At 59.1% G+C, this 57671-nt stretch carries 48 protein-coding genes and 1 tRNA gene (2 of these 49 running past the window's edge); 18 read left to right on the top strand and 31 right to left on the bottom strand.

Going from position 1 to position 57671, the window contains the following annotated elements:
- From ACR0L1_RS13310 to ACR0L1_RS13295, 4 genes are all read right to left on the bottom strand, one after another.
- On the bottom strand, positions 1-384 hold the 5' portion of the coding sequence (locus ACR0L1_RS13310) for an ABC transporter permease subunit (RefSeq protein ID WP_170789827.1). 624 nt of this gene lie to the left of the window's left edge; 384 of the gene's 1008 nt are visible here — the first part of the coding sequence; the start codon lies at positions 382-384; its stop codon lies off the left edge, out of view.
- The gene (locus tag ACR0L1_RS13305; RefSeq protein ID WP_480859312.1) at positions 384-1478 is read right to left on the bottom strand and encodes a M24 family metallopeptidase; all 1095 of its coding nucleotides are present in this window, start codon (positions 1476-1478) and stop codon (positions 384-386) included. Before ACR0L1_RS13305 ends, ACR0L1_RS13310 begins: the two co-directional genes overlap by 1 nt.
- A 67-nt stretch (positions 1479-1545) precedes the next feature.
- The gene (locus ACR0L1_RS13300) at positions 1546-3129 is read right to left on the bottom strand and encodes an ABC transporter substrate-binding protein (RefSeq protein WP_170773089.1); all 1584 of its coding nucleotides are present in this window, start codon (positions 3127-3129) and stop codon (positions 1546-1548) included.
- Between the two features lie 263 nt (positions 3130-3392).
- A complete protein-coding gene (locus tag ACR0L1_RS13295; protein WP_480859310.1) occupies positions 3393-4313 on the bottom strand; it encodes a LysR family transcriptional regulator in 921 nt (306 codons plus the stop codon).
- Positions 4314-4654: 341 nt separating this feature from the next.
- On the opposite strand from ACR0L1_RS13295, the gene ACR0L1_RS13290 reads away from it, so the two are divergent.
- From ACR0L1_RS13290 to ACR0L1_RS13270, 5 genes are all read left to right on the top strand, one after another.
- Positions 4655-8842 (top strand): beta strand repeat-containing protein, encoded by a 4188-nt coding sequence (locus tag ACR0L1_RS13290; RefSeq protein WP_480859308.1) that lies wholly within the window; start codon positions 4655-4657, stop codon positions 8840-8842.
- A gap of 61 nt (positions 8843-8903) precedes the next feature.
- Positions 8904-10661: a type I secretion system permease/ATPase gene (locus ACR0L1_RS13285; protein ID WP_480505894.1), complete on the top strand. Its 1758-nt coding sequence runs from the start codon at positions 8904-8906 to the stop codon at positions 10659-10661.
- Positions 10658-12028 carry an HlyD family type I secretion periplasmic adaptor subunit gene (locus tag ACR0L1_RS13280; protein ID WP_480859306.1) on the top strand — a complete coding sequence of 457 codons (1371 nt, stop codon included), beginning with the start codon at positions 10658-10660 and terminating at the stop codon, positions 12026-12028. The genes ACR0L1_RS13285 and ACR0L1_RS13280 overlap by 4 nt, the downstream gene beginning before the upstream one ends.
- A gap of 113 nt (positions 12029-12141) precedes the next feature.
- Positions 12142-12924, top strand: a complete 783-nt coding sequence (locus ACR0L1_RS13275) for an HAD-IIB family hydrolase (protein WP_480859304.1) — start codon at positions 12142-12144, stop codon at positions 12922-12924.
- An 18-nt stretch (positions 12925-12942) separates the two neighbouring features.
- On the top strand, positions 12943-14172 hold the full coding sequence (locus tag ACR0L1_RS13270; RefSeq protein WP_480505888.1) for a glycosyltransferase family protein: 1230 nt from the start codon (positions 12943-12945) through the stop codon (positions 14170-14172).
- Here ACR0L1_RS13270 and ACR0L1_RS13265 read toward each other — a convergent pair.
- A complete protein-coding gene (locus tag ACR0L1_RS13265; protein ID WP_480859302.1) occupies positions 14156-15928 on the bottom strand; it encodes a sugar phosphorylase in 1773 nt (590 codons plus the stop codon). The two genes, ACR0L1_RS13270 and ACR0L1_RS13265, sit on opposite strands and share 17 nt — an antisense overlap.
- A gap of 95 nt (positions 15929-16023) precedes the next feature.
- Positions 16024-16644 carry a TetR/AcrR family transcriptional regulator gene (locus ACR0L1_RS13260; protein ID WP_170773104.1) on the bottom strand — a complete coding sequence of 207 codons (621 nt, stop codon included), beginning with the start codon at positions 16642-16644 and terminating at the stop codon, positions 16024-16026.
- A 192-nt stretch (positions 16645-16836) separates the two neighbouring features.
- Between ACR0L1_RS13260 and ACR0L1_RS13255 the strand changes: the two genes are divergently transcribed.
- The 4 genes from ACR0L1_RS13255 to ACR0L1_RS13240 all read left to right on the top strand — a co-directional run bounded on the left by ACR0L1_RS13255 (position 16837) and on the right by ACR0L1_RS13240 (position 20609).
- A complete protein-coding gene (locus ACR0L1_RS13255) occupies positions 16837-17766 on the top strand; it encodes an AEC family transporter (protein ID WP_170789836.1) in 930 nt (309 codons plus the stop codon).
- Between the two features lie 105 nt (positions 17767-17871).
- The gene (gene fghA, locus ACR0L1_RS13250; RefSeq protein WP_170789837.1) at positions 17872-18705 is read left to right on the top strand and encodes an S-formylglutathione hydrolase; all 834 of its coding nucleotides are present in this window, start codon (positions 17872-17874) and stop codon (positions 18703-18705) included.
- Between the two features lie 3 nt (positions 18706-18708).
- Positions 18709-20157 (top strand): Si-specific NAD(P)(+) transhydrogenase, encoded by a 1449-nt coding sequence (gene sthA, locus ACR0L1_RS13245; RefSeq protein WP_480859299.1) that lies wholly within the window; start codon positions 18709-18711, stop codon positions 20155-20157.
- A complete protein-coding gene (locus ACR0L1_RS13240; protein WP_480859297.1) occupies positions 20154-20609 on the top strand; it encodes a YaiI/YqxD family protein in 456 nt (151 codons plus the stop codon). Before sthA ends, ACR0L1_RS13240 begins: the two co-directional genes overlap by 4 nt.
- 89 nt (positions 20610-20698) lie before the next feature.
- Here ACR0L1_RS13240 and ACR0L1_RS13235 read toward each other — a convergent pair whose 3' ends face one another.
- Positions 20699-21934 (bottom strand): MFS transporter, encoded by a 1236-nt coding sequence (locus ACR0L1_RS13235; protein WP_480859295.1) that lies wholly within the window; start codon positions 21932-21934, stop codon positions 20699-20701.
- A 147-nt stretch (positions 21935-22081) separates the two neighbouring features.
- Here ACR0L1_RS13235 and zapE point away from each other — a divergent pair, with 147 nt between their 5' ends.
- Entirely contained in the window at positions 22082-23140 is a 1059-nt protein-coding gene (gene zapE, locus ACR0L1_RS13230) for a cell division protein ZapE (RefSeq protein ID WP_480859293.1), read from the top strand.
- Between the two features lie 76 nt (positions 23141-23216).
- On the opposite strand, the gene ACR0L1_RS13225 is transcribed toward zapE, so the two are convergent.
- The 4 genes from ACR0L1_RS13225 to ACR0L1_RS13210 are packed head-to-tail and all read right to left on the bottom strand — an operon-like array spanning position 23217 to position 29467.
- A complete protein-coding gene (locus ACR0L1_RS13225; RefSeq protein ID WP_480859291.1) occupies positions 23217-24491 on the bottom strand; it encodes a bifunctional folylpolyglutamate synthase/dihydrofolate synthase in 1275 nt (424 codons plus the stop codon).
- On the bottom strand, positions 24488-25420 hold the full coding sequence (accD, locus tag ACR0L1_RS13220; RefSeq protein WP_480859290.1) for an acetyl-CoA carboxylase, carboxyltransferase subunit beta: 933 nt from the start codon (positions 25418-25420) through the stop codon (positions 24488-24490). Before accD ends, ACR0L1_RS13225 begins: the two co-directional genes overlap by 4 nt.
- Positions 25421-25479: 59 nt before the next feature.
- On the bottom strand, positions 25480-26382 hold the full coding sequence (locus ACR0L1_RS13215; protein WP_480859288.1) for a CPBP family intramembrane glutamic endopeptidase: 903 nt from the start codon (positions 26380-26382) through the stop codon (positions 25480-25482).
- The gene (locus ACR0L1_RS13210) at positions 26369-29467 is read right to left on the bottom strand and encodes an ABC transporter transmembrane domain-containing protein (RefSeq protein ID WP_480859285.1); all 3099 of its coding nucleotides are present in this window, start codon (positions 29465-29467) and stop codon (positions 26369-26371) included. Before ACR0L1_RS13210 ends, ACR0L1_RS13215 begins: the two co-directional genes overlap by 14 nt.
- 244 nt (positions 29468-29711) lie before the next feature.
- Here ACR0L1_RS13210 and ACR0L1_RS13205 point away from each other — a divergent pair, with 244 nt between their 5' ends.
- The 3 genes from ACR0L1_RS13205 to ACR0L1_RS13195 all read left to right on the top strand — a co-directional run bounded on the left by ACR0L1_RS13205 (position 29712) and on the right by ACR0L1_RS13195 (position 32444).
- A complete protein-coding gene (locus ACR0L1_RS13205; RefSeq protein ID WP_480859283.1) occupies positions 29712-30470 on the top strand; it encodes a DUF6478 family protein in 759 nt (252 codons plus the stop codon).
- A 10-nt stretch (positions 30471-30480) separates the two neighbouring features.
- Positions 30481-30840 (top strand): hypothetical protein, encoded by a 360-nt coding sequence (locus tag ACR0L1_RS13200; RefSeq protein ID WP_170785606.1) that lies wholly within the window; start codon positions 30481-30483, stop codon positions 30838-30840.
- 77 nt (positions 30841-30917) lie between these two features.
- Positions 30918-32444: an MFS transporter gene (locus tag ACR0L1_RS13195; protein WP_480505869.1), complete on the top strand. Its 1527-nt coding sequence runs from the start codon at positions 30918-30920 to the stop codon at positions 32442-32444.
- A gap of 39 nt (positions 32445-32483) precedes the next feature.
- Here the strand turns inward: ACR0L1_RS13195 and ACR0L1_RS13190 are convergent, their stop codons facing one another.
- The 7 genes from ACR0L1_RS13190 to ACR0L1_RS13160 all read right to left on the bottom strand — a co-directional run bounded on the left by ACR0L1_RS13190 (position 32484) and on the right by ACR0L1_RS13160 (position 39836).
- The gene (locus ACR0L1_RS13190) at positions 32484-33824 is read right to left on the bottom strand and encodes a S41 family peptidase (protein ID WP_480859281.1); all 1341 of its coding nucleotides are present in this window, start codon (positions 33822-33824) and stop codon (positions 32484-32486) included.
- 6 nt (positions 33825-33830) lie between these two features.
- Positions 33831-34961 carry a murein hydrolase activator EnvC family protein gene (locus ACR0L1_RS13185; protein ID WP_480859279.1) on the bottom strand — a complete coding sequence of 377 codons (1131 nt, stop codon included), beginning with the start codon at positions 34959-34961 and terminating at the stop codon, positions 33831-33833.
- On the bottom strand, positions 34958-36475 hold the full coding sequence (gpmI, locus tag ACR0L1_RS13180) for a 2,3-bisphosphoglycerate-independent phosphoglycerate mutase (protein WP_480859277.1): 1518 nt from the start codon (positions 36473-36475) through the stop codon (positions 34958-34960). Before gpmI ends, ACR0L1_RS13185 begins: the two co-directional genes overlap by 4 nt.
- A gap of 89 nt (positions 36476-36564) precedes the next feature.
- Positions 36565-38238, bottom strand: a complete 1674-nt coding sequence (locus tag ACR0L1_RS13175; RefSeq protein WP_480859276.1) for a sulfatase-like hydrolase/transferase — start codon at positions 38236-38238, stop codon at positions 36565-36567.
- Between the two features lie 65 nt (positions 38239-38303).
- Positions 38304-38546, bottom strand: a complete 243-nt coding sequence (nqrM, locus tag ACR0L1_RS13170) for a (Na+)-NQR maturation NqrM (protein ID WP_170356551.1) — start codon at positions 38544-38546, stop codon at positions 38304-38306.
- A 12-nt stretch (positions 38547-38558) separates the two neighbouring features.
- Positions 38559-39584 (bottom strand): FAD:protein FMN transferase, encoded by a 1026-nt coding sequence (locus ACR0L1_RS13165; RefSeq protein WP_480505863.1) that lies wholly within the window; start codon positions 39582-39584, stop codon positions 38559-38561.
- A 66-nt stretch (positions 39585-39650) separates the two neighbouring features.
- The gene (locus ACR0L1_RS13160; protein ID WP_170773143.1) at positions 39651-39836 is read right to left on the bottom strand and encodes a hypothetical protein; all 186 of its coding nucleotides are present in this window, start codon (positions 39834-39836) and stop codon (positions 39651-39653) included.
- Between the two features lie 110 nt (positions 39837-39946).
- Here ACR0L1_RS13160 and ACR0L1_RS13155 point away from each other — a divergent pair, with 110 nt between their 5' ends.
- The 3 genes from ACR0L1_RS13155 (at position 39947) to tviB (ending at position 42860) form a co-directional block, all read left to right on the top strand.
- Positions 39947-40471, top strand: coding sequence for a CBS domain-containing protein (locus ACR0L1_RS13155; RefSeq protein WP_170773146.1), 525 nt, complete (start codon positions 39947-39949; stop codon positions 40469-40471).
- Positions 40472-40557: 86 nt separating this feature from the next.
- Entirely contained in the window at positions 40558-41571 is a 1014-nt protein-coding gene (locus tag ACR0L1_RS13150) for a GDP-mannose 4,6-dehydratase (RefSeq protein WP_480859275.1), read from the top strand.
- Positions 41572-41576: 5 nt separating this feature from the next.
- A complete protein-coding gene (gene tviB / locus ACR0L1_RS13145) occupies positions 41577-42860 on the top strand; it encodes a Vi polysaccharide biosynthesis UDP-N-acetylglucosamine C-6 dehydrogenase TviB (protein WP_480505859.1) in 1284 nt (427 codons plus the stop codon).
- 36 nt (positions 42861-42896) lie between these two features.
- Here the strand turns inward: tviB and nqrF are convergent, their stop codons facing one another.
- From nqrF to ACR0L1_RS13115, 6 genes are read right to left on the bottom strand one after another with little or no spacing between them, the layout of a single operon-like run.
- Positions 42897-44120 (bottom strand): NADH:ubiquinone reductase (Na(+)-transporting) subunit F, encoded by a 1224-nt coding sequence (nqrF, locus tag ACR0L1_RS13140; protein WP_170789852.1) that lies wholly within the window; start codon positions 44118-44120, stop codon positions 42897-42899.
- 10 nt (positions 44121-44130) lie between these two features.
- A complete protein-coding gene (gene nqrE, locus ACR0L1_RS13135) occupies positions 44131-44739 on the bottom strand; it encodes an NADH:ubiquinone reductase (Na(+)-transporting) subunit E (RefSeq protein WP_050603817.1) in 609 nt (202 codons plus the stop codon).
- On the bottom strand, positions 44739-45392 hold the full coding sequence (locus tag ACR0L1_RS13130) for an NADH:ubiquinone reductase (Na(+)-transporting) subunit D (RefSeq protein ID WP_117873115.1): 654 nt from the start codon (positions 45390-45392) through the stop codon (positions 44739-44741). Before ACR0L1_RS13130 ends, nqrE begins: the two co-directional genes overlap by 1 nt.
- Entirely contained in the window at positions 45392-46207 is an 816-nt protein-coding gene (locus ACR0L1_RS13125) for a Na(+)-translocating NADH-quinone reductase subunit C (RefSeq protein WP_170789853.1), read from the bottom strand. The genes ACR0L1_RS13130 and ACR0L1_RS13125 overlap by 1 nt, the downstream gene beginning before the upstream one ends.
- Entirely contained in the window at positions 46200-47408 is a 1209-nt protein-coding gene (locus ACR0L1_RS13120; RefSeq protein WP_480505856.1) for an NADH:ubiquinone reductase (Na(+)-transporting) subunit B, read from the bottom strand. The genes ACR0L1_RS13125 and ACR0L1_RS13120 overlap by 8 nt, the downstream gene beginning before the upstream one ends.
- A 5-nt stretch (positions 47409-47413) precedes the next feature.
- Positions 47414-48757: a Na(+)-translocating NADH-quinone reductase subunit A gene (locus ACR0L1_RS13115; RefSeq protein ID WP_480859272.1), complete on the bottom strand. Its 1344-nt coding sequence runs from the start codon at positions 48755-48757 to the stop codon at positions 47414-47416.
- Positions 48758-49045: 288 nt separating this feature from the next.
- Between ACR0L1_RS13115 and ACR0L1_RS13110 the strand changes: the two genes are divergently transcribed.
- Together ACR0L1_RS13110 and ACR0L1_RS13105 are read left to right on the top strand one after the other, a co-directional pair.
- Positions 49046-50161: a THUMP domain-containing class I SAM-dependent RNA methyltransferase gene (locus ACR0L1_RS13110; RefSeq protein WP_480859270.1), complete on the top strand. Its 1116-nt coding sequence runs from the start codon at positions 49046-49048 to the stop codon at positions 50159-50161.
- An 88-nt stretch (positions 50162-50249) separates the two neighbouring features.
- Positions 50250-50326 (top strand) — tRNA-Pro (locus ACR0L1_RS13105).
- Positions 50327-50473: 147 nt separating this feature from the next.
- Here the strand turns inward: ACR0L1_RS13105 and ACR0L1_RS13100 are convergent.
- The 7 genes from ACR0L1_RS13100 to ACR0L1_RS13070 all read right to left on the bottom strand — a co-directional run.
- Positions 50474-51244, bottom strand: coding sequence for a hypothetical protein (locus tag ACR0L1_RS13100; RefSeq protein WP_480859268.1), 771 nt, complete (start codon positions 51242-51244; stop codon positions 50474-50476).
- Between the two features lie 114 nt (positions 51245-51358).
- Complete coding sequence (locus ACR0L1_RS13095; RefSeq protein WP_480859267.1) at positions 51359-53242, bottom strand: DEAD/DEAH box helicase; 1884 nt, start codon at positions 53240-53242, stop codon at positions 51359-51361.
- 471 nt (positions 53243-53713) lie between these two features.
- Positions 53714-54472 carry a methyltransferase domain-containing protein gene (locus ACR0L1_RS13090; RefSeq protein WP_480859265.1) on the bottom strand — a complete coding sequence of 253 codons (759 nt, stop codon included), beginning with the start codon at positions 54470-54472 and terminating at the stop codon, positions 53714-53716.
- Complete coding sequence (locus ACR0L1_RS13085; protein ID WP_480859263.1) at positions 54469-55083, bottom strand: pimeloyl-ACP methyl esterase BioG family protein; 615 nt, start codon at positions 55081-55083, stop codon at positions 54469-54471. Before ACR0L1_RS13085 ends, ACR0L1_RS13090 begins: the two co-directional genes overlap by 4 nt.
- Positions 55080-56366 (bottom strand): adenosylmethionine--8-amino-7-oxononanoate transaminase, encoded by a 1287-nt coding sequence (bioA, locus tag ACR0L1_RS13080; protein WP_480859261.1) that lies wholly within the window; start codon positions 56364-56366, stop codon positions 55080-55082. The genes ACR0L1_RS13085 and bioA overlap by 4 nt, the downstream gene beginning before the upstream one ends.
- Positions 56363-56983 carry a dethiobiotin synthase gene (gene bioD, locus ACR0L1_RS13075; protein WP_480859259.1) on the bottom strand — a complete coding sequence of 207 codons (621 nt, stop codon included), beginning with the start codon at positions 56981-56983 and terminating at the stop codon, positions 56363-56365. Before bioD ends, bioA begins: the two co-directional genes overlap by 4 nt.
- Positions 56980-57671, bottom strand: the 3' portion of a protein-coding gene (locus tag ACR0L1_RS13070; protein ID WP_480859257.1) for an 8-amino-7-oxononanoate synthase. Its footprint extends 442 nt past the window's final position; only the last 692 of its 1134 coding nucleotides appear in the window; its start codon lies off the right edge, out of view — the gene reads right to left on this strand; the stop codon is at positions 56980-56982. Before ACR0L1_RS13070 ends, bioD begins: the two co-directional genes overlap by 4 nt.

The raw sequence follows: 57671 nt of genomic DNA, 5'->3' as shown, positions 1-57671 counted from the left end.
GAACCTGCCTCGGTTCACGGCTGCAATCACACCCGCAGGTAAGCCCAGAGCCACCGCAAAGATCATTGCGCAGATCGACAGTTCCAGCGTGGCGGGAAACAGGGCAAAGAACTCATCCCAGACCGGTTTCTTAGTGACAAAGCTTTCGCCCAAGTCGCCATGCATAACGCCGACCAGATAGTCCCAGTATTGCTGCAGCACCGGTTTGTCAAAGCCCAGCTTGACCACCATCTCTTGATAGCGTTCTTCAGTCATACCGCGTTCTCCGGCCATGACGATGATGGGATCGCCGGGCAGCACCCGGATGAACATGAAGGAAATCAGCGTCACGCCCAGAAATGTCGGAACGAACATTCCAAGGCGCGAAAGGAAGTAGCCAAACATCAGCGACCTATGATTGTGAGATCTTTGGGAAAGCGGGTCAGTGACCGGCAGCCATCCTGCGTCACCAGAACATCATCTTCGATCCGAACACCAAAATTTCCAAGGTCATAAAGCCCCGGCTCATTGGTCCAGACCATGCCCGGCAGGATGGCCTGATGGTTTCCACGCATGATATAGGGCGCTTCATGTACGTCGCGGCCCAGCCCGTGCCCGGTCTTGGTACGGATACGGTCAGCATAGGGCGATGCCTCAAGTACTCGGGTGACAGCATCGTCGATGTCATGCGCCGTCATGCCTGGGCGACAGGCGTTGAACCCTTCGAGGTTGGCACGCAGGACGGTGTCGTAGACATCCCTGCCCTCGTCCGAAACCTCGGCCACAAAGAACGTACGGGTGATATCAGCGGCAAAGCCGTGTTTGCGCGCGCCAAAATCGAACAACAACGCGTCGCCGGGTTTGATCTGATAATCCGCTCGCGCCTTGCCATGCGGTTGGGCCGAATTGTCACCAGCCGCCACAATTGGTGCGAACGCCAACGAGGCCGCACCCTCGGCGAACAGTGCCTGAATCAGCGCCTGTTCGATCTGTTTTTCCGTCTGTCCGACGCGCACATCGGCTATCACACGCTCCAGCGCGCGTTCCGAGATATCAATGGCAGCTTGCAGTGCCGCGATGTCGTCATCGGTCTTTATGATCCGCAAGCCCGAGATTTCGCGTTCGGCATCCACAATACGCAGATCAGGTAGCGCGTTGGTGAAAGCCTTCGACACAAAGACCCGCATCACCTGCCCTTCGACAGCCAGCGATGTCAGCGGCATATGCGCAGCCAAAGCAGCAAAAGCGCTGTCATAGCCCGTCTGGTCCATCCAATCGAACACGGCACCGTCAAAGCCGACCAAAGCCCAGGTGCCAAGTTCAAGATTGGGGACAATCGCGGCAGGGGCGCCCTGGGCCGGGATCACGACCACAAAGGGTCGCTCGTGGCTCATGAAGGGTTTCCCCAAAGCGCGGGTGAAATTGGGACCGGGCACGAGGGCCACGGCATCGACTGACATGTCCTTTGCCAGTTGACGGTACTCGGACAAATCCGGCATGAGGGCCGACCTCCAAAAAAGAAAACCGGAGCCGCCACGCGGGCGGCTCCGATCCGTGAGTGATAATTTATTCGACGCTGACGCCGTAGAAGATGTGGCCGCCCAGCGGGTGGACCTTGTAGCCCTGCACTTCGTTGCGCATCGGCATGTAAACGACCGAGTGTGCGATGGTGGCCCAGGGGGCTTGCTCTTTGAAGATGACCTGCGCCTCTTCATACAGCTTGGTGCGCTCGGCCTGATCGGTGGTCTGCTTGGCCTTCAGGATCAGATCTTCGAAAGGCTCGTGGCACCATTGTGCACGGTTCGAGGCTTCGCGGCCGTCACAGCCCAGCAGCACGGCCAGGAAGTTGTCCGGGTCGCCGTTGTCACCTGTCCAACCCAGCAGCACAGCTCCGTCGCGGTTCAGCTCTTTTGAGCGCGACAGGTACTCGCCCCATTCATAGGAGACGATCTCGACATCCACGCCGACCTTGGCGAAATCTGCCTGGATCAGCTCGGCCATGCGGCGGGCGTTCGGGTTATAGGGGCGTTGAACCGGCATCGCCCAGACTTTCATCGACAGATCGCTGACGCCTTCGGCTTCCAGCATCGCCTTGGCCGCTTCGGGATCATAGGCATCGTCGGTGATGGCCTCGTTATACCCCCACATGGTCGGCGGGATCGGATTCTTGGCCGCTTGCCCCGAACCTTGGAACACAACGTCGATGATCGCCTGCTTGTCGATCGCCATGTTCAGCGCTTTGCGCACCTTCGGGTTGTCGAACGGCTCCATCGTGGTGTTGTAAGCCAGATAACCCACGTTCAGGCCTTCTTGCTCCATCATGTTGATGTCAGCGTCATCCTGCATCGCCTGAATGTCGGCGGGGTTCGGATAAGGCATGATGTGGCATTCACCCGCCTTCAGCTTTTGATAACGGACCGACGCATCAGGCGTAATCGCAAAGATCAGATTGCTCACATCCGCCGGTGCTTTCCAGTAATCAGCGTTCTGCGCATAGCGGATCACGGCGTCTTTCTGATAGGCCACGAATGAGAACGGGCCGGTGCCGATAGGCGCGGTGTTCAGCTTTTCAGGAGTGCCCGCTTCCATCATCGCGTCGGCATATTCCGCCGACAGGATCGAGGCAAAGTCCATCGCCATGTTGGCGACAAAAGGCGCCTCGGGTTTAGACAGCGTGAATTTCACTGTGTAGTCGTCGATCTTTTCTATGGACTCGACTAGATCGGGCATACCCATGCCCTGGAAATATTCCCACGTACCGCCAGACACCTGATTATAGGGGTGGCCTTCATCCTTCTGGCGCATGAACGAGAAGATCACGTCATCGGCGTTGAAGTCGCGGGTTGGGGTGAATTCGTCGTTCGAGTGGAATTTGACGCCCTGACGCAGCTTGAACGTATATTCCAAACCGTCATCGCTGGCCTCGACGCTTTCGGCCAAGCCTGGGATCACATTGGTGGTGCCGGTCTCAAATTCCAGCAGGCGGTTGTAGATCGGGTGCGAGGACGCATCAAAGGTGGTGCCAGCGGTGAACAGCGCCGGGTCAAAACCTTCGGGCGAGCCTTCCGAGCAATAGACCAACGTATTTGCCTGTGCCGCAGCGCTGGACAACGCAATCGCTGCGGTTGCGGCCAAAAACTTAAGTTTCATGAGTTTCTCCCAGAAATGTCGTTCGTTTGGTTTTCGCTTAGTGCTTTTTTGTCAGAACACGCTTTGGCGACTCTTGCCGCCGCGAAATCACTGCTCAATGTATCCAAAATACAAAATCCATTGTCAACAAAGTTAACGAGTCCGCGAGCGCGTGCATACGCAAAGACAGCCATCCGGCGTGGGACGGCCCGGTTCTGTTCCTAGCTTTGAGGGGAATCAGTCGCGCCGACTTTGATACAGCGCAAGTTTTCGGATTTCCGCGATCACATCTGGAATGTTGGGGCCACACCGACCGGAGGCTGTTCCAGAACGAACGCCCCGATCCGATCCAAAAGCGGCCGTCTTGGACAACCCGGACGGGTCGCCGCGCCTAGATCGCGCAGGTTGCCCGGCGCGTCAAAGGGGATAAAGCACAAAGGCCAGCGGTCGCGTTTGAATTGCTCGGCCGCCAGGGCCGACACGATTGTACAATCGTCGGAATGACAAATATGCCGACAGATCGTCTCGAACCGCAGCGCGCTTAGGTCGAACCGCTTACTGGCGCGGTTTGCCGGGTCGATCTTGGGAAGACGGTTTTCCAGCTCATAGCCGAAACTATGCGGCAGGCGGATGAAATCGTGTCGCGGCACTTCCTCAGGCGCAATCGATGGCAGGGTGCAAAGCGGATGCCCCTCGCGCACCGCAAGAAACAACGGCTCGGACCAGATCGACGTGAACTCCAGCGTCTCGGTGTTGTTGACCTTGGCGACCAGTGCAAGATCCAATGTGTGATCTTCTACCATGCGCAACATGTTATGCGGCAGGTCCTCGATCATCGTCACACGCATGTTCGGGAACAGGGCGCTGAACAGGTCCGAGAAATACTGCGTCAGATAAGGGGCCAGCGTCGGCGTCATCCCTATAGTGTAAGGAACCGCCTCGGGGTCGCGGAACTGGGTCGCCGTATCGCGGATCTTTTGCGCATCGTTCAGAACACGTTCGGCAAGGCGCAGAACTTGTAGACCACAGGCTGTCGGACGCACTTCGTTATTGAGGCGCAGAAACAGTTCAGCTCCCAACTCTTGCTCAAGTTTCTTGACCTGATTGGACAATGCGGGTTGCGAGACATTGCAGGCCGCGGCGGCCTGACTGAACTGGCCATGTTTGGCGATGGCCAAGACATATTCCAAATCTCTGAAATTCATTTTCGCAAACTATAAAAACCGAGTCGCACCCCTGCGGGCCGACCAATTCTTACCCCAATGCTACCCCTCGTGTATGAAAACACGATCACGTCTGGTCACATAAGTGTCAACTGTCGCAACCGAATAGTTTACCGAAGTGATCTGATTTCGGCTAAGTCATTGTTTTTACGCCAAGCGACGCTCAAAATCTTCACGAATAACGTGAGTATTTGCGTTGGTTATACCCCCAATTCGAAGGATGAATTTTAGCTGACCGGCACGGCTGGCTACCCCTTTGATACGCGGAACGCCCATCGCAGCGAGCGATCTGCAAAACGAAACAATTTTTGACGGAGTATCCAATGCTGTCCCAACTTCTAAGCAGCCTTCGCGCACGTCTCTTGACGACGTCCACGCTGGCGCAAGAGACCTCTCGTGATGGTCAGACTCTAATTAACAACTTCGCGCAAAGCACCGTGGTTGATGACACCCCGGCTTTTGTACTGGCAAACGACTTTTCGCGTCTGCTGAACTTTGGTGAAATCATCACCAACAACGCAGTTGCCGCTGTTCAAGCCCAAGGCCAGGACGTCGACATCTTCAACTTCGCCACCGGCCGTATCGAAGCCAACAACGGCCCTGACGCGCTGGCAACCGGTGTTCAGGTCACAGGCAGCGCCTCAATCCGCAACTTTGGCGAGATCGTGGGCGAATTCAACGGCGTGCAATTTGCTGGCGCCGAAAGCTCGGGCAGCCTCGACAACTTTGCAGGCGGCGTGATCAGCTCGGACAGCCGGGCTGTGGACATTCAGGGCCAGGGAATCGACGTTCGCAACTTTGGTGACATCATCGGCACCGGCGATCAGCGCAACGGCACCATCTACACCAACTCGACCGCCGAGGACGTCTCGATCTCGAACTTCACGGGCGGCACTGTTGACGCAGGTGAAGGCAACCAGGGCGCAGGTGTATCGCTGCAGGTGGGTGACGAGGTCGGCGATCGTGTCGAAACCGACATCTTCAACGGCTTTGGCGCAACCATTCAGGGTCGCGGTCAGGCAGCATCGAACACATCGCTGGCCGGCGACGGCATCCGCGTCGACAACGGCGCCGAGGGCACCATCCTAGAAACCGAAATCGTCAACAGCGGCCTGATTACGTCGGAAAGCACCCAAGGCACTGCCGGTGGTATCCGCATCGCCGACGGCGCCAACACCGAAGGCGAAATCCTGAACACCTCGACCGGGGTGATCGAAGGTGCCGCGAACGGTCTGTATATCGGCCAGGGTGAACATGATCTTGACGTTCTGAACTTTGGCACCATCCAATCCGACAGCCGCGCCGTAAACATCGACGGCACAGGCGTTAACTTGATCAACGGTGGCGACATTCTGGGCACCGACGATCAGCGCAACGGCACTGTCTATGCCGATGGCACCGCCGATGATTTCTCGGTCAACAACCTCGTAACCGGGACCATCGACGCGGGCGAGCACAACCAAGGCTCGGGCTTTGGTGTTGAAATCGGTGACGCACCAGACGGCGTGACCTCGTTCACGCTGGACAACGCCGGTACGATCCAGGGCCGCGGCAACGCCGCAGCGGGCACAAACGCAGCCGGTGACGGCGTGCGGATCGGCAATGTCGGCAACATCGGCACCACCGATGCGGTCATCAACAACACCGGCACCATCGACTCGGAAGGCGCAAACGGTACCGTTGCTGGCGTACGCTTCGTAAACGGCGTTTCGTTCCAGGGTGAGTTCAACAACTCGGGCGATATCTCGGGCGTGCAGAACGGTGTCTATTTCGGCAACCCGGTCAACGGTGAGGGCGCAGATCACACCGGTGGTGTGTTCAACAACCTGGAAGGCGGGACCATCTCGTCCGACAGCCGCGCGTTCAACATTGATGGCATCGGTCTGGAAGTGAACAACGCCGGTGACATCCTTGGCACCGACAATCAGCGCAACGGCACAGTCTATGCCGATGGCACCGCGCAGGACTTTACCTTCAACAACCTCTCGACCGGTGTGGTCGATGCGGGCGAAGGCAATGAAGGTTCGGGCTTTGGCGCTGAGATTGCAGGCGAGAACAGCTTTGAGCTGAACAACGAAGGCACCATCCAGGGTCGCGGCAACGCGGCGGCAGGCACCAACGGCGCCGGAGACGGCATCCGTATTGGCAATGTCGGCAACACGGGCACGTTCTCGGGCACCATCACCAACTCGGGCACCGTTGCATCCGAAGGTGCAAACGGCACCGTCGGTGCGTTCCGTGCGGTGAACAACGCCAACTTCCAAGGTCAGCTGATCAACGAAGAAGGCGGTCTGTTCGAAGGCGGCCAGAACGGTGTGTACTTTGGCACCGGTGATCACACAGGCGGCTCGTTCGTCAACCGCGGCACTGTGACATCGGACAGCCGTGCGGTGAACATCGACGGGATCGGTCTGGATGTTGTCAACGAAGGCGAAATCCTTGGCACTGGCGATCAGCGCAACGGCACCGTCTATGCCGATGGCACTGCTGACAACTACAGCTTCACCAACTCGGGTCTGGTCGATGCAGGCGAAGGCAATAACGGTTCCGCCGTTTCGTTGCAAACCGGCGACGAGTCGGGGGACATCGTGTCCGCTGCAGTCATCAACGAAGGTACGCTGCAAGGTCGTGGAGATGCGCTGGAAGGCAACCAGGTCGGTGACGGTCTGCGCCTGTTCACCAGCCAGGACGACGCCTCTTTCGCGGGTGTTGTGGTCAACGAAGGCCTGATCGCCGGTTCCGAGGACTCGGACGCCGCAGCAGGTATCCGCGTTGATGGCGGCCTGAACCTGGTTGGCGCGATCCTGAACGAAGGCGAAATCCGCGGCACGGTCAATGCGATCGACGCATCGGATGCAGGCTTCGTGACCATCGTCAACGACGACGAAGGCGTGATCAACGGCAACGTTCTGCTGAGCGACGGCGACGACATCTTTGTCGACCTGGGCACCACCAACGGTGATATCTCGGGCGGCGCAGGAGATGACGTTCTGATCGCAGGCGACGCAGACAACGTCATCACCGGCGGTCTTGGCAATGACTTCATCGACGGTGGCGAAGGCATCGACACAGCCGATTTCTCGGATCTGGATGTCGCGGTCGAAGTCAGCCTGGATGCAAACGGCAATGGCACTGCCACACGTGACACAGGCTTTAACGTCACCGTCACCGACGCGGTTGTTGCAGCACCGGATCAGTTCGGATCGTCCATCACCAACGGCGCCGAGTTCGTGGAGCAGGCAGTCCAGGGCAACCTGTACTACAACATCCACACATCGGACTTCCCGGCTGGTGAAATTCGCGGGCAACTGCTGGTTGACAGCGACGTGACCGAGAATGGCATCCGTACTGTCACGCTGAGCGGCGGTCTGGACGCCTCGCAGGAGCCTGGTCCTACATCCGACAGCGAAGCGACCGGTCAGGCGACCCTCGTCGTCACTCAAAACCTGGAAACCGGTGAAGTCACCTATTCCAGCGAGTTGAGCGTGACGGGCCTGAACGAAGCTGATCTGTTGACGCCGATCCCGGGTGTTGTCTCGGCTGTGCACTTGCACAATGCACCTGCTGGTCAGAACGGCCCGGTCGTGCAGGACACGCTGGTAGATGCTGGTGCAACGCTGGATACCGAAGCCACTGGTGGCACAGGTGTCATCGGCGAGGACGTCATCGACAACCAGATCGAAGTGGACATCCTGCGCTCGATCGAGCGGGTTGTCGGCTCGGATGACAGCGACACGATCGACGTCTCCAGCTTTGACGGTGTAACCGTTGATCTGGACCTCAGCGGTCCTTCGCCGAACCCTGCTGGCAGCGGTGATGAAGGTCCGCAGGACGGTGCCATCATCCAGAATGGCCAGATCGTCGCCGAAGTTGATGACTTCGAAAACGTTGTAGGCTCGGACGGGGATGACCTGATCCTTGGCAACAACGAGTTCAACATCCTCGACGGTGGTGCCGGCAATGACGCGATCCATTCCTTCGGAGGTGCCGACGTGATCATCGGTGGCGAAGGGATCGACACCGCGCTGTTCACTGCAGGGCCGGGCGTTGTTCTGGATCTGGATGAAGAAGGCAACGGCGTTGCACAGGTCAATGCACCCGATGGTGCAATCCTGGATCAGGTGTTTGGGTTCGAAAACATCAACGGCTCGAACAACGCTGGCAGCCCGAATGGTGGCGACGACATCCTGTCGGGCAACTCGGGGTCCAACACCCTGAACGGTCAGGCCGGTGACGATGTGCTGAACGGTGAGGGTGGCGATGACATCCTGATCGGTGGCGCAGGCAACGACACCTTCGTCTTCGAAGGCAACTTCGGCAATGACGTCATTCAGGACTTCGAAGTCGGTCTGGACCAGCTCCAGTTCGGCGAATTCGGACCCGACTTCGACGGCAGTGTCAACGTTGCACAAGATGGCGACGACGCGGTCATCACCTTCGGCAGTGAAGGGTCCGTCCGCCTCGCCGGTGTCAACAGCACCGACCTGAGCGACGACGACTTTGTCGCGTAACTGACCAACTGCGGGGCGGCCTTGGGTCGCCCCGTTCTTCAAACCGGAAAGGGTCAAAGAAATGTTCAAGCAAGCCAATCCCGTCAAAATTGCCTGGGGGTCACTGCGCAAGGGTTTTGTTGCGGTCGCCTTCTTCAGCCTGTTTCTGAACCTGCTTATGCTGGCCGGGCCGCTTTACATGCTACAGGTCTATGACCGTGTTCTGACCAGCCAGAACGTCGACACACTGATCGCTCTGTCCGTTCTTCTGGTTGGTGTTTTCATTGTAATCGCCTGCCTTGACCTGATGCGGATGCGCATCCTGGGCCGTCTGGCCGCCCGGTTCGAGCTGACCGTGGGTGCCCCCGTCCTCAGCGCTGCGATGCGCCGCCGGGTGCAGGGCGAAAGCGACGCCGGCGAGCATCTGGTCGAGGATGTCAACGGCTTCCGCGAGTTCATCTCGGGCACGACCCTGATCGCCTTTTTCGACGCCCCTTGGATCCCGATCTATTTGATGGTGCTGTATGTTCTGCACCCACTGCTGGGCCTGCTGGGTCTGGTCGGCGCGCTGACCTTGACCATCATGGCATTGATCAACAACTCGCGCGCCCGCGGCCCAATGGAGCAAGCCTCGCAGGCGCGTGGACGTTCTGACGCGCTGTTCAACACCAGCGACAAGAACGCCGAACTTGTGCATGCGCTGGGAATGAAGTCAGACCTGATGCGCCGTTGGACCGCCTTGCAAGCCGATGCGCACCAGTACAAGACGCGCGCCTCGGACCGTGTGGCCAGCTTCTCGGTACTGTCCAAAACAATCCGTATGGGCCTGCAATCAGCCATACTGGGTCTGGGTGCCGCACTGGCCATCACCGGGGAATCCACCGCCGGTGTGATGATCGCTGCAACCATCGTTCTGGCCCGCGCTTTGTCGCCTATCGACCAGTTGATCGGCCAGTGGCGCACCTTCCTGGCCGCGCGCGGTTCCTATGCCAAGATCAAGAAACTGACCGAGGATTATGCGGAAGCGCCGACCAATCTGAACCTGCCACGCGCATTCAAATCTCTGGACGTCAAAATCGCGCAGGCTGGTCCGCCGCGTGCGATGAACGCCACGGTCCGCGGTATCGATTTCAGCCTGCAACCGGGTGACGTGCTGGCTGTGATCGGACATAGCGGATCAGGGAAGACCACGCTGGGCAAGATGCTGGCCGGGATCTGGTTCCCGCAGCGCGGCGAGGTTCTGCTGGATGGAAGCCCTTTATCGAAATGGAACAACGAAGACCTCGGCAAACAGATCGGCTATCTGCCGCAGGATGTCGAGCTGTTCGACGGAACGATCCGCGAAAACATCGGCCGCTTCTCGATCGCCATCGACGACGCCGAAGTTCTGCGTGCCGCCCGCGAGGCCGGTGTGCACGAGCTGATAAGCTCGCTGCCCGACGGCTATGAAACGCGCATCGGCAAGGGCTTTTTCCTGTCGGGTGGTCAACGCCAGCGTCTGGCCCTGGCCCGCGCGCTCTATGGTGATCCGTTCGTTCTGGTTCTGGACGAACCGAACTCGGACTTGGATGCCGAAGGCGAACAGGCTCTGCGTGACGCTATTCTGGCCGCGCAAGCCCGCCGAGCGATCTCGATCGTGATGACGCACCGTCCGGCCACCCTGCAAGCGGCCAACAAGGTCATGGTGCTGCGCGACGGTAACCAGACCCAATTCGGCGACAAAGACGACGTGCTGAAGGTTAACCGGCGCAACGTTCTTGATACCCCCAATCAACCCGGCGCTGCGACCCCGTCGCCACGCCCTGCAAATGAAATTCAGATCAGCGGAGCAGCCCAATGACAAACTTGGTTCCCCACTCCCAATCCTACGGTGCAGTTGCCTTTCACGAGGCGCAGCTGAAGGAAATCAACGACACCACATCAAATATCGGACGCTATATCCTGTTCGGCGTCTTCACCCTGATGGCCTTTGTCGGCGGCAGCGCCTATTGGGCCCTGGCCTCGAAACTGGACGGCGCAGTAGTTGCCCCTGCCTCGTTCGTGGTCGAAGGCGACCGCAAAACGGTCGAGCATCTGGATGGCGGCATCATTCACGCAATCCTCGTCACGGATGGCGAGTTTGTGCAGGCCGGGCAACCCCTCGTGCGGCTCGACAGCACCGAGATCGACGTCGATCTTAGCGTGCAGGGCAGCCAGTTGGGCGAGCTTTCAGTACGCCGCGCCCGTCTGCTGGCACAGATGAGCGGCCAAGGTCACTTCGACGAAGCTGCCGCATTTGCGGGTTTTCAGGAAGGCATGGAGCGCCTGCATTGGGTCTCGCCCTATCTGACGCAGAAACAACTCTTCGATGCCGAGGCCCGCGCCCGCAACACCGAAGCCCAAATCAACGCGCAGCGCGTGTCGGGTCTGCGTGCCCAGATCGCGGGTTTGAATGAGCAACGCCAAAGCACCCAAAACCAGATCGAGATCACCAAAGGTGAGCTGACCAATCTGGAATCCCTGTTGGCCAAAGGTCTGGTTGCTGTCACCCGTGTCAGCGCGCGCCGGATCGAGTTGGAGCGTCTTAATGGTGTCGATGCCTCGCTGCGCACGCAAATCGCGCAAGCCGAAAACCAGGTGCAGGAACTGGAATTGTCGCTGATCAGCCAGCAGAAACTGCGTGATGAGGTCATCGCCGGAGAACTGGCCGTAGTCGAAGCCCAGCTTGATCTGGTCCGTCCGCAATTTGCAGGAACGCTGGCCCGTCTGAACCGCACGCAGGTTCTGGCCCCGACCAGCGGCCGTGTGGTGAACCTGGCGGTATCAACGACCGGTGGTGTGATCCGACCCGGTGAGCCGATCATGGACATCGTGCCCGCCGATCAGGCCCTGATCGTCGAAGCCCGCGTCAAGACCGGCGACATCGACAAGCTGCATATCGGGCAAACCACGCGCATTCGCCTGTCTGCCTTCGCACAGGCCGATGTTCCCGAAGCCAATGGTCAAATCTTCGACATTTCAGCCGACGCGCTGGAAGACGACCGCACAGGCGAGGCCTACTACAAAGCCCGCGTCAAATTGGACGCCGATCAGCCGCAGGCGATCGCGGCACTGGATCTGGTGCCGGGAATGCCCGCCGATCTGTTTGTGAATACCGGCGAACGGGCAGTCTTTACCTACCTGTCGCAACCTATCAGCGACCGGTTGGCCAAAACGTTTATCGAGTGACCTGGGTACCCCCGCGCCTATTTTTTAGGCGCGGGTTGTTCATTTGGCGCATTTATCACCGCCATACATTTACTTCGCTCGGGCATGGTTTTCTAATTTGACGATATGAAACTTTGCACGACCCCTCCCCGGCCATGACACGCGCGCCTGATTTATTGGTTTTTTCCGATCTCGACGGGACGCTGCTGGATCATCACGACTATAGCTGGGCAGCCGCCAAACCCGGACTTCAACGCCTGTCTGATCTGAAGGCCGGTCTGGTTTTGGCCAGCAGCAAAACCGCGGCTGAAATTCTGCCTCTGCAACAGAAACTTGGACTTTTTGGGATGCCCGCCATCGTTGAAAACGGCTCGGGCGTTTTATGGCCGGACCAGCCCGATAGCGGCAAAACCTGTTATGCTAAGCTGCGCGCAATTCTCGCAGAACTGCCCAAAGGCTTCAAAGGGTTCGGGGATATGTCCAATAGCGAGATCGCCAATTTAACGGACCTCGACCCCCAGCAGGCGTCACTTGCCCGGCAGCGTCGGTTCAGCGAACCGGGCCTGTGGACCGGCTCCAATTCAGGCCTTGAAGCATTCCTTGCTGCCGCGCAGGAACACCGATTGCACGCGCGTCAAGGCGGCCGATTTCTGACCTTATCGTTTGGCACGACCAAAGCGGACGCAATGCGCGAGGTGATCAGCCACTTTACCCCTCGTCTGACGATCGCTTTGGGGGATGCTCCGAATGACCGTGAGATGCTGGAGCTGGCCGATCACGGCGTGGTCGTGCACAACCCTCACAGCGCTGGGATATCGCAGTTTCCGTCCGATACCGAAGCCCGCATTCTCAGAACAAAACAGGCAGGTCCACAAGGGTGGTCGGACGCGATTTTGGCGCTGACCCGGGATCTTTGACAAAACGAGGCGCACGACATGGCCGATTTTCACCAGAACGGAAACATTACCACTCTGCACAACCTGCGCAGCAGACCCGCTGGCCAGTTGGCCCATGAAATCTCGGTCTTTGCCGAGACGCGCAAGATCACTCTGATCCTGCCCTGCCTCTATTCAGAGTTGGCAGGTCCCGCATTGACCGGGATTTTGCACGAACTGGCGCAAGTGCCCTATCTGCACCGCGTCATTATTGGGTTGGATCAAGCGGATGAGACGCAATATCGCCACGCGCGGGCGTTCTTTGCCGATCTGCCGCAAAACCATGCCGTCATCTGGAATGACAGCCCCCGCCTGACTGCGTTGCAGGCGCATCTGCAAGAACTGGGACTGGCGCCGCAAGAGCCGGGCAAGGGCAAGAATGTTTGGTCCTGCATAGGGTATCTGCTGGCTTGTGCCGACAGTTCGGTGATGGCGATCCATGATTGCGATATCGTGACCTATGATCGCCAAATGCTGGATCGTCTGGTCTATCCGGTGGTGAACCCAACCTTTCCGTTCCAGATGGCCAAGGGCTTTTACCCGCGCATCGGGAACGGAAAGCTGAACGGCCGCGTCACTCGCCTGCTGGTTAGCCCGCTGCTGATCGCGCTTAAAAAGGTGATCGGGGATCGCGACTACCTCGATTACCTGCGCAGTTTCCGCTATCCGCTGTCGGGCGAGTTCGCCATCCGCACCCCCACCCTGCCCGACCTGCGCATTCCATCCGATTGGGGGCTAGAGATCGGCGTATTGTCTGAAGCATGGCGTAATCTGGCCCCGAAATCCGTCTGTCAGGTCGAGATTGCCGACAATTACGACCACAAACATCAAGACCTTTCGCCCGAGGACGCAAATCGCGGCCTGTCGCGTATGTCCACCGATATCTGCAAGGCGATCTTCCGCAAACTGGCCGCCGATGGCACCGTGTTTACGCCCAATACGTTCCGCACGCTCAAGGCGACCTACTATCGCTCGGCGCTGGATCTGCTCGAGGGTTACTATACCGATGCCAAGATGAACGGGCTGGAACTGGACCGCCACAAGGAAGAGAAGTCCATCGAGCTGTTCGCCGAAAACATCATTCGCGCCGGGCAGGTGTTTCTGGACAACCCGCATGAGACGCCGTTCATCCCTACATGGAACCGAGTGCATTCGGCCGACCCCGAGTTTCTGCTGCGTCTCAAGGCCGCCGTATCCGACGATCTGGACGAATTCAGCCCGCGTTCGTGATCCAGCGGCACTGATACGGAGCCAGAACAATATCCGGGCCGTTGGTGGCTAGGATTTCGCCGGTCAATGCGTCGGTCCAGACCTCTTCGGCGATCATATTGATCTCGGCGGGGCTGACATGGACCAATTCAGCCGAGACATTGTGCAGCGCAAAGATCGACTGGCTTCGATCCAGACTCTGCCGCCAGATGCCAAAGACGCGATCATCCAGCCGCAGGGTAAACTGCGTGGCGTTGGGGTGAAAGGCCGGTTGCTGCGACCGCAGGCGCAGACGTTTGGACAGCTCTGACAAAACCAGCGCTTGATTTGATCCCGGATCGGCCAGACGTGCCAACAGATCGGGATAGTGCCAGCGGTGCCGGTTGATCGCCCGGTTCATGCCGCGCCGTTCGACGGCCTCGTGATCATTGGGCGTGGCCAGAAGGGAATGGATGAAAAAGGCTGGTATCCCCTCCAAAGACATTACGATGGTCTGCGAACAGATGAACCGTGCCAGATGATATTGATCGGGGCCGTGGAACGTCTCGGACATGGCATCGAAATACCCGCAGTTAAGCTCATAGGGTTCCTCGCGCCCGTCGGGCAGCGCGCGCATCGAAACCAATCCGCCGATCCGGCGCACCGTGTCGATCATTCGGTCCTTTTCCTCGGGCGGCAAAACGCCCTCGGCGGGGCGCATCCCGATGCCGTCATGGCTGGCGGTGAAATTCAGATAGGCGCAGCCCAGCTGCGCGGGTGGCATCGCGGCCTGCCATTCACGCAGATATTGCGCCGTACCTGATTGCATCGCATGCAGGATCAAAGGCGGCAGAGGGAAGTTATAAACCGCGTGCGCCTCGTTCCGGTTGCCGAAATAGCTGAGGTTTTCAGTCCGCGGCACGTTGGTTTCCGTAAGCAGAACCAGCGTTTCGGTGGCATAGTCGCACAACAACCGCAACAATTGCACGATAGCGTGCGTTTGCGGCAGGTGGATGCAATTCGTTCCGATCTCTTTCCACACGAACGCCACCGCATCCAGGCGCAGAATACGCACGCCCTTGTCGATGTGCAGGCGGATGATCCGCAGCATCTCGATCAGAACCTCGGGGTTCGAGAAATCCAGATCGACCTGATCGTGGCTGAAAGTGCACCAAACGTATTTCTCGCCCTCGCTGGTATCGACTTGCCGCAACAACGGCGTGGTGCGAGGACGGACAACCGCAGACAGATCATCCTCGGGTGAAGCTTCGAAAAAGAACCGGTTATGTGGCGGTTTACCCTGCAGATAATTTGTGAACCACATACCCTGACTTGAGACATGGTTCAGCACAAGATCGGACATCAGGTGGAAATCACTGGCAATCCGAGTGATGTCCGGCCAACCTCCCAGCTGCGTACTGACGCTGTAATAATCCGATACGGCGAACCCATCATCGGAGGTGAATGGAAAGAACGGCAGGATATGAACGCCGTTGACCACCCCGTTCAGGTGACGGATCAGAAAATCATGCAGCAGATCAAGCGGCTTGTGCACTTGATCTTCGATCGAATTGCCGTACGTGATCAGAACGCTGTCTTTCTCGGACCAAAGACCATTGCCCGGCTTGCGTCCTTGTTTGCGACGATGTGTGCCGGTTGGCCAGAACGCCTCGGACACGCGCTTCGCAATGTCCGGCACGTCCTTGTCAGGGTAGATCTGCGCGACAAGCTCAGCCAGCCGGCGCGAGAAACTGGAATTCACACTGGTCAAAAGTTCCGGGCCTTTGGTTTCATACACCCGATGGTTCGCTATTATTCCGGCGCAGTCAAACCCAGCCTTGAGGCGACGCGCAAAGCCACGTCCCAATGCCTAAAGTTTAACCAAATCCCGACCTATCGAACCCCGTAATTTGCCATGAACATGTCGACCGCCTGCAAGGCGACCGCATCTATTTCGTCCTGCGAAAACTGGTTCTGAATTCCAAAAACGGCCCGCGCCCAGATCCGCACCTTACACAACTCCGAGAACTGCTCGGCCGCGAGTTGCACATCCTCAATCGCCAATTCGCCATTTTTGACTGCCAGTTGCAGATACTCCGCAATGTGGCCGGTACCGCGTTTCGGCCCGGCCTCAAAAAACGCGCGGCCCAGTTCCGGGAACCTGTCGCGCTCGGCCACGCAAATACGAAAAACCTGTTGCGCAAAATCAGATACAAGAAATGCGGTCAACTGTTTGGCCGTGATCAACAGAACGTCGCGCACCGGCAGCGTATCGTCCACCATCGACACGACGTGTTCGGCCATGAGGGTACATTCTGTCTGCGCAACTTCCATGAATAACAGACGTTTATCAGGGAAATAGCTGTAAAGCGTCGCCTTTGACACCCCGGCCGCGCGCGCGATGTCGTCAACACTTGCGCCTTCGAACCCATCCGCCATGAACACCTCGCGCGCACCGCGCAATACCTGATCGAACTTGCGTCCGGTGCGCAAAATGGCGGCTGGTTCTGACATGCTCACTCCGTTGATGAAGAGGTTAAAGTTTATAAACCGTTTAGTTCAGACACAACGATTCGCACAAAATGATGCCGCCGAAACCCTACAAAACCGGTAATTTTGTCTAGACGTATCCAACGTGGTCTTTGATCCCCATGACCATACATACGCGGCCTTGTCGTTCTGCCAAACCGTGCTAACACTTCGGCCATGGTCGATATCTTTTTGCGCACCCTGCCTTTTTTCGCGATCATCGGCCTGGGATACTGGGCCGGTCGCACCCGCTTTTTTACCGAAGAGGCGACGGCCTATCTGACAAAATTCGTGTTCTATTTCGCCCTGTCGGCGATGCTGTTTCGGTTTGCCGCCACTCTGCCTTTCGCCGAGATTTTCAACGCGCGCCTTGTCATCGGCTATCTTATTGGCACGGTGGCCGTCTACGGACTGGCCACTTGCGTCGCTTGGCTGCGCGGGCTCGACATTCCAACCGCCGCGGTCGAGGCACAGTGCGCGGCTATCGGCAACGTGGGGTTTCTGGGCCTTCCGATGCTCGCGCTTCTGTTCACCGAGGCCGCGATCGGCCCCGTCATGCTGGTGCTGACCGTTGATCTGGTGGTGTTCTCGTCGCTGATCGTGATCCTGATCAATGCAGGTCGCGACGGGCGGTTGGCCCCGGCCACGTTCAAACTAATCGGACTGGGTCTGGTAAAAAACCCGATGATCGTGTCCATCTCGGCCGGAATGCTGTGGTCCGCCATGCAGTTTCCTGTCCCAGCGCCATTGAATGACTTTCTGACCATTCTTGGCGGTGCAGCCACACCCGGCGCGCTTTTCGCCATCGGGGCGTCGCTGGCCTCCAAATCCGCCGAACGGGTTCAGGTCGCCGGGTGGTTGAGTTTTTGCAAACTGGTGGTTCATCCCGCCTGTGTGGCGGTGGCCTTGCTGTGGATCATGCCAATTGCCGCCTTTCCGGCCTCGGTGGCCATTGCCGCCGCTGCGCTGCCGGTCGCCGGAAATGTCTATATGCTGGCCGCGCATTATAACGTCGCCCCTCATCGGGCATCGGCGGCTATCCTTCTGTCGACCGCCGCAAGTATCCTGACCGTTCCACTGGTCATCGCGTGGGTCAGCACGCCCTGATCATCACCTTTCCGAAAAATGCGCGCACCCAGTGTCCACCGCACTTTACGTGCGGCTTTTGGGCGGTTAGCCATGGCGCAACCCCAATGTAAGGACACAAGCCAGATGGAAACCGTTTCGGAAAACACCTGCTTCGGAGGCGTACAGGGCGTCTACCGCCATGCCTCGACCGCTTGCCAATGCGACATGACCTTTGGCCTGTTTCTGCCTGCCGAGGCCAAGGACGGCCCAGTTCCAGTCCTGTGGTATCTTTCGGGCCTGACCTGCACCCATGAAAACGCGATGACCAAAGCGGGCGCGCAGGCGTGGGCGGCAGAACAAGGGATTGCGGTTGTGTTTCCCGACACCTCTCCGCGTGGTGAGGGCGTGGCCGATCACGAGGACTACGATCTGGGCCAAGGTGCGGGCTTTTACGTGAACGCGACCCAAACCCCTTGGGCCCCACATTTCAACATGTGGGATTACGTGGCCGAGGAACTACCCGCCCTGCTGGCTGAAAACTTTGCCATCGACATGGAGCGTCAGGCCATCTCCGGCCATTCGATGGGCGGTCATGGCGCGCTGACGCTGGCAATGAACCTGCCGGGGCGCTATCGCTCAGTCTCGGCTTTTGCGCCGATCTCGAACCCGACGGGGGCCGATTGGGGTCGCAAGCAGTTGAGCGCCTATCTGGGTGATGATGAGGCCGCATGGACCAAACATGACGCCTCGCTGATGATGAAGGAAAAAGGCTTTGACGGCCCCATCCTGATCGACACCGGGGCCAGCGATCAATTCATGGACCTGCTGCGCCCTGAGGCGTTGGCGCAGGCGATTGCAGAGCGTCGCCAACAGGCAACCTATCGCTTGCAGCCGGGCTATGACCATTCGTATTTCTTTGTGTCGACCTTCATGGAAGATCATATCACCTTCCACGCCGAGGCGCTGTACGGAGACTAACGCATGAGCGATTTCGACTACGACCTGATCATCATCGGGTCTGGCCCTTCGGGGCGGGCGGCTGCGATTCAGGCAGGCAAACTGCAACGCCGGGTGCTGGTGATCGACCGCAAAGACCGCTTGGGCGGCGTTTCGGTTCACACCGGTACGATCCCGTCGAAGACCCTGCGGGAAACCGTGCTGAACCTCTCGGGCTGGCGCGAGCGCAGTTTCTATGGGCGGTCCTATCGGGTGAAAGACCAAATCCGGGCCGAGGACCTCAAGGCTCGGTTGCACATGACGCTGGATCACGAGGTCGATGTTCTGGAACACCAGTTCAACCGCAACCACGTGGAAACGCTGAACGGTATGGCGAAATTCGTCGGCCCGCATGAGATCGAGGTTGCAACGGATGCGGGCAAGACGACCCGGCTGACAGCCGCCAAGTTCCTGATCGCCACCGGAACCAAGACCTACCGGCCCGATTATGTGCCCTTCAACGGCAAGACCGTGGTGGACGGCGACGATTTTCTTGAAATGGACGAGATCCCCCGGTCGCTCTGCGTGATCGGCGCGGGCGTGATCGGGGTGGAATATGCCACCATGTTCTCGGCGCTGGATGTGCGGGTCACGTTGATCGAGCCGCGCGAGACCTTTCTGGACTTCATCGACAGCCGGTTGATCCACGATTTCACCCATCAGATCCGCGAAAACGGCGTGGACTTGCGGTTGGGTTCGGCGGTCGAAAAGATCGAGGATGCCGGCGGCCATGTGGAAGTCACGCTGGACAATGGCCGCCACGTGCGGGCAGAGATGCTGTTGTTTGCCGCCGGGCGCATGGGCGCGACATCGGCCCTGAACCTGTCGGCGGTGGGTCTGGAGACAGATCACCGCAACCGGATCACGGTGGATCGCAAGACTTATCAAACCGCTGTGCCGCATATATATGCGACGGGCGACGTGATCGGGCATCCCTCTCTGGCATCCACATCCCTACAGCAAGGTCGCGTCGCGGCCTGTCATGCGCTGGAGACCCCAACCCTGCCGGAAAGCCCGTGGTACCCCTACGGCATCTACTCCGTCCCCGAGATTTCCACCTGCGGAATGTCCGAAGAAGAGCTTCAAGAACGCGGTATCCCCTATGAGGTCGGCGTGGCGCGGTTCCGCGAAACCTCGCGCGGGCACATCATGGGACTGGAGCACGGGATGCTGAAGATGCTGTTCTCGCTGAAGACCCGCCGGGTGCTGGGGGTGCAGATCGTTGGTGAAGGCGCAACCGAGCTGATCCACATCGCGCAGGCCGTGCTGAACCTGAAGGGCACCGTGGACTATTTTGTGCAGAACACGTTCAACTATCCGACACTGGCCGAAGCCTATAAAATCGCCGGGCTGGATGCGTTCAACCGAATGCCCATTCCCGAAGAGTTCAAGGTCAAGAAAAAACCCGCAGCGAAACAGGCGAAAAAGGCGTGACCACGCTTTATATCGATGCCGATGCCTGCCCGGTAAAAGCCGAGGCCGAACGTGTGGCGACCCGGCACAAGGTACCGATGGCACTGGTGTCAAATGGGGGTTTGCGCCCCTCGGCCAATCCTTTGGTACAGGTTGTGGTCGTATCTGAGGGCGCGGACGAGGCGGACAAGTGGATAGCCGAGCGCTGCGGTGTCGGCGATGTGGTGGTGACGTCCGACATCCCGCTGGCCGCGAAATGCGTCGACGCCGGTGCTCGGGTTCTCCGCCCCAATGGCGAGGCCTTCACCGCCGCCAATATCGGCCAGCAACTGGCGATGCGCGATCTGATGGCCGACCTGCGCGCGGCCAATCCGCTGGGCGCTGGTGGCGGAGGGAAACCGTTCAACAGGGCCGACCGATCCCGGTTTCTGGACGCTTTGGAACGGGAGTTACGCGCGGCACAAAGGGCGTAACGCTCCCGCCCGTCGAAGCCGCATCAAAGATGCGTCACCTCCGGTTGGGCCGGGCAGCGCGTGTCGCGCTGCGGTTTTTAAGGCCATGGTCACGCTGGAACAGGGGTACGGTTTTCGCGGATGGGCAGGTGAACGATTGCGCTGAAAGCACCGATGGCAACGCCGATCCACCAGACCATCGTGTAGTCGCCATAAGCGTCATACATGCGGCCCCCCAACCAAATGCCCAAAAAACTACCAATCTGGTGACTGAAAAAGATGATCCCGTAGAGCGTACCCATATACCGCAACCCATAAAGATGAGCGACCAGCCCTGATGTCAGCGGGATTGTGGCCAGCCATAGCGACCCCATGACCAGAGAAAAGACGATGACAGAGATCGGTGTAATCGGAAAGACGATGAAGACAGCGGCCGCAAGCGTCCGCGCCGTGTAGACCCCGGCCAACAGATATTTCTTGGGAAAGCGGCTACCCGCCCAACCCGCTACCAGTGTGCCGCCTATATTAGCCAGACCGATCAGAGAAATCGATACAGCCCCCAGCGCCGATGTTGTCGTGATCCCGACGGCGTGCAGTACTCCTCCTGGTTGGATCGGCCCACACATCTCGGTCACGAAGGCGGGGAAATGGGCGGTGATGAAACCCAATTGGTAGCCACAGCTAAAAAAGCCTAGAAAGATCAGCGCGTAAGATGGGTCTCGGAAAGCGTGCGCCAGGATTTCACCCATGCTGTCCTGCAACTCGGCCTTGGTGGCCGCTTGCGGCGCGCGCATGAAAGGCAAGGTCAGGACAAGGGCCAGAATAAGCAGCGCGAAGATGATGAAAACCTGCTGCCAGGGCAGAAAGCTCAGCATCCATTCGGCTGCGGGGGCGCCAAGGACCTGTCCAAAGCTGCCTGCTGCCGTCACGATAGCCAGAGACATCGAGCGGTTCTTATCCGAAGACGCCCGCCCGACAACAGCCAAGATTACACCAAACCCGGTTCCGGCAATGCCAAAACCTACAAGCCAAGCGTATAGTTGATGTTCGAACGGTGTCACCGACCACGCGGTCAGGACCATGCCCGCGGCATAAGTCAGCGCTCCAAGAACAATCGCGCGCCTGTCACCAATTTTTTCCGCAAGCGCACCAAAGATCGGCTGACCGATCCCCCAGGCCAGGTTCTGAATCGCAATCGCCATCGAGAAGTCGGTGCGTAGCCAGCCGAATTCGTCGGCGATCGGAATCTGGAACACCCCGAACGACGCGCGTACGGCAAAGCTGACCGTGATGATGATGCAGCCGACGATCAGGATCGGGTTCAGCAGGCGTTCGTATTGCGGCATTGGGCCCTCGGACGGTTCGGTCCATGGACGGTAGAGGAAATCTTGACGTGGTCAATTCAGGAGTTTTGGGACTTCGGATCAGCAAAATTGATGCGTCGCGGGAATGGCCGCTTTTCAACGGGCTGCGCGGCGGGTATGCCTCGGAATATGACGGATTTGATTTCGCTTTACGAGGCACGCATTGCCGATGGCAGACTGACCCGAGACGATGCGCAAGAGGCTGTTCTTCCTCATTTCGAACGTATCCGTCAGGCTCTGGCCGCCCCGGTCAAACGCGGATTTTTCCGCAAGGCCCCACCTGCACCGCAGGGGTTGTATCTGTGGGGCGGCGTTGGGCGCGGCAAGTCGATGCTGATGGACATGTTTGTTGATGCGCTGGAGGATATTCCCGCACGACGCGTTCATTTTCATGCCTTCATGCAGGAAATCCATGCCGGGATGCACAAAGCCCGCGCCGATGGCGTCGAGGATGCGTTGGCCCCGGTGGCCGATGCGGTTGTGAAATCCGTCCGCCTGCTGGCTTTTGATGAGATGCAGATCACCGATATCACCGATGCAATGATTGTGGGACGTCTGTTCGACCTGCTGCATGCGGGCGGGGTGGCGGTGATCACGACCTCGAACAGGCACCCGGACGATTTGTATAAGGATGGCCTGAACCGGCAGCTGTTCCTGCCGTTCATCGCGCATATCAAGGAACAGCTTCAGGTGTGGGAGTTGGTCTCGCCCACCGACTATCGCCAGAACCGTTTGGAAGGAGCGCCGGTCTATTTCACCCCGATTGGACCTGAGGCGCGGCAGAGCGTTCGGGCTGTGTGGCAGGACTTGTCCGGGGGTCAGGCTGATCCCTTGGTTTTGCAGGTCAATGGTCGCGCGGTCGAGCTACCGGCGTTTCGGAATGGGGTGGCGCGCGCCAGCTTCTACGATCTATGTGGGCGGATGTTGGGGCCTGCGGATTATCTGGCCATTGCAGAAGCCATCAAAGTGCTTGTGTTGGAGGACATTCCCCGCCTGTCGCGCAACAATTTTAACGAGGCGAAACGCTTTGTGACGTTGATTGACGCGCTTTACGAAGCGAAGGTGCGATTGATTTGCTCGGCGGCCGCGGAACCTGAGATGTTGTATGTCGAGGGTGAAGGGACGTTTGAATTTGAACGGACTGCCTCGCGTCTACGTGAGATGCAAGCACAAGATTGGGGGACATAGGAGGCTCTGCCCCCGACGCGCCTTGCGCGCCTCCCCCGGGATATTTTTGGCCAGATGAAGCGGCACGGATCGGGAGTTAGCCGTTTTCGCGTAGGATGTGACCAGCCAGATAGAGCGAGCCGCAGATCAGGACGCGGGCTTGCGGGTCATCCGTGACGATGGCGGTTAAAGCATCCATGACACTGTTTGCAGTAGTGGCCGGCAGATTGACTTTGGCGGCCGCGGATGCGGTGTCTTCGGCGCTAAGCGTGGCGGCTTCTCCCGGTATGGAAACGGCAGTCAGGCCTTGGGCCTGTGCGGCCAGTGGAGCCAGGTATCCGGTGACGTCCTTGGTGTTGAGCATCCCGCAGATCATATGGGTGGGGCATTTAGGCAGTTTCGCCAGCACATCGGCCAAGGCGATCCCGGCGGCGGCGTTGTGGCCTCCGTCCAGCCATAGCTCTGCTTGGGGAGCGGCATCAACTAGCGGGCCGGTTTTCAGGCGCTGCATCCGGGCTGGCCATTCGGCGCGGGTGACGGCGGCCTCATAGGCGTCATCGCCCAGGTTCAGGTGGCGCAGGACCGCCAGCGCGGCACCTGCGTTCTGGATCTGGTGCGCGCCCAACAGGTTTGGCAGAGGCAGGTCGCGCAGACCCGTTTCGTCCTGATAGATCAGGCGTCCGTTTTCCTCGTGTACATGCCAGTGCTGGCCGTAAACCAGCAGCGGCGCGCCAAGACGGGCGGCGGTGTATTCTATGACCTCGAGCGCTTCATCGGGTTGGGGTCCGACGATGCAGGGCACGCCGGGTTTGATGATCCCGGCCTTTTCCGCCGCGATCTTGCCCAGCGTATTGCCAAGGAACTGTTCGTGGTCGATGGACACGGGCGTGATCACCGTAACTGCGGGTTCGTGGATCACATTGGTGGCGTCTAGACGCCCGCCAAGACCCACTTCGAGCAGAGTGTAATGGGCCCGTGTGCGCGCAAAAGCCAGAAGGGCGGCGCAGGTCGTGATCTCGAAATAAGTGATGTTTTCGCCGTTATTGGCGGCGTAACATTCGTCGAGCACCTCGGTCAGGGCCGGTTCCGAGATCAGCTCTCCGGCCAAGCGGATACGTTCGTGGAACCGAGCCAGATGCGGCGAGGTATAGGCATGGGCCGACAGCCCTGCCCCTTCGAGCCCTGCGCGGATCATCGCCTGGGTTGAGCCTTTGCCGTTGGTCCCGGCGATATGGATCACCGGGGGCAGCATCTCTTGCGGGTTATCCAGCGCGGCCAGCAAACGCCATACCCGATCCAAGGTCAGGTCAATGATCTTGGGATGCAGCGCCATCATCCGGTCGAGGACGACGTCAGAAGACGGTGATGTCATTTTTCGTCCGCAGATTCAGCCGCTGCTTCGGGCTGGGCTTCTTCCGGGGTTGGAGCGGGCAGATCGCCCATCACCGCTGGCGGCTGATTCAGCAGCATCCGGGTGATGGTGATCAACTCGTCCCGCATTTCGGTGCGCTTGGTGACGCGGTCCAGCATACCGTGATCCAGCAGGTATTCGGCGCGCTGGAACCCTTCGGGCAGTTTTTCACGGATGGTTTGTTCGATCACGCGCGGCCCGGCAAAACATATCAGCGCGTTGGGTTCGGAAATGTGCACGTCACCCAGCATCGCATAAGACGCAGTGACGCCACCGGTGGTCGGGTGAGTCAGCACGACGATATAAGGCAGGCCCGCCTCTTTCAGCATCTCGACCGCCACAGTCGTGCGCGGCATTTGCATCAGGCTGAGGATGCCTTCCTGCATCCGCGCACCCCCAGCGGCAGAAAACAGGATCAACGGGCGTTTCAGCTTCACCGCCTCTTGCGCGGCGGCGATGATGGCGTTGCCGACATACATGCCCATTGAGCCGCCCATGAAGGAAAAGTCCTGCGCTGCCGCAATGATCGGTGTGCGGCCAATCTCACCGGCAGCCACCAGCATCGCCTCTTTCTCGCCGGTCTTTTTCTGCGCCGCCTTCATCCGGTCGGGGTATTTCTTCTGATCGCGGAACTGCAGCGGGTCGTCTTTGGGCGCAGGGACCTCTACCTCGGTAAAGATACCGCCGTCGAACAGGTGAGCAAAGCGTTCCCGTGGGGTGATCGCCATGTGATGATCGCATTGGGTGCAAACATTCTGGTTTGCCGCCAGTTCGCGGTGAAACAACATCGTTCCGCATTCATCGCATTTGTGCCAAAGGTTTTCGGGAACCTCGCGGCGCGAAAAGATCGAGTTGATCCGGGGGCGGACGTAGTTTGTGATCCAGTTCATGTCGGAACCTTGCTAATGCGGCTTTGACGTCAAATAAGACGCAACGGAAAGAAATGCAATCAACGCCTGAGCGCAAGGCGCGCGGTCAGCCAACTGACGGTCATGATGGCGAAATCCACGTAGAGCCATTGCCGCAATATACCGGTATCGGACATGTCGTAAGGCAGGTGGAAAAGGGCAAGGCCGCTTAGGCTGTCAGGCAACGAGATGAACAGCAACGCCACGGTATTGTTGAAGAAATGGAGTGCTATCGCAGGGCCCAACGTGCCTGAGCGCGCGGTGAGATCAGCCGCGAAAACGCCAAACATGATAGACCAAAGCGCAATCAGCCCGGCGTTCCCTTCGGCGGTACCGGGGGCGTAGTGGCCTATTCCGAACAGCAAAGATGGGACGAGTATCCACACCGCAGGCGACCGGAATCGCGCAGCGAGGGCTTGTTGCATATAGCCGCGAAACAAAAACTCTTCTGCGCTGGTTTGAATCAGAACTGCACCTAAAGACAGGGGCAGAAACAACAGCCATGTCGACAAGGCCAGATTCGGAACGAAAGCGGCCCCCATATCATATGGCGGCAACACCGTGATGACGACACCAAGCACCACCAATGCGCGCAAGACGACCCAGAACTGTGCAACACTTTGACCTAGTGGGCCCAAAACAGACGCGAGCGACCTTTGGTGAATACGGCGGACCGCCAGTCGAACGCCCAATGTCACAAAGGCGAAACTGCTCAGCAGAACCAACATGGACAACGGTGAGGAACCGGACAAAAACGCCTCGGCCCATTCGTAGGACCCTATAGCTGAAATGACGATCAGAAGCGCCAGATTCAGGGCAATGACAACGGCTGCGACGATGCCCAACCCCGCCAACAGACGCCAAATCTCAGCGCGCGCCCGAGCCGGGGCCACAAGCTGTTCATGCGACCCGTAGCGGGGCGAGCTGATCTCAGGCACGTTCATTTACGCTCTCGGGCTGGCCGGGATCTTCCAGGAAGATGGTTGGGTCCTTGGTCTCGTTCACCCGGTTGGCCAGTGAGGTCAGATACCCGGCAACAGTTTCAAGCAACTGAACGGCAACACCCGCGTCGCTGTCGACCACGGCGCGGAACTCTTCGGCACCAATGCGCAGGAAGGAACACTCCTCCAGCGCCACAAGGTCCAACTGACGGGGGTCCCGAGTGATGATGGACAAATCCCCGATCAGACGGCCCGGTTCAATAACCGAAACCTGCCGCGAGGTGCCGCCATCGATGGGCCATTCCAGGCTGGCTCGGCCCGAGATGCAAAGATAGGCCGCATCCGGTGCCTGACCGCATGAAAAGATGACCTGACCAGCCGTGGCATGGTACCATTGCGCCGAAAAAGCCAGCAGGCGCTGGTTGCGGCCATCCATGCCGGCGAACAGCTCGGTCGAGGATATGATCTTGAGCTTGCGGCTGAGATCCTCAGTCGTGTCCACCTCGTCCAGGGTTCGCGTCTTGGAGACGCCGTCGATACGGCCATCCTTGATCTCGACAAACAGGTCGTAAGCCTCGGGATGGGCAAAGTGATCTTCCATGAAGATCATGATCGAGTCGGGCAACAGCTCTCGCAGTTTCAACCGCGTCCGCAGTCGGCTTTCGGAATCGTGGCTGGCCAGCGCCTTGTCCAGGATCAGGACATCGGGCCGCTTGATTCCAGCGCGCGAAAAGGCAGCGCGCTCTTGAAACACCGTCGGCAGGTTGTTTCCGCCCAGCCCCGAGGGCAAGTCATAGATGATCGCCGCCGCACGACGGCGCAGACCGGCCTCGTTCAAGATATCGGCCACCACATCCTCGATCTCATCCGCATGCGCGCCCGCCATCAACGAGATACGGCCAAAGAGCGCATTCTCAATAACCGTCATACGCTCGATATAGGTGTCAGGCGCGACGGGGATGAACATGCCCTTCAGATGCGCGCGCAGACGGTCCGCCTGTCCGCTGCGGATGGCCAGAATTTTCTCTTTGTATTCGTCGGGGAAATCGGGGCCAATCTGTTCCGCTGTCAACAGGAAAGGAACGGTCAACAGCAGCGCGCGCTCCTGATCGGTGATCCCGGCCTCACCCTTCAGCTTGCGCCGTTCCTCGATATCCAGCAGGCGGTAATACATGTCCTTGGTCATGCCCAACCGCAGGAATAGCGGGTGATCGGTGCCATCCCGTCCGAAAGTGCGGTTCAGCGTCTTCAGCACCGCGCTGGAGATCCCCATCGCGTCGTCATCCAGATCATGAGCCCGCAACATCGACATGAACCGCCGGTCGCCCGCCAGAATATCGGGCGAAATATCATGCGACGGCGCGGCGTAAAGCAGGTTGCCCCCCAATGGAACCGCCGGGTTGAACAGATCCGGGTCAAAGCGGTAAACATACCGGTCCAGCCCCTTTTCCTGCAACCGCTCAGCCACGCGGCTGCGCAGATCGACAATTTCACGCGCCAACGACGGGTGCTGCACCGGATCGAACTGAGACCGCAAAGTCCGGCGGAACATGAACTCGTCAATGCCCATGGATTCGACCAGCTGGAACCACCAGTCCCGGATGTCGTCGATATCCTCCAACCCGGCCAGCGCGGGATCGATCCACTCGTCCGACAGGGAATCCACCGGGTTTCCGGCGCGCTCCGCTTCGATCTGCCAACGTGTCGGCGCTTTTTTGGCCTCTTCTGCATGTTTCGGACGGGTGCGCAGGGGCATCAGCAGATTGTCCCCCAAGGTCCCGTCGAACAGATAGGGCCGCGAATAGGCATAGCCTATCCGGGCCGCGATCACCGCCTGATGCAACCCTTGCAGATCGTGCCCGCCAATGGTCACATCGCCTTGCACCGGAAGCAACTCGCGCGTGAGGACCTGAGCCAACGCACTGCGCTCGGCCGCGTTCGAAGATTGGATCGCAACCCGCGCGCCCTTGGGGATCGTCAGGTCGATATCTTCAAGGATCGTTTTGCCGTCATCGTCGCGGACTGTCACGTTGCGCAACTGAATTACGCCCGTAAGGTGTGGAATCGTCTCTGGCTCGCCCACGAACAGGTTTTCTGGAATCATATTGTCCGGCGCGAACCGCTCGGTCACGATTTCCCAGCGCAGAGACATATCCTGCACCTGATTGTAATAAGTCAGCAAATCCTTCCACGGGCCGCTCAGATCCTTGTAGGCCCCCAGCGCCGCAACCAGCGCGCCCACCGTAACCTCTCCTTTGATCGCCAGATAGCCGCCAACCGAATAGAACAGGAACGGCGTCATCTGAGTGATCAGATTGTTGAGAAATTTCATGAAGAATTTCTTGTTGTAGATCTTGAACCGGATCTCGAACAAGGTGCCCAACCGATGACTGAACAGCGCCAGACGATATCGCCAGCCCCCATTGGTACGTAGATCACTGATGCCCGCGGCACTTTCGCCGATTTCCGAACTCAGATGACGCACCTCCTGGATGCGGTCCTTGTTCAGCAGGTTGATCTGCCGTTGCAGCTTGGGAATGATCCACGCTTGCAGCGGGATCAGCGCGATGCTGGCCAATCCGAACCAAACGCTTTGCATAAACAGAAAGGTGACGATGGTCATCATCTGCCCGAACTGGAAGACCGGCTGGGCAATCGCATCGCCCATCAACCCTCCCATCGGCTCTGCCTCGGAGGTGATCATCGACACCAGCTCACCCTGGCTGGTGGTCTGGAAATAGGATTTTGGGAAGCGCATGGTACGGTGGATCAGTGTGAACCGCAGCCGACGCAGCATCCGTTCGGCCAGAACGCCCTTCATCGTGTTGATGCGCATCTTCATCAGCCCGCTGATGATCACCGTCAGCAAGAACGCGCAGCACAGAATCAAGAGATACTGGACCTGTGTGAACGAGATCCCCAGCACCGTCACCGTATCGCTGGGCGCACCGATGGCATCGTTGATGATCTGCTTGGGCAACTCCAACGAGGCGTAGAGAAACGGGAAGGACAGAACCGTCAGCACCAACAGCACAATCTGTTGCTTCTTCGAATACTTCCAAATGAACGAAAAAAGAGTGGGTTCCATACCCCGGCCTTGCCTCAAGTTTTTTGATACGCGCTTTTTCGGATGATCTACAGCAATCAGGTGCCGGACGGTACGCATTGGTCCACGCGATTGCAAGAACGGCCCTGCGGGTATCAGATCGCAACCCGCCTGCCCAGCCGAAACCCGACTGTTCCGTCGGAATTAACGCGATATTTCCGGGTTTCGGCTTTATCCTAACCACCGTCATTGACTAAACAGTGGTCAACAAAAGATGACGGGGACCATGGGCAAATTTCTGGATCGCTATATTTTCCGCAAGGTGCAGGCCCGTTGGCGGCAGGCCGCACAGATGGCCGGGCACACACCCCCCGCCCAGTTGCGCCACCAGCGAGACGAAGCGCGCAAGCTGCGCGCCGATCTGGACCGGTTGATCCATGCGGCGGATGGCCGTTTGACGCGGCCCCTGATCGGATCAAACCAATTCGCCAAACCCCTTGGCACAGATTGGAGCTGGCGCCCCGACCTCTGGCGCGAACCGCTGTCGCGCAGCGGGCTGGCCTCGGCCCCGCGCAGAACACCGTTGGACGGTCAGACTACCTTGTTTCACGACTGCGCGCTGTCGGAAATCAGCCTGCGCCAGACGCGCAACCGGCGCGACAATGATCTGGCACCCTTTGGGCTCAGTCTCGAGGTGTTCGAATTCGCAGGCTCCTTTCTGTCCCTGTCCGTCGCGTTGCCCGCAGATGCCGCGCAGGGTCTGACCAAGCAGCACCTGATACGGGTCGATGCGCAGATCGAGGCGGAACGCGATACACACGGAATGGCCCGTTTGAACATCCAGCACGGCCCCAATACCGAACAGGTTCTCAGGGAGTTAGACCCAAACCGAACAGGCGGGGTCGATATCGATTTGGCCCACCTACCCCTGAATGAGCGGCGGATCGACAAGATCTGGCTAGATCTCATCTTTGACGCCCCGACGATGAACCGCATTTTTGTGCGCGAACTGACCTTCTGCCGCCACCATCGCGCCGATTTATGAGGCCCATATCATGACGCACCCCATCCTGACGCCGCTCAGACTGGAAAACGGAATCTGGCAAGGGCTGATCACATCCTCAGCCGAGCCGCACGTCTCAGTTCACTACCGGGATGAGGTGTTGGACGGCGTAACTCTGACTGCCTCGCCCGATGGCTGGGCGCTGGCTATTCCCGTCCCGAACTCGGCTCTGTCGGACGGGGTGCACAGCTTTGTCATCCTAGATCGGGACAGTTCGGAAAAACTGGGCGATTTCACCATCATTGCAGGGGTTCCTGCGGCGGACGATCTGCGGGCCGAGATTGACCTGCTGCGCGCGGAACTGGACCTTCTGAAACGCGCCTTTCGCCGGTCGCAACAGTCCGATACCTGACGCCTGCGACCCAAGCCCCTATCTTTCCAGCGTTTTCCGTGCATCATGAACCGATAGGCGATTGGTGGAGTATTGGTATGGACCGGACGAGTATTATCAAGGTCATCGCCCTGATGGTGACAGGGTTTGGCATCGGGATCGACTTTACCGGCGCCTTGATACTGGTCCCCGCGATCGAAAACAGCTTTGACGCGGACATCACCTCGACCCAATGGGTGTTAAACATCTACGCCCTGTTCTTTGCCATGACCATGGTGGCCGGAGGCCGGATGGGGGACATGTTCGGCCACCGCAAAATGATGCTGATCGGGCTGTCGATCTTTCTGTTTTCTTCGGTCATGTGTTTTCTGTCCCCCAGCCTCGATTTCCTGATCCTCTCGCGCGCCTTGCAAGGTATCGGCGCAGGTTGTGTTTGGCCTTGCGCGCTGGCCTTTGGCGCCACCAAGATCGCCAAGCCTGAACAGCGGGCCTTGGTCATGGGCATGATCTTGGCGGGTGTCACCAGTGGCAATGTGTTTGGTCCCTTGATCAGCGGCGCAGCGGTCAGTTTCGGTGATTGGAGGCTGTTCTTCCTGGCCAATGTCATATTCTCGACCATCTCGATGATTACGGCACTGATCCTGATGGAGCGTGAAAAACAGCACAAACAGGGTGAGCATCTGGACATCGCCGGAATGGTTCTATTGTCCTTGGCGGTCCTGCTGCTGCTTTACGGACTGGATGTGGGCGCGGATTGGGGTTGGGCCTCGCCGCCACTGCTGATGGTGTTCTTCGTCAGCGCCGTGCTGTTCCTGTCTTTCCCCATAATCGAAAAGCGTGTGAAAGAGCCGCTGCTGCTGCCCCAAATGATGCAGAACCGAGAGTTTCTGATCACGCTGGGTCTGAACATGTTCAATGTCTCAGCCGCCTTTGTCGGGCTGCTGTATTTCCCGCAATATATGCAGAAGGTTCTGGGCTGGTCGGTCTTTCATTCAGCGCTTGGGCTGGCCCCGCTGACTTTACTGTTGGCGATCGGGTCGATCGTTTCTGGGACGCTTTATAACGACTTCGGGCCGAAGCGGCTGTTGTTCTGGGGCTATCTCATTGCCACCGTAGGGGCGCTCAGCATCGTGGTGATGCCTGCAGGGCTGGGCTATTTCCAGATCCTGCCCGGCATGGCCATGATCGGGCTGGGCGCAACGCTGACAGTGGGGCCATCGGGTACGGCTGCGGTCAGTGCGGTCAAACCCGAACGCGCCGGGCTTGTTGGCGGGTTAAGCTTCATGACCCATCTCGTCTATGGTGCCATCTCAGTCGCGTTCGCCACCGCGATCATGTATGCCACCAGCCTCTCCAGCCTTGGCAAACAGCTTGCGGTGGATGGCATCAAAATGTCCGATGCGGATCAAAGGGCCATCAACGGCGGCACGCTGACTACCGATTCCGCCAAAACCGTGATGGCCAAGCTGACCCCGACAGAGGCCGAACAGGTGAAAACCGCTATCGCATCGGCGTTTGACAGCGGCATGAACATGGCCTTTGTCTTCGCCGCCATCTCGGTCTCGGTCGGTATGATCCTCGCGACGATGCTGGATGAAGAGAAGCTGCGGAAGGTCGAAAGCTAAGTTCATAAGAAAAGGGCCGCCCTGGAGCGGCCCTTCGATTTACTGGGACGGGCCGTTGGGCCGGAAGGCCGACAGACCTTTGAGGATGTCGATGGCATAGGCCAATTGGTAATCCTCTTCCCGCAATTCGGCGGTTTCTTCAGCCTTGGCGCGGTCTTCCTCGATCTGACGGATCTCATCCTCGCTGAGGCTGTCATTGTTCAGGCTGCCACGCAGATCGGCCTCGGACCGGGTGCGGGGGTTTGTTTCCTCTTCCTCGGTATCCGCAGCGCGACGCGGTTGTTCCACAATAATGTCCGGGCTGACCCCAAGCGCCTGGATCGAGCGTCCCGACGGCGTGTAATAGCGTGACGTCGTCAGACGCATCGCACCATCCCCGCGCAGCGGCATGACCGTCTGGACCGAGCCTTTGCCAAAACTCTTCGTGCCCACGACAATCGCCCGGCGATGGTCTTGCAGCGCACCCGCCACGATTTCCGAGGCTGAGGCCGACCCGCCATTGATCAGCACCACGATCGGCTTGCCTTCGGCCAGATCGCCGGCGGTGGCGTTGAACCGCTCACCCTCGTCCGGGTCACGACCACGGGTTGAAACGATTTCGCCCTCGTTCAGGAATGCGTCTGAAACCTTGATCGCCTGCGTCAGCAGACCACCGGGATTGTTGCGCAGGTCCAGAACAACGCCGTTGACCTTGTCGATGCCGCCGATCTCTTCGATCTGCTCGTTCAGGCCCTCTTGCAGATTGGGGAAGGTTTGGTCGTTGAACGTCGTCACACGCAGAACGACACTAGTACCTTCGGTCCGGGCGCGCACGGCAGTCAGCTTGATCGTGTCGCGGACAATGGTGATGTCAAAAGGCTCCTGCTCGCCCTCACGAACTACGGTGATCACGATTTCCGAGCCCACCGGCCCGCGCATCAGATCGACCGCCTTGTCCAGCGTCAGGCCCAGAATGCTTTCGCCATCCACATGGGTGATGAAATCGCCCGCTTCGATCCCGGCCTCATCAGCCGGCGTGTCGTCGATGGGTGAGACCACTTTGACATAGCCTTCTTCCTGCGTAACCTCGATCCCCAGCCCGCCAAACTCACCGCGCGTCTGAACACGCATCTGCTCTGCATCGCTGGGCGACAGGTAGCTGGAATGGGGATCAAGCGAGGTCAGCATTCCGTCAATCGCCGCTTCGATCAGATCTTCGGGCTCAACCTCTTCGACATATTGCGAACGGATACGCTCGAAAATGTCCCCAAAAAGGTCAAGCTGCTGATAAACGCTCGCCTTGTTCTCGGCCTCTTGCGCCAGCAAGGGGCCTGCAATCTGAGTGGTTGCGATAATGCCTGCCACGGTTCCGGCCAAACCGGCCATCACAAATTTCTTCATACTCGGTTATCCATCCTTGTCGGTCCGAAACCACGATTCCGGGTCCACGGGGCTGTTTTCTTGTCTTACCTCTATATAGAGCGTTTCTGAGCGGTCAGTTCCAGTGCCATCACTGCTTGTTGACAAAATAGCGCCGATTTCCGGCGTTTCACCTGGCATCAACCCAACGGGTGAGCCTTGCGGGATCACCTGACCCGTCTCTCCATACACCTCTTGTAAGCCGGAAAAGACGAACAAAAGACCCGGTTGCGGCTCCAATATCACTAGATTGCCCAAATCCAGCAGCGGCCCGCGATAGCGGATCGTCGCGGCCGTGGGCGATGTAACAATCGCGCGGGGCCGGGTGCCCATCACAATGCCGGGGCGGGTCACGCCTGCGGCATCGGTCTCGCCCGCGCGATGCAGGATGATCCCCTGCGTCGGCAGGTCGATCTGACCCTTGCGGTCGGATACATCGGCATTGGTGGCGGCAATCTCACCCTCGGAAATCTCGGACAGACCGCTTGCGAAGCCTTCCAAAGTCTCGGTCGAGGAAATCAAGATGGCGGTACGAATAGGGTCTTCGACAAAGCGGCGCGGCAGGTCTGTACGGTCGGCAATCGCGGCGCTTAGTTGGGTTCGGGCGGTTTGCACACCCACCAGACCTTCGGTCAGGGTTTCGGTCGCACTTTGCTGCAATTGGCGCAGCGTCTGAACCTCTCGCAGATCACTGGCCAGCGCCTGAGCGCGGGCATTCAGGCCCGGCGTGACCTCGGACAACATCATGCCCGCCCTCGCGGACCCCAACGGGCCCGACGGGTGCAGCATCAAAACCGGCGGCGCTGTGGTCTCGATCGTTTGCAACACACCCAACAGTTGCGCCACATCCTTTTCCCGCGCGTGCAGTTCGGCGGTCAGCTGCGCCTCGCGCGTAGCGGCCTTGCGCAAGCCTTCGCGCATCGCCGTCAACCCGGCCTCATACGCCTGCACCGTGGTGGTCAACGCCCGCACCCGATCCCGAGCGCTGTCGGCTTCGGTCAGCGCGATCGAGGCCGCCTCGAGCTGGCGCGCCGCGTTCAGCGCCGCAGTGGACGGGTCCGTCTGCGCGTAAAGCGGGACTGCCAGAAGGGCTGCGAGCAGAACAGGAAGCGCCCTCATGACAGCAAGCTGCGCCCGGTCATTTCCTGAGGCTGCTCCAGTCCCATCAGGTCCAACAGTGTCGGTGCCAGATCCGACAGCCGCCCCTCGCGCAGCGTAGCGCCCTCGGGTCCGCCGACCAAAGCCACGGGCACCGGGTTCAGCGTATGCGCTGTATGCGGCCCACCGGTTTCAGGGTCGACCATCACCTCGCAGTTGCCGTGATCCGCCGTCACGATCATCGCGCCCCCTGCTTTGGTCAGCGCCGCAACAACTTGCGCCAAGCCCTGATCCACCGCCTCGCACGCCTTGATAGCTGCCTGAAGATCACCGGTATGGCCGACCATATCGGGGTTGGCATAGTTGGTGACGATCAGGTCATAGCCCTCTTCAATCGCCTCAACGAATTTGGCCGTCACCTCGGCCGACGACATCTCGGGCTGCAAATCATAGGTCGCTACTTTTGGCGATTTGGGCATATAGCGGTCTTCGCCCACCTCGGGGGTTTCCTTGCCACCGTTGAGGAAGAAGGTGACATGGGGGTATTTCTCGGTCTCGGCCAAACGGAACTGACGCAGACCTTGTTTGGCCACCCATTCACCGAGGGTGTTCACGATGTCTCGCTTGGGGAATACAGTGGTCATATAGGCGTTGTGGCCGTCTGAGTATTCCACCATTCCCAGCAAAGCCGACAGATGCGGACGCGGCCCGGTGTCGAAATCGGCAAAACCCGGCTCGCCAATCGCGCGCAGGATTTCGCGGGCGCGGTCGGCGCGGAAGTTCAGACAGAAGAACCCGTCGCCATCCGTCACCCCATCGAACCCGTCCAGCACCGAGGGCACGATGAATTCATCGGTTTCCGACTGGTTGTAAGCGTGGTCGATGGCCCCATGCGCCGTGCTAGCCGCCCGCCCCTGCCCGTTGATCATGGCAGCATAGGCCTGACTGACCCTTTCCCACCGATTGTCGCGGTCCATGGCATAGTAGCGCCCGCTGACGGTGACGATCTGCGCGCCTTCGGGTAGTCGCTCTTCCAGTTCGGCAACAAAGGGCGCGGCCGATTTCGGAGCCACGTCCCGCCCATCCGTCACCGCGTGCAACGCCACCGGCACGCCCGCATCCGTGATCGCCTTGGCCGCCGCCACGATGTGGTTCAGGTGCCCATGCACGCCGCCATCCGAGACCAGACCCATCAGATGCGCCGTGCTGCCCGCCGCCTTCACCTTGGCAATGAAGGCCTGCAATGCTTGATTTTTGAAAAATGACCCATCTTCTATTGCCAGATCAATCTGCCCCAGATCCATCGCCACCACGCGGCCTGCACCAATATTGGTATGGCCAACCTCTGAGTTGCCCATCTGACCGCTGGGAAGACCCACGTCAGGGCCGTGTGTAATCAGCCGTGCGTGCGGCCCATGCGCCATGATCGCGTCAAATGTCGGGGTCTGCGCCAGATAGGGGGCGTTGGCCTCGGTGTCCTCGGACAGACCCCAACCATCAAGAATGCACAGGACGACAGGTTTGGGGGCGGTCATTCGGACTCTCCGGGATTGCTGCTCTTGCCTGACCTTTTACCCCTTGGCCGACGCCGGGTGAACCGCCTTTTGGCGTAGACGCGGCGAATTTAATCCTTGCCGACAATCTCCCGATACGGGCGCGCTTTGCGGCCTCGGTATTTCACCGTCAACTCCAACGGCATGTCGTTTTCGTCGTAGATGCCGACAACAACCCCCCGGCCCCGGCTTTTGGTCCGCATCTCGATCAGTTGCGCCTCGGACCGCGTGGTGCGCTGAGATTGCCTGCGGGTCCACGTAAACAGATGCTCATACATCTGCGCGATGACGTCGGCGTGGTCGGCGCTGTCGCCCAGATCGGTCAATTCCTGTGGATCGTTTTCCAGATCAAACAGCAAAGGACGATGGCCACCCTCGCAATGGATCAGCTTCCACTTCCTGTCGGCGACCATGAACATCACCGCGTCGCGGACCGAGGCATTCAGTTTCTCCGCCAGTGGCGAGGCCGAATAATCATATTCGCAAATCACCACATCCCGCGGAGTTTCCGCCTGTGTCCCATACAGGATCGGCAACAGGGAATGCCCTTCGAGGATATGCGAGGCATCTGCGCCACCGGCCACATTCAGAAAGGTCGGGGCAAGATCGATGGTTTCCACCAACGCATCACAGGCCGTGCCGCGCGTGGCGTCAGCGGCGGACGATGGATCATAGATGATCAGCGGCACTTTGGTCGAGGCATCGTGGAAGAACGTCTTCTCCCCCATCCAGTGATCGCCCAGAAAATCGCCGTGATCCGAGGTCAGCACGATCATCGTGTCCTCCATCCGGCCGGTTTTTTCCATCCAGTCGAACAGGCGGCCCATCTGGTCATCAGCCTGTTTGATCAGGCCCATATAGGCGGGGATCACCGCCTCGCGCACATCCTGCCGCGAGAATGTCTGGCCAATCTTTGTGTCCATGAAAGCGCGCAGAACGGGATGCGCGTTGTCACGCTCAGCCTCGGACCGGTTTACCGGCAGCACGTCATCGGGGCCGTACATCGAGGCATAGGGCTCGGGCACGATATAAGGCCAATGGGGCTTGATGAAGCTCAGATGGCAACACCAGGGGCCGTCATGAGTATCCATGAACTCGATCCCTCGCCCGGTCAGGTATGGGGTTTCGCTGTCTTCCTCGGCGATATTTGCCGCCTCGGTCGAATGCTTCAGGAACCAGCCGGACAAAACGTTGCCATCTGCATCAAGACCAGAATTGGCAAAGTCGTGCCACGGGTTGTCACTCTCATACCCTTTGGCAGTGAGGTACTTGTTGTACTCTTTCGCGCCGCCCGGATCGTAATAACCATCCGGCCCCTCGGGCAGCATCCCGTCATCGCGTTCGAATACGTCAAAACCGCATTCAGCCACACGGGCCCCAATCAGGCTGTCAGGCTCCAGACCCAGCCGGGCCATCCCTTCGGCATCCGCGCGCATATGAGTTTTGCCGACCAGCCAGCACTCCATTCCGGCCTTGCGTAAATGATCGCCCATCGTCATCTCCCCAACCTTCAGCGGGATGCCGTTCCAGGATGCGCCGTGCGAATGCACATAGCGCCCCGTATAGGTCGACATGCGAGAGCTGCCGCAAATGGGTGATTGGATATAAGCCCTGTCAAATCGCACACCCCTCGCCGCCAACCGGTCGATATTCGGAGTATGCAGATGCGGATGGCCGTAGCAGCTCAGGTAATCCCAGCGCAGCTGGTCGAACATGATGAACAGGATGTTTTTGGCTTTTGCCACGGATACGCCCCTTTGATCGTCCGGGGCTTAGGCTAACCAATTCGGCGTCAGCGGCGAAGCGGAATTTACACCTGCGCTTCGCGTTCCATCTGTTCCAGCATCTTCTTGGCGCGCTTGCACTGCAACTGATCACGCAGCGGGCTGTTCGGGTCGACATCTTTCTGACAGACCACGCATTTATCCGCACCCGAGATCGCGTTCAGACCGCCACAGCTGCCCTTGATGGTCTTGCCCATCAGCATCACGCCCAACGACATGCCCACCATCACAAGAGCCAGCAGTATGAAAGCCAGAATAAAGGTGCTCATGATCCGTATCCGTCAGTTGCTGCCCAAGGCGTCTTTGAACGCGCTGCTATGAACCGTGATATAGGCATCTTCGCCCCCTGTCACATCCCGCGAGATGAAATACACGGCAAGTTTATGCTTTTCGGCCAGTTCCAGCCCTTTTTCCTGCCCCAGCGCCAACATGGCCGTGGCCCAGGCATCGGCCATCATCGCGTTTTCCGCCAGCACCGTGACCGAGGTGGTCCGATGCGTGATCGGGCGGCCTGTCACCGGGTCGATAATATGCGAATAGCGCACGCCGTCCTGTTCGAAGAAGTTCTTGTAATCGCCCGAGGTCGCCATCCCCAGATCGTCAAGCTGAACGATCAACTGAATGGCCTGCACGCCAGTTTCAGGTTTTTCGATCCCGATCCGCCATGCCTCACCCTTGTCATTCTGACCCATAGTGACCAGATCGCCGCCGATCTCGACCATGTAGTTCTCAATCCCAGCTTCGCGCAGCGTTTCGGCCACAGCATCAATGCCATAGCCTTTGGCGATGGCCGACAAGTTGATGCCTACATCCGCATCCGATTTGGCCAACGTCCCGGCCTCGCGGTCCAGCGTCAACAGGCGGGACTGACCGACGCTGTCCAGCGCGGCCTGAATTTCGGCATCCGATGGCACAGGATCTTCGGGTTTGCGCGGGCCAAAGCCCCACAGCTCAATCAGCGGGCCAAGGGTGACGTCAAACGTGCCGCCCGTTTTCTCGTGCACGTCATTTGCCGCATCAATCACCAACGCAAATTCGTCAGATACTGCCACGGCATCGGTGCTGTCCGACGCAGAAAAGGTGGACACCTCGGAATTCGGATCCCAGTTGGACATCTTGGCGTTGACCTCGGCCAGCGTCTGATCGACTGCACCTGCCAGCGCCTCTTCGTCAAGGTCCACGCCGATGGCGGTGATGTTGAAGGTCGTCCCCATGGTTTCGCCAGACAGGCGCACGACCTCTGGTTCTTTGTCGAACAAACAGCCAGACACCAGCGCGGCAACAGCCAAAACGGGGACAAGACGCATCACAGCACCCTCTTAGGAAAACGTGCCCGGCATATGCCAGCGCCCCGGATCAGAGTCAAACCTGCGTCAGAGTTTCAGCGGCATGAAGCCCAAAACCAGCAGACCAATTCCGGCAGGCACCCCAAACAGCCACGCCTTTTTCTGCCACCCCGGCGCTTGTTGTTTCCATGCCATGCGAAAATTGTGCCCGCATACAACCACGGCGAAAAAGATCAGCGCTGCAACAGGCGGGGTCAGAGAAAGGTCGGACAAAAGTTCGGATATCCTTGGTTTTCGGCAGTTTTCCCCGGAACGGGCAATTGCACCCTATACAGGTCGTTTGGCTGCGCTAAGGTAAATAACAAAGCAGAAGGAGATTGCCCATGGCCCCAAGCTCTTACCAGCCACCGACCCGCGGCGACAAGGCCGAGACCAGCACGCGCAGCCAGTCGGTCGACTCGAACCTGTCACACTCGCAGACGACCGTGGCGAAACTGCTTGAGGGCAAGGGAAATGCGGTGTTCTCGGTGCGTCCAAACGACACGATTCACTCGGTGGTGAACACGCTGAAGGAAAAGAAAATCGGGGCGGTTCTGGTGACCGATCAAAACGGCGCACTGCAGGGCATTCTGTCGGAACGCGATATCGTGCGCCGCATGGCCGACACCCCCGGTCAGACGCTTCCCCAATCGGTCGAGGACCTGATGACGCGTGAGGTCAAAACCTGCGCACCTGATGACCCGCTGAACGACGTTCTGAAAACCATGACCGAGGGGCGATTCCGCCATATGCCGGTTCTCGCCGACGGCGCCCTGCGCGGCGTGATCACCATTGGCGACGTCGTGCATTTCCGCCTGAAAGAGCTGGAATACGAAGCCCTTCGCATGAAACAGATGATCGTCGGTTGACGCTACAAAGTGCGAAAACCGCTTGACCTCGGGCCGGTGACAGTATCCCTGATGCAGCATCAAACGGCGATGAAACAGAGGGTTGCATGAAACGGGTTCTTGTCACCGGAACGGCCGGGTTCATCGGGTTCCATCTGGCCAAGCTTTTGCTGGTCGAAGGCTTTCGTGTGCACGGCTATGACGGGATGACCGACTATTACGACGTCACCCTCAAGCAGCGCCGCCACCAGATGTTGCTGCAAAACCCGGGCTTTTCCGCAACCGAGGACTTGCTGGAAAATCACGACCGCCTAAAACAGGTCGCCGATGACTTCAAACCCGAGGTCATCGTTCACCTCGCCGCACAAGCCGGGGTGCGTTACAGCCTGGAAGACCCGCGCAGCTATATCAACTCAAACGTCGTGGGCACATTCAATGTCATGGAGATTGCCCGCGAACATGAAGTTGCGCATCTGCTGATGGCATCGACCTCATCCGTTTACGGTGCGAACGAAGAGATGCCGTTTACCGAGGTCGAAAAGGCCGACACCCCTCTGACGATCTACGCAGCCACGAAGAAAGCAAATGAGGCGATGGGCCATTCCTACGCTCATCTGTGGAACCTGCCGACGACGATGTTCCGCTTTTTCACTGTTTACGGCAGTTGGGGGCGTCCCGATCTGGCGCTCTACAAATTTGTGGACGCCATTCTGGATGACCGACCGATCGACATCTACAACCACGGCGACATGTACCGCGACTTCACCTATGTCGAGGATCTGGTGCGGGGTATCCGCCTGCTGATCGACGTGCCGCCCGTGCGCCCGGACAGCGCGGATCAGATTGCCGAGGGCGACAGCCTGTCTCCGGTAGCGCCTTGGCGGGTGGTGAATATCGGCAATGGAGACAAGGTGCGGCTGATGGACTTCATCGAGGCCATTGAGGATGCCTTGGGCAAAAAGGCTATCCGAAACTACATGCCTATGCAGATGGGCGATGTGCCTGCGACATGGGCCGATAATGATCTGCTGCAATCCCTGACAGGGTACCGCCCGCAAACCGATTTCAAAGAGGGCATTGCCCGGTTCGTCGCGTGGTTCCGCGACTATCATGGTAAATGACGGCGATGTTTGAAACAGACCCCAACGCCCGCAAGATCGCTGTGATCGGACTGGGCTATGTCGGCCTGCCGCTGGCCGTGGCCTTCGGCAAAATCGGCCCTGTGACCGGCTTTGACATCAACACAGCCCGGATAACCGCCCTGCGCGCCGGTCAGGACGCAACCCATGAGGTCGAGCCCGAGGACCTGCGCGCCGCAACCGGCCTGTCCTTCACCACCGATGCGGCAGAAATCGCGGAATGTGACACCTATATCGTCACCGTCCCCACCCCGATCACAGCGGGCAAGCAGCCTGACTTAACACCTTTGCTCAGCGCGTCTGAAACCGTTGGACGCGTGCTGAAACCCGGCGATCTTGTGGTCTACGAATCCACCGTCTACCCCGGCGCGACCGAGGAAGACTGTGTGCCAGTGTTGGAACGCGCCTCGGGCCTAGTGTTCAACCACGATTTCTTTGCAGGCTACAGCCCCGAGCGGATCAACCCCGGTGACAAGACGCATCGGATCGCGGATATCTGCAAGGTTACGTCCGGCTCGACGCCCGAGGTGGCCGATCTGGTGGATGCGCTTTACGCGCGGATCATCACGGTAGGCACCCACAAGGCGGAAAGCATCCGTGTGGCCGAGGCCGCAAAGGTGATCGAGAACACCCAACGCGACCTGAATATCGCATTGGTGAACGAGCTGGCGATGATCTTTGGACGGATGGATATCGACACCGATGCAGTTCTGCGCGCCGCGGGGACCAAGTGGAACTTTCTACCCTTCCGCCCCGGTCTGGTGGGCGGGCATTGCATCGGCGTAGACCCCTATTACCTGACCCACAAGGCCGAAGCTGTGGGCCATCACCCGCAGATCATTCTGGCCGGGCGTCGGTTGAATGACAGTATGGGCGGCTATGTGGTTTCGCAACTGGTCAAGCGGATGATGCGCGACGGGATCAATGTAGCCGCCGCCCGCGTGCTGGTGATGGGTCTGACCTTCAAGGAAAACTGCCCCGACCTGCGCAACACGCGCGTTGTCGATATCATTGACGAGTTGCAAGACTATGGCGTCACAGTCGATGTCCACGACCCCCATGCGGATGCAGTTGCCGCGCAGAAGGAATACGGGATTTCATTGACTTCGCAGCCTGAAACCGGTGCCTATGACGGTATCGTTCTGGCAGTTGCGCATCAGGAATTTCTGGCGCTCGCCCCAGCCGAGATACGCGCCTTTGGCAAGGATCAAAGCGTGTTGTTCGACGTCAAATCCTGTCTGCCGCCAGAGGCCAGCGACCTCCGGTTGTAAAAAAACCGGCGCTGTGCTGCGCCGGTTTATCCTGTCTTATCCGCCGAAATCGTCCAGCATGATGTCTTCGCGGTCCACGCCCAAGTCCAGCAGCATGTTGATGACCGACTGGTTCATGATCGGCGGTCCACACATGTAGAACTCGCAATCCTCGGGCGCGGGGTGGTTCTTGAGGTATTCTTCGAACAGAACGTTGTGGATGAAGCCGGTATAGCCTTTCCAATCGTCCTCGGGCTGCGCATCCGACAGGGCGACATGCCATTCGAAATTGTCGAACTCTTCGGCCAGTTGGTCGAAATCCTCGACAAAGAACATCTCTTTCTTCGACCGCGCGCCGTACCAGAAGCTGATCTTGCGATCGCGGTTTTCCAGACGCTTGAGCTGATCGAAGATGTGGCTGCGCATAGGGGCCATGCCCGCACCACCACCGATAAAGACCATCTCTTTCTGCGTGTCGCGGGCAAAAAACTCACCAAACGGACCCGAAATCGTGACTTTGTCACCCGGTTTCAGGTTGAAGATATACGACGACATCTGACCCGGGGGGATACCATCCGAACCCGGAGGCGGCGAAGCCACTCGGACGTTCAGCATGATCATGCCTTTTTCGTCCGGATAGTTGGCCATGGAATAAGCCCGCTCAATCGGTTCGGCCACGACGGATTCGTATTGCCACAGATTGAACTTGTCCCAATCTTCGCGATATTCCTCTTCCACGTCGAAATCGGTATATTTCAACGCGTGCGCGGGGGCCTCGATCTGGATATAGCCACCGGCGCGGAAGTTCACGTCCTCGCCTTCAGGCAGGTCCAGGGTCAGGGCCTTGATGAAGGTCGCCACGTTTTCATTCGAGCGAACGGTGCATTCCCATTTCTTGACGCCAAAGACCTCTTCGGGGACTTCGATGTCCATGTCCTGCTTGACAGCGACCTGACAGGACAGACGGTCACCGCACGAAGCCTCACGCTTGGTGATATGGCTTTCCTCGGTTGGCAGGATCGAGCCACCGCCCGAATGCACCCGCACCCGGCATTGCGCACAGGTGCCACCGCCGCCACAGGCGGAGGGGACGAACAGCTTCTCGGCCGCCAGCGTTTGCAGCAGTTTGCCACCTGCTGGGACCGAGATGGTTTTCTCACCGTTGATGGTGATGTTCACGTTCCCGGTCGACACCAGCTTGGACCGCGCAGCCATGATGATGGCCACCAGCCCCAACACGATCAGGGTAAAAAGAACGACGCCTAAGCTAAAAGTTTCCATGCGCCCTTCCTTACAGTTTCACGCCTGAGAAGGACATGAAGGCCATCGCCATCAGACCCGCGGTGATGAAGGTGATCCCAAGCCCTTGCAGGCCGTCGGGGATATCCGAATATTTCAGCTTTTCGCGCACACCCGCCATCGCAGTGATCGCCAAAGCCCAGCCAAAACCGGAAGACAGACCATAAGTCGCGGCCTCGGCAAAGTTATAGTCGCGCTCCACCATGAACAGCGAACCACCCAGAATGGCGCAGTTCACCGTGATCAGCGGCAGGAAGATCCCCAGCGCGTTGTAGAGCGGCGGGAAATACTTATCCAAAACCATCTCAAGGATCTGAACCATCGCCGCGATCACACCGATATACGAGATCAGGCCAAGGAAAGTCAGGTCCACATCCGGGAACCCGGCCCAGGCCAATGCGCCGGGCTTCAGCAGGTAGTTCAGCAACAGGTTGTTGGCCGGCACGGTGATGGCCTGCACCACCATGACCGAGATGCCCAGACCCAGCGCGGTCGAAATCTTCTTGGACACGGCGATGAAGGTACACATCCCCAGAAAGAAGCTGAGCGCCAGGTTTTCAACAAAGATGGCCTTTACGGCCAATGAAATCAGACCTTCCATCAGTGGGCCTCTACCTGCTGAATTTTATATTCACGCTCTTCCACCTGGTTCGGCTTCCATGTGCGGAAGGCCCAGATGATCAGACCGATGATGAAGAACGCCGACGGAGGCAGCAGCAGCATGCCGTTGGGCACGTACCAGCCACCGTTGTTGACGGTCTCCAGAATGGTGATGCCAAACAGCGACCCGGCACCGAATAGCTCACGAATGAAGCCGACCAGCAGCAGGATCAGGCCGTAGCCCATACCGTTGCCCATGCCGTCGATGAACGACGCGACGGGCGGGTTCTTCATCGCAAACGCCTCAGCCCGGCCCATCACGATACAGTTGGTGATGATCAGGCCGACAAAAACCGACAGGGTTTTCGAGATCTCAAACGCATAGGCCTTAAGGATCTGGTCCACCAGGATCACCAGCGAGGCGATGATCACCATCTGTACGATGATCCGGATCGAGCCCGGAATCTGGTTGCGCAGGCACGAGATAAAGAAGGACGAGAACGAGGTCACGAAGATCACCGCCAGCGCCATCACCATCGAGACCTGCAGTGACGAGGTCACCGCCAGCGCCGAACAGATGCCCAGCACCTGCAGAGTGATCGGGTTATTGTCGACAAGCGGGTCGACCAGCATCTCTTTCTTAGTCTGAGACATCAGAATTCTCCTGCTTGCAGTTTGGCCAGAAACGGAGCGTAACCCGCATCTCCCATCCAGAACCGTACAAGGTTATCGACACCTACCGAGGTCAGCGTCGCCCCGGCCAGCGCGTCGACGTAAAAGTCGGGGCCAGCGGCGGGCTGCGATTTGGCGACGGTGATCTGAAGCTCACCCGCGTCATCACGCAGACGTTTTCCATTCCACAGTGCCTTCCAGCGTGGGTTGTCCACCTCGGCCCCAAGGCCCGGCGTCTCACCATGCTGATAGAATTGCAGGCCGAAGATATCGTTGCCGTTGTTCTCCAGTGCGATAAAGCCATAGAGCGTGGACCACAGGCCATAGCCATGCAGCGGTAGGATCACCTTGTCCAACTCGCCCGCATCGTCGCGCAACAGGTAGATCACGCGATACTTAGACTGACGCCCAATACCTGCCGGGTCATTGTCCAGCGCAACGCTCAGGTCGGGATCGCTGGCCGCAGCGATGTCATCAAACGTGGCAGCGTCGAACTGATCGTCGACGAAAGCGCCCGTCGACAGTTCAAGTACATGCGGTTCGAACGCAGCGAACGCTTCGGAGACATCGACGCCCGGCTCATAGACACCGGCGACTTGCAGAACGTTGACCTGCTTGTCCTTCAGCGCGTTGGCTTCTTGCACCGGGCGCAGGCTGACCGCTGCGGCGGATACGACCATCGAGGCCACAAGGCAGACAGCGACCGCGACGACTATCGTTTTACCGACAGAATCCGGCGAGGCGGCCAGAAATTTTGCAATCGCGCCCTTTGGTTCTTGGGACTGCGTATCAGACATGGCGACGCGCCCTCCGTTTGATGTTGGCTTGCACGACGAAATAGTCGATCAGCGGCGCAAAGACGTTTCCGAAGAGGATAGCCAGCATCATGCCTTCGGGGAAAGCAGGGTTAATGACGCGGATCATCACAACCATGACACCGATCAGCGCACCGTAGATATAGCGGCCCATGTTAGTGTGGCTGGCGGAAACCGGCTCGGTGACCATGAAAGCCAGACCAAAGGCGTAGCCGCCCAGAACGATGTGCCAGTACCAAGGCATCGCAAACATCGGGTTGGTGTCCGACCCGATCAGGTTCAGCAACAGGCTAAAGCCGATGGTCCCCGCCAAACAGCCCAGGATCAGGCGGTAGTTGGCAATTTTCGTTGTCAGCAGGAAGGCCAGGCCGATCATACAGGCCAGGGTCGATGTCTCGCCAAAACTGCCCTGAATGGTGCCGAAGAACGCATTGGCCCAAGTGATACCGTCGGCCGCCAGCGCCTGAACGCCCTCGGCTGCGGTGATCCCCAACGCGGTCGCGCCCGAGAACCCATCCACAGGAGTCCAGACCGAGTCCCCCGACATTTGCGCGGGATAAGCGAAATACAAGAACGCCCGCCCCACCAATGCCGGGTTGAGGAAGTTCTTGCCGGTGCCGCCAAATACTTCTTTGCCGATGACAACGCCGAAGATGATGCCCAAAGCGACCTGCCACAGCGGTGTCGATGCGGGCAGGATCAGCGTGTAGAGCATCGATGTGACAAGGAAGCCCTCGTTCACCTCATGCCCACGCACGGTGGCAAAGATGACCTCGAAAATACCACCCGCAACCAGCGTCGTGATGTAGATCGGCAGGAAATAAAGCAACCCGTGCAACACATTGGCTAACAGGCTGGACGGATCCAGCGAGATACCGAACATCTGCAGCAAAGCAATACGCCAACCGGTCGCGGCATCCGGACCAAGCGTCGCAATGGCCGAGTTCGCCTGATAGCCCGTATTCCACATCCCCCACAGGATACAGGGGATCGTGGCGATCACGACATAGGTCATGATCCGCTTCATATCCACGTAGGACCGCGCATGCGGGGCCACGGTGGTTACGGTTTTCGGAGTGTAGATAAAGCTTTCGACCATCTCGTAGATGGGGAAATACTTCTCGTACTTGCCGCCCTTGGTAAAGTTCGGCTCAATCCGATCGAAGAAGCTGCGCAAACCCATGTGGATCAGCCCTCCTTTTCAATCTTGGTCAGGCAGTCGCGCAGCGCCAGCCCGTATTCATATTTTGCCGGACAGGCAAAGCCCACAAGGCCCAAATCCTCTTCATCCAGCTCCAACGCACCCAACGCCTGCGCCGTGTCCGTGTCCATGACAAGCAATGCGCGCAGCAGTTGCGTTGGCAAATAGTCCTGCGGCATCAGCTCTTCGAACACGCCCGTCGGCACCATCGCACGACGGCCGCCGTTCAGGTTTGAAGTGAACGCATACAGCTTTTTCGCAAAGGCCGAGCCCAACACGGGCTGTACGGCGAATTTCGACGGCATCGGAAGAATCCAACCCATCGTGTGTTGATCGTGATCTTCACGGATGATCGAAACCTGCCGCGCAAAGCGGCCCAGATAAGCGGTCGGGCCTTCAGCCTGTGCACCTGACAGGATCGAACCCGAGATAATCCGGGGCGTCCCGTCCACATCGACCTCGTCACGGGTCAGATCGTCGGTCGATGCGCCCATGACCGTGCGGATCAAGCGCGGCTGACGCGCGCCCGGACCGGTCAGAGCGATCACGATATTGGGGTCCAGATGGCCGGTCTGCATCAGGCGACCAATGGCGATGACGTCCTGATACCCGATGGTCCAGACCTGCTTGTCCCCTGCCAGCGGCTCGAGGAAATGGATATGCGTCCCCGCCAGCCCCGACGGGTGCGGCCCTGCGAATGCGGCGGCTTCAATTCCTGGCACATCGGCGCCCGGTACCGAGTCACCCTCTTTGTGGCACAGATAGGTCTTGCCTTCGGTCAGGTTCGCGACCGCCGCCAGACCCGCAGCGAAAGCATCCCCTGCGTCAGCGATGATCACGGCTGCATCACCCGCCAGAGGCTCACTGTCCATCGCCGTCACGAAAATCGCTGCAGGTGTGGTGCCGGGTGTCGGCATTTTGGAATAGGGCCGCGTTCGGAAGGCCGTCCAAAGACCCGCAGCACACAGCTTGGCCGTCACGCCCTCGGCGCTGTCGGCATTCCCGGTGCCCGAGAAATCAACCCCGGTGTCATTGGGGTCTGACACCTCGATCACGACGCTTTGCAGCACGCGCCGAGCACCGCGATTGACTGCGACGACCTTGCCGGTCATTGGCGCTACCATCATCGCATCGGACGCGTCTTTGTGACTAAACAGCGGCGTGCCGCGCTGGACGTCGTCACCCTCTTGTACCAGCATCTTGGGTTTCAGGCCAATATAGTCGCCGCCCAGAACCCCGACGGTCGAAAACTCGGGTCCAGGATGAATCGTCTGATCCGGCGCACCCAGCACCGGCAGCTCGAACCCTTTTTTCAGTTTGAAAGTTTGCATGTCGCTACGGTCTTCCAAGCCTCTTTGTCTGCGCCAACTCTGCCGACGTCCTTTCGGAATCCTGCAATAGCACGGTTTTTCGGGATCTCCGTCGCAAAAGCGCCGAAAACGGTCCAAAATCCGCAGGCATATTTTCGATCATGGACCCTTTACGCGGGGATGGTCATAAACGCAAACCTGTTACCGCTCAAAGCCGCAAGTAATTGTCACATTCCTATCACGTTGCGCAGTTTCGATGCGTGGAAAATGCATGTCGCACCCGGATCGCATCCGGTGTAAGCACCCAAAATGGAACACAGCGACAAATTCGAGATATTTCTGGTGGCCACGCCCGGCCTCGAGACCCCCTTGCTGGCCGAGACTGTCGAAAACGGATTCGAAAACGCCAGAATCGTACCCGGTGGTGTCAGCCTGCGCGGCGGATGGACCGATGTCTGGCGCGCCAATCTGTGTCTGCGGGGTGCCAACAAGGTCTTGCTGCGCATCGGTAGCTTTCCTGCCGTTCACCTGGCCCAGCTCGACAAACGTGCCCGCAAGTTTCCATGGTCAGATTTTCTGCGCCCCGATGTGCCGGTCAAAGTCGAGGCGACCAGCCGCAAATCCCGTATCTACCATGCAGGCGCCGCAAAGCAGCGGGTCGAGCACGCAATTACCGAAACTCTCGGCGCGCCAATCTCGGGCGATGCCACCCTGCGGGTCCTGCTACGCATTGAAAAGGATATCTGCACTTTTTCAGTCGATACATCCGGCGAGCCGCTGCACAAACGCGGCCATAAACCGGCAGTTGCCAAAGCCCCCATGCGCGAGACCATGGCCGCCATGTTCCTGCGCGAGTGCGGATACACCGGATCCGAACCGGTCCTGGACCCGATGTGTGGCTCCGGCACCTTCGTCATCGAAGCCGCCGAGATCGCCTTGGGGCTGAACCCCGGTCGCGGCCGCAGCTTTGCCTTCGAAGACCTTGCCGGGTTCGACCCTGCCGCTTGGGGCAATCTACGCGCCAACAGAGATATGTCCGAAACCGATCTTGTTTTCTCCGGCTCCGACCGCAATTCGGGCGCGGTTGAAGCCGCCCAAGCCAATGCGACGCAGGCCGGAGTGAGTGAGGTCACAAAGTTCCAAACCCGCGCCGTCAGCGACATCAAGCCCCCACCCGGCGACGCCGGTCTTGTCATCGTCAACCCGCCCTATGGTGCACGAATCGGTGATGAAAAACGCCTGCGCTCTCTCTACGGGGCGTTGGGCAAGGTGCTTGCCTCTCGATTCAGCGGCTGGCGCGCGGGGATCGTGACCAGCAATGCGGGGCTTGCCCGCGCAACTCGCCTGCCTTTGCTGCCGCCCGGACCGGTGGTTGACCACGGCGGCACCAAAATCCGCCTCTACCGCACGGATGCCTTGCCCTGACACCAATCGCGACAATGAGCGCGGGGTTTGAAACCGCAAAATCCCTCTTGCACATCCAAATTGCCGGGTATAGACCCGCCGCCACGGTCGGAGTGTAGCTCAGCCTGGTAGAGCACTGTCTTCGGGAGGCAGGGGTCGGAGGTTCGAATCCTCTCACTCCGACCAATAAAACAAGGCGCCCAAGGGCGCCTTTGTCGTTTGTAAGACTGCAATCCGAGGTCCATTGAACCTGAGCATTATTCGAACTCTAAAGCATTGGCAGCTCTGCCAGGGTTCTAAGGCCATAGATGTTCAACTCTAATGCAGCAAGCTTCAAACAGGCACAAAAACCGCGTAGTTCTCATCGATAACGTAGTCGACGCGTCTTTGATGTCCGGTTAAGGGAGTTTCTAGCAATTCCACTGGGGGAGAAATACACGGCTTGGGAAAGTCTTCCTCCCTCAAGGTCTCGCCTTTGATTTCCGCTTCCTTCTTCGCTTTCTCAAGCATTTTGTCAGCGTATTCATAACTCTGTTGAAGCAGTTGATCTGGATCACCGCGCTGAAAGTCATTTTGCTCAACTAGGAGGTTATTCTGTGTATACGGTCGCGACTTGTTTCGCGCTTCGATCACGCGAAGAGGGATCAGTCCACCTGAGTCAGACGAGTTTCCTCGGGATGTCGGCCTACCACATGCATATGGTCCCTGTAGGCAACCATAAGCGTACATTGCAACTGCAACGTCACAGTCATCATGATCTAAAATCCAAGTTACAACATCGATGTAACCTTTGATGTCAGGATTTAGAGACCTAATCAATCCGATCCATAACCATTGGTCTCTCTGCCCCTCCAGGAAAGGTATCATATCCGCCAATTCGACAAACACAGCATGATCGGGAGTTTCCCATCGGGCTTCGTAGAGTTCTGCTGCGGTAAATGGTCTAAATTTTAACGGGTTATACTTCATAACAAAAACTCGTGTCCAAGTAACACACAGAGCAGCCTTATCTGACTGTTCCAATACGATTGCTAATTCGTCATTGATAAATTTCCCAGACCCGCTCTCAATTGTTTTTTGCAAGCTGCCTAGAGCTTCAGCCAATTGTCCATCCCTATTGCCGCGCACAGGGAGAGTACGGCGCAGCAGACTGCGGCTGCCTCGGAACCGAGGCACGACCTCTGCAAAGGGGCTTCGCAGCGCGATTAACGCCCCAGTTTACGTCCGGCGTTTCGGAACTGCATTGCCGCCCTTGGCCGCCGCGGCCCGCGCGCGGTTCTTCTTGCTGTTGGGCTTGCCTTTTGGCGGCGGAGGACCTTTGGGGCGGCGATCCGGTGTCTTGCCTGCCCAGGCGTCCCCGGCCTTGCTGCGCTTGGGTTTGGGATCGGCTTTTCCCTTGTCCGCAGGTTTGGGTGTGTCCTTCTTCCGCGTCTTTGCCGGTTGCGGTTCGACCAGACGCTCCGGACGCTCAGTTTTTCCCCGTTTCTTGTCCTTCATCCCACGTTTGGGGCCCGGTTTTGCGGGTCGCGACAGGTCTGGGGCCGTGTCCAGTCGAACGATCTCTTTCGCTCCTTCGACCTTCATCTCGGGCCCAATGGCTTCGATAAAACCGGGCACGCTGCTTTCGCGGATTTCGATATAGGTCACATCGTCGGCAATGCGGATCGCGCCTATATCGGATTTCGTGATGTTCCCGGCCTTGCAGATCATCGGCAGAACATAGCGCGGCGAGGCGTGCTGATTGCGCCCCTCAGACAGGGAAAACCAAACGCTGGGACCAAAGGGAGCGCTGGGTTTGGCTGCCGCGTTGACCTCGCTCAGTTCTTCGGGCGCGGAATGTTGGCGCGTGTATTGGCGAACGTAAGCCGCGGCCAGCTGTTCTGACGAGAACCGCGCGACCAGTTGCTCGACCGAGGCGCGCTCGGTCTCGGGAACCTCGGACTGCCAGTCGTCGGACGCAAACATTCGTTGCAAGTCCTGCGCGTTGACCTCTTCAGCCGAGGGCGCAGACCCCCACTCGGCGGTGAGTTTGGCAAATTTCAAAAGGCGCTGTGCCTTTTTGAACGCCGCCGGGGGCACGATCAGCGCACTGACCCCTTTGCGGCCTGCCCGCCCGGTACGGCCCGAGCGGTGCAGCAGGGTTTCATGGCTGTTGGGCAGTTCGGCGTGAACAACCAGATCCAGGTTCGGCAGGTCGATCCCCCGCGCCGCGACATCGGTGGCCACACAAACACGGGCGCGGCCATCGCGCATCGCTTGCAGCGCGTTAGAGCGTTCGCTTTGCGTCAACTCACCCGACAGAGCGACAACCGGGAACCCCCGGTTGGACAAGCGTGCCGTCAAACGGCTGACCATGGCGCGTGTGTTGCAAAAGACGATGGCGTTCGGGGCTTCGTAATAGCGCAACACGTTGATGATCGCGTTCTCGCCATCGCGCGGCGCCACATTCAGTGCACGGTATTCGATATCCGCGTGCTGCGTGCGTTCGCTGACCGTGCTGACCCGTTCAGCATCCTGTTGATAGCGCGCCGCAAGGCTGACAATCGCGCGCGGCACCGTGGCCGAAAACAGCAGCGTCTGACGCGTCTCGGGCGTTTGTTCCAAAATGAACTCCAGATCCTCGCGGAAGCCCAGATCCAGCATCTCGTCAGCTTCGTCCAGCACCACCGCCCGCACATCAGTCAGATCGATCGAACCGCGCATGATATGATCGCGCAACCGGCCCGGCGTTGCGACAACGATATGCGCGCCTCGGGCCAAGGCGCGGCGTTCGTCGCGCATATCCATTCCGCCCACGCAAGAGGCAAGAAACGCCCCCGCATCAGCATAAAGCCACGCCAGCTCGCGCTTTACCTGCATCGCCAGCTCGCGCGTAGGTGCAATCACCAGCGCCAAAGGTGCTGCGGCCGCGTCAAAGACATCGCCCTCACCCAAAAGCGTCGGCGCGATGGCCAGCCCAAACCCGATGGTCTTACCCGAACCCGTTTGCGCGGAAACCAACAGGTCGCACCCCTGCAATTCGGGCGCGGTCACGGCCTGCTGTACCGGGGTCAGCGTTTCATATCCTTTGCGCGTGAGCGCATCCTGCAATGTCTGTTTCATAGATCGGCTCGCTCTGGTGATGCTGTCACCCTCAGAGCGTCCAACACACGGATCATCGTCGAAGCGCCGCTCATAGCGAGAGACGACGGGGATGTATAGAGCGGAAATGAGGCACGCATACCTGCCGCGCGCAGGAAGCAAACCGACCAGAATGCCCTATCCCGTCTTGGGCAGACGGTCAGGAAAAGCTGGGCCGAAACCACCTGGCCCAGCCATTAGGCATCAGCTGCCACGATTGCGGAAGCTCTCTTCGAAGTCCTGAGTTTGATTTTCAGCGCTGCCGCCACTTGGGCCGCTGTCGCAGGCGGCGATGAGTAGCAAGCTGGCGGAGATGAGGACGGCTCTGATCATTTGGGGACCTTTGTGTTCGGAAGATTCAGGTGGAAACACGCGCGCCTGTCCTGCCTAGCACGGAGGCGCGTAACCAACGGGTCAATCCTGTGTGACAGTGCTGTGATCCCGGTCGATTGCTCAGATCGGCTTGCGGGCGATGATCCAGATCGGGTGATAGGTCAGCGGCACAGTGTCGCCGCAGCCATGGCGCGCGACATACGCGTCCGAGAACCGCCGCAAATCCGAGCGTGTCCAAACCCCGCGGGCACGGCCGTTCACCCCGGTGCTGCGCAAATGGCGCAACAGGTCGTGGGGTGAGGCGAACCGAATGGTCCGAATATCCTCGTCTGCCACCATCACTTCCAACTCATCGCAAATGGCCGCGCTCAGATCCTCGGGGCGACACAGGCCCGGCGCTTCGGCGGATGACCCGATCTGCGTCAACTCGTGAAACTGCCGTTGCCCAAAGCCCGAAACTGCCAGCCAACCACCGGGTGCCAGCGCACGCGAAATGCGTCGCATCAGGGCCGCCGGATCGTGCAACCACTGGATCATCGACGCCGAGCAGATCAGATCGGGCCGCTGCGGCCAAGCAATCCGTTCCGCATCGCCACATACAAACCGCGCCTTTGCAGCGGTCGCGGTTGCTGCGGCCTCGGGCGCAAGGTCATTGAGCGTCAGAGCCTGAAACCGGAACCTGGCCTGTAACTCATGGGTCAGATGTCCGGTACCGCAGCCCAGCTCCAGCCCATGGTCAAACTGCGCAGGCGCGTCGTGGGCGTGCAACGCGTCGGCCAAGTCTGCGGCGGTCTGCGCTTGCAAACCCGCCGCCGCATGATAGCTGCCAAAACTGCGGCTAAAGCTGCGTTGAACCCGGTCGGTGATCACAGCGTTCATGCCAGCCACTCCGCCCAGCTTTGACCCGCTCGAAACGGAACATGCGGGCCGTCAATGCGCCGAATGGCCGAGCTCTGCCACGCCGCCTCTTGCGCCTTGGTGGGGATGATCCGGTCTTGGTGCGGAATCCACACTCGGTCAAACCGACGCGCCAGAGCGGGGCCGCGCCGAAGGATCGCACGCAGTTCCGCTTGCGCCGCGTGGATGTCAATCTGCGGGGTCGGCCCTTCGAACCCGGCGCGGCGGCAGAACTTGGCAAAGCTGGCCGCGCTCAAATTGTCGGCAGTGGCGTTGATCATGTCAGGCGCAATGCCTTTTTCCGCATCCGCCGGAAACAAGGTGCCGCTGACCGCAACCAGACGATCCGGGTTGACCCCCGCCCCCTCTAACCAGTGCACAGCCGAGGCGACACCGAAGGAAAACGCCAGCACATCGAGCCGATCATAATCGGCCAGTTCGGGCAGTTCAGCATCAAGCTGGGTATAGTCGTCGACAAACAGGACGTCCCCGCCGCCCTCCAGCCCGGCAAACGGGGCAGGCCCCAGCGCCCAACCACCGAACACCAGTGTCAGGTTTTCAACACCAGAGCGGGACAGCCAAACCGCCTTCATGCCTCGCCCCGCGCCAGATTAACCATCGCCGCCGTCACCCGGCTCAACTCATCGCCCGAGATCACGAAAGGCGGCATACAATAGATATTGCGCGCGAAGGGCCGCAGCCAGACACCAGTTTCGGGTGCTCGCGCATGCGCGATCCGAGGGTCAACCGGTTGCTCCATCTCGATCACGCCGATTGCGCCCAGAACCCGTACATCAGCCACGCCCGGTATGTCGCGCGCGGGCGCAAGCTCATGCTCCATCTGCTTGGCAATCGCGCTGACCTCATGATGCCAATCGCGCTGTTGCAACTGGTCAAGGCTGGCGATGGCCGCCGCGCAAGCCAGCGGGTTGGCCATATAGGTGGGCCCGTGCATCAACACGCTGGCCTCGCTTTCACCAATCCCGCGCGCAACGGCTTCGGTCGCGATTGTAGCGGCCAGAGTGATATGACCGCCGGTCAGCGCCTTGCCCACGCACAGGATATCCGGCACCACATCCGCATGCTGCATGGCAAAAAGCTGACCCGTCCGCCCAAACCCGGTGGCGATCTCGTCAAAGATCAGCAACACCCCATGGGCCGAGCACAGCTCGCGCGCGCCTTTCAGCCAGGACGGGTGATAGAAATACATACCGCCAGCACCCTGTACCACCGGCTCAAGGATCAACCCGGCGATCCGGTCGCCCTGACGGTCCAGCAACTCTTCCAGAGCGGCAAGCCCATTCAACGCCGGATCCTCCGGCCAGTCCTGTCCCAACGCCACAGAGGGCCGGGGCAGGAAATGTTGGATCGACATCGCCCCCCGGAACAGCCCATGCATTCCATTGACTGGATCGCAGACGCTCATCGCTTTCCATGTATCACCGTGATATCCGCCCCGGATCGTGGCAAATTCAGTCCGGCCCGAATGACCCTTGGCCATCTGGTACTGCACAGCCATCTTCAACGCGACCTCGATCGCGACCGAGCCGCTGTCGCTGTAGAAAATCCGGTCCAATCCATCGGGCAGCATGTCGATCAGCCGCTTGCCCAGCTCAATCGCGGGCGTATGCGTCAAGCCGCCGAACATGACATGGGGCAAGTGATCCAACTGCGTCTGCATCACTGCGATGATGGCCGGGTGACGATGGCCGTGCACCGCACACCACCAAGATGACATGGCGTCGATCATCTTACCGCCGTCCTCGCGCGTTAGCCAGACGCCCTCAGCCGAAGAGATCAGGTGCATAGGCCCCGGATCCAGCACGTTGGTATAAGGATGCCACAGGTGGCGCGCGTCAAAATCCAATGGGGTCACAGCGCACCCCGTATCGTGGTCAGGTCCATCCCCGCCATCGCATCACCCACAGAGGCACGCGTCACGGTGTTAAGAACCGGCAGCCGTCCCAGATGGCGCGTCTCGCACATCTCGACAATAGTCTGTTCGACATCCGGCTCGGCGTCTCCGATGAATGCCACGCCGACCACGTCGACACCCGCGCCGCGCAAGGCGCGCAAGGACAGCGCGGTGTGGTTGATTGTGCCCAAAGCCGTGCGCGCCGCCAGAACGACCGGCGCCTGCCAACGGGCAAACAGGTCCAGAAAGAAATGCTGCCGGGTCAGAGGCACCATCACGCCACCCGCCCCTTCCACAACCAACGGGCCGGGAACCTGAGGCAAAGTCAGTCGCTCAAGGTCGATCTCAACCCCCATATCCTCGGCCGACAGATGCGGCGAGGCGGGCAGGTTCAGCCGATACGCCTCGGGCAAGACCGGCGCGCCAGACAGGGCCTGCACGGTTTCGGTATCCGTCGCCTCTTCCAACCCGGACTGGACCGGCTTCCAATAGCTGGCCCCAAGGGCAGCGGCCAGTCCGGCGGACAGGACGGTCTTGCCCACACCGGTATCGGTGCCGGTGACGACCAGAGTGCTCATGCGGCCTCCTTCCGGTAGCGCGACAGTGTTTCGAACAAGGCGCTGATCTCGGATTTGGTGACATTCCCGGTGATCGAGATTCGCAACCGCGACGTGCCCTTCGGCACGGTCGGCGGGCGGATGCCGCGGATATCAAAACCTTGTTCCTGCAAGCGCGCCGCCATTGCCATGGTGCTGGCGTCATCACCCAGAATGACGGGGATAATCTGACTGGTCAGAGCTTGCGGCGCGATCCCAGCACTATGCGCCACCGAATGGGCATGCGCGATCCGGTCCTGCGCCTGCTGCGTCCAAATCGGGTCGTTGCTCAGCAGCTCAAGCGCGGCCCGCACGAGGGCTGCATTAAAGGGCGACGGGGCGGTGGCAAAAATGAACGGGCGCGCGCGATTTATCAAAGTGTCGATCATCACACGTGGACCGCAGATCAATCCGCCCGCAACACCCAGACCCTTGCCGCAGGTGTGCAAGGTCAGCACATCCGCGTCCAGCTCATGCGCCAGCCCCCGGCCCTGTGGACCAAAAACGCCCGTTGCGTGGGCCTCATCCACCACCAGCACCGCATCGTGGTCCCGCGCCAGCGTTGCGAAATCGACCAACGGGGCCAGATCGCCTTCCATCGAATAGACACTTTCGACCGCAACCCAAACTTGACCCGAACCACCCTCGGTGCGCCATTGCGTCAGAACCC

This window comes from Ruegeria sp. J8, from assembly GCF_056531925.1.
The sequence above is the reverse complement of the archived record's forward strand: the minus strand, read 5'-3'. Positions and strand labels throughout refer to the sequence as shown.

Coding starts and splice junctions, on each gene's coding strand:
- ACR0L1_RS13185 (WP_480859279.1), bottom strand. CDS start 34,961: ATGAGGGCGCTTCCTGTTCTGCTCGCAGCCCTTCTGGCAGTCCCGCTT.
- accD (WP_480859290.1), bottom strand. CDS start 25,420: ATGAACTGGATCACAAACTACGTCCGCCCCCGGATCAACTCGATCTTT.
- ACR0L1_RS13290 (WP_480859308.1), top strand. CDS start 4,655: ATGCTGTCCCAACTTCTAAGCAGCCTTCGCGCACGTCTCTTGACGACG.
- ACR0L1_RS13155 (WP_170773146.1), top strand. CDS start 39,947: ATGGCCCCAAGCTCTTACCAGCCACCGACCCGCGGCGACAAGGCCGAG.
- ACR0L1_RS13205 (WP_480859283.1), top strand. CDS start 29,712: ATGGGCAAATTTCTGGATCGCTATATTTTCCGCAAGGTGCAGGCCCGT.
- ACR0L1_RS13115 (WP_480859272.1), bottom strand. CDS start 48,757: ATGCAAACTTTCAAACTGAAAAAAGGGTTCGAGCTGCCGGTGCTGGGT.
- ACR0L1_RS13095 (WP_480859267.1), bottom strand. CDS start 53,242: ATGAAACAGACATTGCAGGATGCGCTCACGCGCAAAGGATATGAAACG.
- ACR0L1_RS13190 (WP_480859281.1), bottom strand. CDS start 33,824: ATGAAGAAATTTGTGATGGCCGGTTTGGCCGGAACCGTGGCAGGCATT.
- ACR0L1_RS13255 (WP_170789836.1), top strand. CDS start 16,837: ATGGTCGATATCTTTTTGCGCACCCTGCCTTTTTTCGCGATCATCGGC.
- sthA (WP_480859299.1), top strand. CDS start 18,709: ATGAGCGATTTCGACTACGACCTGATCATCATCGGGTCTGGCCCTTCG.
- gpmI (WP_480859277.1), bottom strand. CDS start 36,475: ATGACCGCCCCCAAACCTGTCGTCCTGTGCATTCTTGATGGTTGGGGT.
- ACR0L1_RS13090 (WP_480859265.1), bottom strand. CDS start 54,472: ATGAACGCTGTGATCACCGACCGGGTTCAACGCAGCTTTAGCCGCAGT.
- ACR0L1_RS13270 (WP_480505888.1), top strand. CDS start 12,943: ATGGCCGATTTTCACCAGAACGGAAACATTACCACTCTGCACAACCTG.
- fghA (WP_170789837.1), top strand. CDS start 17,872: ATGGAAACCGTTTCGGAAAACACCTGCTTCGGAGGCGTACAGGGCGTC.
- ACR0L1_RS13295 (WP_480859310.1), bottom strand. CDS start 4,313: ATGAATTTCAGAGATTTGGAATATGTCTTGGCCATCGCCAAACATGGC.
- ACR0L1_RS13210 (WP_480859285.1), bottom strand. CDS start 29,467: ATGGAACCCACTCTTTTTTCGTTCATTTGGAAGTATTCGAAGAAGCAA.
- ACR0L1_RS13260 (WP_170773104.1), bottom strand. CDS start 16,644: ATGTCAGAACCAGCCGCCATTTTGCGCACCGGACGCAAGTTCGATCAG.
- ACR0L1_RS13195 (WP_480505869.1), top strand. CDS start 30,918: ATGGACCGGACGAGTATTATCAAGGTCATCGCCCTGATGGTGACAGGG.
- ACR0L1_RS13215 (WP_480859288.1), bottom strand. CDS start 26,382: ATGAACGTGCCTGAGATCAGCTCGCCCCGCTACGGGTCGCATGAACAG.
- zapE (WP_480859293.1), top strand. CDS start 22,082: ATGACGGATTTGATTTCGCTTTACGAGGCACGCATTGCCGATGGCAGA.
- ACR0L1_RS13235 (WP_480859295.1), bottom strand. CDS start 21,934: ATGCCGCAATACGAACGCCTGCTGAACCCGATCCTGATCGTCGGCTGC.
- ACR0L1_RS13120 (WP_480505856.1), bottom strand. CDS start 47,408: ATGGGTTTGCGCAGCTTCTTCGATCGGATTGAGCCGAACTTTACCAAG.
- ACR0L1_RS13110 (WP_480859270.1), top strand. CDS start 49,046: ATGGAACACAGCGACAAATTCGAGATATTTCTGGTGGCCACGCCCGGC.
- ACR0L1_RS13300 (WP_170773089.1), bottom strand. CDS start 3,129: ATGAAACTTAAGTTTTTGGCCGCAACCGCAGCGATTGCGTTGTCCAGC.
- ACR0L1_RS13285 (WP_480505894.1), top strand. CDS start 8,904: ATGTTCAAGCAAGCCAATCCCGTCAAAATTGCCTGGGGGTCACTGCGC.
- nqrE (WP_050603817.1), bottom strand. CDS start 44,739: ATGGAAGGTCTGATTTCATTGGCCGTAAAGGCCATCTTTGTTGAAAAC.
- bioD (WP_480859259.1), bottom strand. CDS start 56,983: ATGAGCACTCTGGTCGTCACCGGCACCGATACCGGTGTGGGCAAGACC.
- ACR0L1_RS13125 (WP_170789853.1), bottom strand. CDS start 46,207: ATGTCTGATACGCAGTCCCAAGAACCAAAGGGCGCGATTGCAAAATTT.
- ACR0L1_RS13085 (WP_480859263.1), bottom strand. CDS start 55,083: ATGAAGGCGGTTTGGCTGTCCCGCTCTGGTGTTGAAAACCTGACACTG.
- ACR0L1_RS13305 (WP_480859312.1), bottom strand. CDS start 1,478: ATGCCGGATTTGTCCGAGTACCGTCAACTGGCAAAGGACATGTCAGTC.
- ACR0L1_RS13280 (WP_480859306.1), top strand. CDS start 10,658: ATGACAAACTTGGTTCCCCACTCCCAATCCTACGGTGCAGTTGCCTTT.
- nqrF (WP_170789852.1), bottom strand. CDS start 44,120: ATGGAAACTTTTAGCTTAGGCGTCGTTCTTTTTACCCTGATCGTGTTG.
- ACR0L1_RS13130 (WP_117873115.1), bottom strand. CDS start 45,392: ATGTCTCAGACTAAGAAAGAGATGCTGGTCGACCCGCTTGTCGACAAT.
- nqrM (WP_170356551.1), bottom strand. CDS start 38,546: ATGAGCACCTTTATTCTGGCTTTCATACTGCTGGCTCTTGTGATGGTG.
- tviB (WP_480505859.1), top strand. CDS start 41,577: ATGTTTGAAACAGACCCCAACGCCCGCAAGATCGCTGTGATCGGACTG.
- ACR0L1_RS13165 (WP_480505863.1), bottom strand. CDS start 39,584: ATGCGTCTTGTCCCCGTTTTGGCTGTTGCCGCGCTGGTGTCTGGCTGT.
- ACR0L1_RS13150 (WP_480859275.1), top strand. CDS start 40,558: ATGAAACGGGTTCTTGTCACCGGAACGGCCGGGTTCATCGGGTTCCAT.
- ACR0L1_RS13200 (WP_170785606.1), top strand. CDS start 30,481: ATGACGCACCCCATCCTGACGCCGCTCAGACTGGAAAACGGAATCTGG.
- ACR0L1_RS13225 (WP_480859291.1), bottom strand. CDS start 24,491: ATGACATCACCGTCTTCTGACGTCGTCCTCGACCGGATGATGGCGCTG.